Origin of the sequence: Vibrio sp. 10N.247.311.49 (genome assembly GCF_041467655.1) — a bacterium.
Taxonomy (GTDB): Bacteria; Pseudomonadota; Gammaproteobacteria; order Enterobacterales; family Vibrionaceae; genus Vibrio; species Vibrio crassostreae_C.
In genome coordinates, this window is sequence record NZ_JBFSVA010000003.1 from 230,357 (window position 1) to 288,027 (window position 57,671).

41 protein-coding genes and 2 pseudogenes (1 of these 43 cut by a window edge) are annotated in these 57,671 nt (G+C 45.2%); 22 read left to right on the plus strand and 21 right to left on the minus strand.

Annotation, left to right across the window (positions count from 1 at the left end; translation table 11 throughout):
- Positions 1 to 854 precede the first annotated feature (854 nt).
- The 4 genes from AB6E54_RS05415 (at position 855) to AB6E54_RS05430 (ending at position 7,329) form a co-directional block, all read left to right on the plus strand.
- Positions 855 to 2,072 carry a ParA family protein gene (locus AB6E54_RS05415; protein WP_017061213.1) on the plus strand — a complete coding sequence of 406 codons (1,218 nt, stop codon included), beginning with the start codon at positions 855 to 857 and terminating at the stop codon, positions 2,070 to 2,072.
- A gap of 5 nt (positions 2,073 to 2,077) precedes the next feature.
- The gene (locus tag AB6E54_RS05420) at positions 2,078 to 3,052 is read left to right on the plus strand and encodes a ParB/RepB/Spo0J family partition protein (RefSeq protein ID WP_017061212.1); all 975 of its coding nucleotides are present in this window, start codon (positions 2,078 to 2,080) and stop codon (positions 3,050 to 3,052) included.
- A 93-nt stretch (positions 3,053 to 3,145) separates the two neighbouring features.
- Positions 3,146 to 5,239 (plus strand): GNAT family N-acetyltransferase, encoded by a 2,094-nt coding sequence (locus AB6E54_RS05425; RefSeq protein WP_372106684.1) that lies wholly within the window; start codon positions 3,146 to 3,148, stop codon positions 5,237 to 5,239.
- 419 nt (positions 5,240 to 5,658) lie between these two features.
- Complete coding sequence (locus AB6E54_RS05430) at positions 5,659 to 7,329, plus strand: DUF342 domain-containing protein (protein ID WP_229647587.1); 1,671 nt, start codon at positions 5,659 to 5,661, stop codon at positions 7,327 to 7,329.
- A 123-nt stretch (positions 7,330 to 7,452) separates the two neighbouring features.
- Here the strand turns inward: AB6E54_RS05430 and AB6E54_RS05435 are convergent, their stop codons facing one another.
- From AB6E54_RS05435 to AB6E54_RS05460, 6 genes are all read right to left on the minus strand, one after another.
- Positions 7,453 to 9,567: a type I secretion system permease/ATPase gene (locus tag AB6E54_RS05435; protein ID WP_017061209.1), complete on the minus strand. Its 2,115-nt coding sequence runs from the start codon at positions 9,565 to 9,567 to the stop codon at positions 7,453 to 7,455.
- A gap of 18 nt (positions 9,568 to 9,585) precedes the next feature.
- Positions 9,586 to 11,496 (minus strand): LapD/MoxY N-terminal periplasmic domain-containing protein, encoded by a 1,911-nt coding sequence (locus AB6E54_RS05440; protein WP_017061208.1) that lies wholly within the window; start codon positions 11,494 to 11,496, stop codon positions 9,586 to 9,588.
- 5 nt (positions 11,497 to 11,501) lie between these two features.
- Positions 11,502 to 12,170, minus strand: a complete 669-nt coding sequence (locus tag AB6E54_RS05445) for a transglutaminase-like cysteine peptidase (RefSeq protein ID WP_019823329.1) — start codon at positions 12,168 to 12,170, stop codon at positions 11,502 to 11,504.
- A gap of 59 nt (positions 12,171 to 12,229) precedes the next feature.
- Positions 12,230 to 13,621, minus strand: a complete 1,392-nt coding sequence (locus AB6E54_RS05450; protein ID WP_017061206.1) for an HlyD family type I secretion periplasmic adaptor subunit — start codon at positions 13,619 to 13,621, stop codon at positions 12,230 to 12,232.
- Positions 13,622 to 13,733: 112 nt separating this feature from the next.
- On the minus strand, positions 13,734 to 15,020 hold the full coding sequence (locus AB6E54_RS05455) for a sigma-54-dependent transcriptional regulator (protein WP_372106803.1): 1,287 nt from the start codon (positions 15,018 to 15,020) through the stop codon (positions 13,734 to 13,736).
- Positions 15,021 to 15,104: 84 nt separating this feature from the next.
- Positions 15,105 to 17,027 (minus strand): ATP-binding protein, encoded by a 1,923-nt coding sequence (locus AB6E54_RS05460; RefSeq protein ID WP_372106682.1) that lies wholly within the window; start codon positions 17,025 to 17,027, stop codon positions 15,105 to 15,107.
- Between the two features lie 167 nt (positions 17,028 to 17,194).
- Between AB6E54_RS05460 and pdxH the strand changes: the two genes are divergently transcribed.
- Entirely contained in the window at positions 17,195 to 17,830 is a 636-nt protein-coding gene (pdxH, locus tag AB6E54_RS05465) for a pyridoxamine 5'-phosphate oxidase (RefSeq protein WP_017061203.1), read from the plus strand.
- Positions 17,831 to 17,932: 102 nt separating this feature from the next.
- Here pdxH and AB6E54_RS05470 read toward each other — a convergent pair whose 3' ends face one another.
- Positions 17,933 to 18,715, minus strand: coding sequence for a helix-turn-helix transcriptional regulator (locus tag AB6E54_RS05470; protein WP_032547136.1), 783 nt, complete (start codon positions 18,713 to 18,715; stop codon positions 17,933 to 17,935).
- A gap of 364 nt (positions 18,716 to 19,079) precedes the next feature.
- A pseudogene (locus tag AB6E54_RS05475) lies at positions 19,080 to 19,259 on the minus strand (SUMF1/EgtB/PvdO family nonheme iron enzyme); the annotation flags it as partial.
- A 261-nt stretch (positions 19,260 to 19,520) separates the two neighbouring features.
- On the opposite strand from AB6E54_RS05475, the gene AB6E54_RS05480 reads away from it, so the two are divergent.
- The 4 genes from AB6E54_RS05480 to putP all read left to right on the plus strand — a co-directional run bounded on the left by AB6E54_RS05480 (position 19,521) and on the right by putP (position 26,054).
- Positions 19,521 to 20,345 (plus strand): AraC family transcriptional regulator, encoded by an 825-nt coding sequence (locus tag AB6E54_RS05480; protein WP_017061200.1) that lies wholly within the window; start codon positions 19,521 to 19,523, stop codon positions 20,343 to 20,345.
- 181 nt (positions 20,346 to 20,526) lie between these two features.
- Positions 20,527 to 23,664: a bifunctional proline dehydrogenase/L-glutamate gamma-semialdehyde dehydrogenase PutA gene (putA, locus tag AB6E54_RS05485; RefSeq protein ID WP_372106680.1), complete on the plus strand. Its 3,138-nt coding sequence runs from the start codon at positions 20,527 to 20,529 to the stop codon at positions 23,662 to 23,664.
- 11 nt (positions 23,665 to 23,675) lie between these two features.
- Entirely contained in the window at positions 23,676 to 24,380 is a 705-nt protein-coding gene (locus AB6E54_RS05490; protein ID WP_102333569.1) for a 1-pyrroline-5-carboxylate dehydrogenase, read from the plus strand.
- A 183-nt stretch (positions 24,381 to 24,563) separates the two neighbouring features.
- Positions 24,564 to 26,054, plus strand: coding sequence for a sodium/proline symporter PutP (putP, locus tag AB6E54_RS05495; protein WP_029236483.1), 1,491 nt, complete (start codon positions 24,564 to 24,566; stop codon positions 26,052 to 26,054).
- Between the two features lie 638 nt (positions 26,055 to 26,692).
- On the opposite strand, the gene AB6E54_RS05500 is transcribed toward putP, so the two are convergent.
- Positions 26,693 to 26,863: a hypothetical protein gene (locus AB6E54_RS05500; protein WP_017061196.1), complete on the minus strand. Its 171-nt coding sequence runs from the start codon at positions 26,861 to 26,863 to the stop codon at positions 26,693 to 26,695.
- 278 nt (positions 26,864 to 27,141) lie between these two features.
- On the opposite strand from AB6E54_RS05500, the gene AB6E54_RS05505 reads away from it, so the two are divergent.
- Positions 27,142 to 27,630 carry an Lrp/AsnC family transcriptional regulator gene (locus AB6E54_RS05505; RefSeq protein WP_004732526.1) on the plus strand — a complete coding sequence of 163 codons (489 nt, stop codon included), beginning with the start codon at positions 27,142 to 27,144 and terminating at the stop codon, positions 27,628 to 27,630.
- 108 nt (positions 27,631 to 27,738) lie between these two features.
- Here the strand turns inward: AB6E54_RS05505 and AB6E54_RS05510 are convergent, their stop codons facing one another.
- Entirely contained in the window at positions 27,739 to 28,443 is a 705-nt protein-coding gene (locus AB6E54_RS05510; RefSeq protein ID WP_017065155.1) for a hypothetical protein, read from the minus strand.
- A gap of 286 nt (positions 28,444 to 28,729) precedes the next feature.
- Positions 28,730 to 30,580, minus strand: coding sequence for an ABC transporter ATP-binding protein (locus AB6E54_RS05515; protein ID WP_017070160.1), 1,851 nt, complete (start codon positions 30,578 to 30,580; stop codon positions 28,730 to 28,732).
- Between the two features lie 586 nt (positions 30,581 to 31,166).
- On the opposite strand from AB6E54_RS05515, the gene AB6E54_RS05520 reads away from it, so the two are divergent.
- Positions 31,167 to 32,141 carry an arginine deiminase-related protein gene (locus tag AB6E54_RS05520; protein ID WP_017061193.1) on the plus strand — a complete coding sequence of 325 codons (975 nt, stop codon included), beginning with the start codon at positions 31,167 to 31,169 and terminating at the stop codon, positions 32,139 to 32,141.
- A gap of 151 nt (positions 32,142 to 32,292) precedes the next feature.
- Here AB6E54_RS05520 and AB6E54_RS05525 read toward each other — a convergent pair whose 3' ends face one another.
- The 6 genes and pseudogenes from AB6E54_RS05525 to AB6E54_RS05550 all read right to left on the minus strand — a co-directional run bounded on the left by AB6E54_RS05525 (position 32,293) and on the right by AB6E54_RS05550 (position 37,555).
- Positions 32,293 to 32,925 carry a triacylglycerol lipase gene (locus AB6E54_RS05525; protein ID WP_017067109.1) on the minus strand — a complete coding sequence of 211 codons (633 nt, stop codon included), beginning with the start codon at positions 32,923 to 32,925 and terminating at the stop codon, positions 32,293 to 32,295.
- A 134-nt stretch (positions 32,926 to 33,059) separates the two neighbouring features.
- A pseudogene (locus AB6E54_RS05530) lies at positions 33,060 to 33,259 on the minus strand (AraC family transcriptional regulator); the annotation flags it as partial.
- A gap of 18 nt (positions 33,260 to 33,277) precedes the next feature.
- Complete coding sequence (locus tag AB6E54_RS05535; protein WP_017070158.1) at positions 33,278 to 33,853, minus strand: mechanosensitive ion channel family protein; 576 nt, start codon at positions 33,851 to 33,853, stop codon at positions 33,278 to 33,280.
- Entirely contained in the window at positions 33,853 to 34,788 is a 936-nt protein-coding gene (locus tag AB6E54_RS05540; protein ID WP_065584471.1) for a CorA family divalent cation transporter, read from the minus strand. The genes AB6E54_RS05535 and AB6E54_RS05540 overlap by 1 nt, the downstream gene beginning before the upstream one ends.
- A 327-nt stretch (positions 34,789 to 35,115) precedes the next feature.
- A complete protein-coding gene (locus AB6E54_RS05545) occupies positions 35,116 to 36,738 on the minus strand; it encodes a phosphoethanolamine transferase (protein ID WP_372106678.1) in 1,623 nt (540 codons plus the stop codon).
- Between the two features lie 232 nt (positions 36,739 to 36,970).
- Positions 36,971 to 37,555 carry a porin family protein gene (locus tag AB6E54_RS05550; protein ID WP_372106677.1) on the minus strand — a complete coding sequence of 195 codons (585 nt, stop codon included), beginning with the start codon at positions 37,553 to 37,555 and terminating at the stop codon, positions 36,971 to 36,973.
- Between the two features lie 192 nt (positions 37,556 to 37,747).
- Between AB6E54_RS05550 and AB6E54_RS05555 the strand changes: the two genes are divergently transcribed.
- Positions 37,748 to 38,287: a hydrolase gene (locus AB6E54_RS05555; protein ID WP_372106675.1), complete on the plus strand. Its 540-nt coding sequence runs from the start codon at positions 37,748 to 37,750 to the stop codon at positions 38,285 to 38,287.
- Here AB6E54_RS05555 and AB6E54_RS05560 read toward each other — a convergent pair.
- Positions 38,284 to 39,147, minus strand: a complete 864-nt coding sequence (locus AB6E54_RS05560; RefSeq protein WP_017062019.1) for a MurR/RpiR family transcriptional regulator — start codon at positions 39,145 to 39,147, stop codon at positions 38,284 to 38,286. The two genes, AB6E54_RS05555 and AB6E54_RS05560, sit on opposite strands and share 4 nt — an antisense overlap.
- Positions 39,148 to 39,320: 173 nt before the next feature.
- Positions 39,321 to 40,595, minus strand: coding sequence for an amino acid deaminase (locus tag AB6E54_RS05565; protein ID WP_372106673.1), 1,275 nt, complete (start codon positions 40,593 to 40,595; stop codon positions 39,321 to 39,323).
- A 176-nt stretch (positions 40,596 to 40,771) separates the two neighbouring features.
- Here AB6E54_RS05565 and AB6E54_RS05570 point away from each other — a divergent pair, with 176 nt between their 5' ends.
- From AB6E54_RS05570 to AB6E54_RS05595, 6 genes are all read left to right on the plus strand, one after another.
- Positions 40,772 to 42,205: an amidohydrolase family protein gene (locus AB6E54_RS05570; RefSeq protein WP_102428088.1), complete on the plus strand. Its 1,434-nt coding sequence runs from the start codon at positions 40,772 to 40,774 to the stop codon at positions 42,203 to 42,205.
- A gap of 103 nt (positions 42,206 to 42,308) precedes the next feature.
- Positions 42,309 to 42,701: a RidA family protein gene (locus tag AB6E54_RS05575; protein WP_017065166.1), complete on the plus strand. Its 393-nt coding sequence runs from the start codon at positions 42,309 to 42,311 to the stop codon at positions 42,699 to 42,701.
- Between the two features lie 206 nt (positions 42,702 to 42,907).
- A complete protein-coding gene (locus AB6E54_RS05580) occupies positions 42,908 to 44,422 on the plus strand; it encodes a sodium:solute symporter family protein (RefSeq protein ID WP_048660497.1) in 1,515 nt (504 codons plus the stop codon).
- Positions 44,423 to 44,514: 92 nt separating this feature from the next.
- Positions 44,515 to 45,462, plus strand: a complete 948-nt coding sequence (locus AB6E54_RS05585; protein WP_017065168.1) for a sugar kinase — start codon at positions 44,515 to 44,517, stop codon at positions 45,460 to 45,462.
- A gap of 20 nt (positions 45,463 to 45,482) precedes the next feature.
- Positions 45,483 to 46,112 (plus strand): bifunctional 4-hydroxy-2-oxoglutarate aldolase/2-dehydro-3-deoxy-phosphogluconate aldolase, encoded by a 630-nt coding sequence (locus AB6E54_RS05590; RefSeq protein WP_017070148.1) that lies wholly within the window; start codon positions 45,483 to 45,485, stop codon positions 46,110 to 46,112.
- 127 nt (positions 46,113 to 46,239) lie between these two features.
- The gene (locus AB6E54_RS05595; protein ID WP_372106671.1) at positions 46,240 to 48,690 is read left to right on the plus strand and encodes a family 20 glycosylhydrolase; all 2,451 of its coding nucleotides are present in this window, start codon (positions 46,240 to 46,242) and stop codon (positions 48,688 to 48,690) included.
- A 120-nt stretch (positions 48,691 to 48,810) separates the two neighbouring features.
- Here the strand turns inward: AB6E54_RS05595 and AB6E54_RS05600 are convergent, their stop codons facing one another.
- Positions 48,811 to 50,874 (minus strand): ATP-binding protein, encoded by a 2,064-nt coding sequence (locus tag AB6E54_RS05600; RefSeq protein WP_372106669.1) that lies wholly within the window; start codon positions 50,872 to 50,874, stop codon positions 48,811 to 48,813.
- A gap of 230 nt (positions 50,875 to 51,104) precedes the next feature.
- On the opposite strand from AB6E54_RS05600, the gene AB6E54_RS05605 reads away from it, so the two are divergent.
- The 4 genes from AB6E54_RS05605 (at position 51,105) to lhgO (ending at position 57,408) form a co-directional block, all read left to right on the plus strand.
- Positions 51,105 to 52,445 (plus strand): sigma-54-dependent transcriptional regulator, encoded by a 1,341-nt coding sequence (locus AB6E54_RS05605; RefSeq protein WP_371724762.1) that lies wholly within the window; start codon positions 51,105 to 51,107, stop codon positions 52,443 to 52,445.
- A gap of 317 nt (positions 52,446 to 52,762) precedes the next feature.
- Positions 52,763 to 53,776: a TAXI family TRAP transporter solute-binding subunit gene (locus AB6E54_RS05610; protein ID WP_372106667.1), complete on the plus strand. Its 1,014-nt coding sequence runs from the start codon at positions 52,763 to 52,765 to the stop codon at positions 53,774 to 53,776.
- 213 nt (positions 53,777 to 53,989) lie between these two features.
- Complete coding sequence (locus tag AB6E54_RS05615) at positions 53,990 to 56,167, plus strand: TRAP transporter permease (protein WP_372106665.1); 2,178 nt, start codon at positions 53,990 to 53,992, stop codon at positions 56,165 to 56,167.
- A gap of 26 nt (positions 56,168 to 56,193) precedes the next feature.
- The gene (gene lhgO, locus AB6E54_RS05620) at positions 56,194 to 57,408 is read left to right on the plus strand and encodes an L-2-hydroxyglutarate oxidase (RefSeq protein ID WP_372106664.1); all 1,215 of its coding nucleotides are present in this window, start codon (positions 56,194 to 56,196) and stop codon (positions 57,406 to 57,408) included.
- Between the two features lie 143 nt (positions 57,409 to 57,551).
- On the opposite strand, the gene AB6E54_RS05625 is transcribed toward lhgO, so the two are convergent.
- A protein-coding gene (locus tag AB6E54_RS05625; protein WP_372106662.1) for a M28 family metallopeptidase crosses the window boundary here: on the minus strand, positions 57,552 to 57,671 show its 3' end. The gene runs 1,437 nt beyond the window's last position; only the last 120 of its 1,557 coding nucleotides appear in the window; its start codon lies beyond the right edge, outside the window; the stop codon is at positions 57,552 to 57,554.

Below are 57,671 nucleotides of genomic sequence, written 5' to 3' on the forward strand. Positions count from 1 at the left end.
GACACTTGTGGTGGCAATCTATCGGAACAATGATCAAGAGAGCATACTTTTTTATCGTTCCTACCCTATTGAGTGCAAAATTTAGTCTGTATCCGCTGGAAATGGATTGCTTTGATGTATTTAGAGCGGGTGGGTCTTAACTAGGAAGCATGATCATGAAATTGTCATGTTTGTGTATTCTTGGTCTGTGTCGATTGAATTTTCAATCATTGAGCCCTTATAGGCGTTGAATCCCCATTCCAAAAGCATTTGTCCGTAACTTAGTTCATAAATTACATGCTTCCGGAACTATGTTTACTTGATCATTTTTCCGGAGGTTGATCATTTTCAATGTGCAGTTGCTCGGATCAATATTGCTCAGTTTACGCCTTGATCATGCTTCATAATTTGGCGTTATCAATTATCTTACACTGGATGTGCTCCATGATCATTCTTCCGGTTAGGTTCCAATCCTCTGTTGTTTTTTGACACCCCATCTTCTCTTCTGTTTTGAATTTTTTGGTCATTGAGTGTTTTTTAATTTTTATTGGATTGAAAATCTATAAATTCGAATGCAAATCACACCAACCGTAATCTACGGTTGTATTTCAATCGTTCCGAAGGTTTTTCGTTGAAATTCCATTTACATTGTAAATAAGTGATGCTGTAACATTTAAAATGTAGACTAGAAATAGCATGGTTATACATGATAGAAACAGTCATTTTTGTGTTTGTCTAAGGCGATGTTTCATCAAATTGTAAAAACGCGGTCTATTTTATGTGATTTTACTCATAAATGTATGTTCATGTTTTTGTTGTGTTTGTTGTTAATCGCTGTACAATTTGTACTTAGTTAATCATTACGGAAACTGGCAATGAAAAGAGAACAAACGATTGATAAGCTCTATCAGCTAGCCGAACAAACTCAACAAGTTCAGGCTGACCGAATTGAGATTATTTTGGAAGAGCGAAGTGATGAACATTTCCCTCCAATGTCTAAAGCTATGATGGAGACTCGTTCTGGTTTAACGCGTCGTAAGCTCGATGAAGCGATCACTAAACTTGAAGCTGATGGCCATCAGTTCACAAAGAACAACGCTAATCATTACTCGATTTCATTGACAGAAGCTCACATGTTGATGGACGCGGCAGAAGTGCCGAAGTTCCATGAACGTAAGCAGCACGCTGACAATAAGCCATGGATTATCAACGTACAAAACCAGAAGGGTGGTACGGGTAAATCAATGACAGCAGTTCACTTAGCCGCTTGTTTGTCTCTGAATTTGGATAAGCGCTACCGTATCTGTCTGATTGACTTGGACCCACAGGGCTCTTTGCGTCTGTTCCTAAATCCACAAATTAGTGGGGCAGAGCACGACAGCATCTATTCTGCCGTCGATATCATGTTGGACAATGTGCCTGAAGGCCAAGATGTCGATCTAGAGTTTCTTCGTAAGAACGTACTATTGCCAACTCAGTATCCAAACCTGAAGACAATTTCTGCTTTCCCAGAAGATGCGATGTTTAACGCTGAAGCGTGGCAAAGCCTTTCACAAGATCAGTCACTTGATATTGTTCGTCTGTTAAAAGAGAAGCTTATCGACAAAATCGCCGATGACTTCGATGTGATTATGATTGATACCGGCCCGCACGTTGACCCTCTAGTATGGAATGCAATGTACGCGTCGAACGCACTTCTGATTCCATGTGCAGCTAAGCGTTTGGATTGGGCTTCAACGGTTAACTTCTTCCAGCACTTACCAACGGTTTACGAAATGTTCCCGGATGACTGGAAAGGGCTCGAATTTGTTCGTCTAATGCCAACCATGTTTGAAGACGACAACAAGAAACAGGTGTCAGTTCTGACTGAAATGAACTACCTGTTGAATGACCAAGTAATGATGGCAACCATTCCAAGAAGCCGTGCTTTTGAAACCTGTGCCGACACTTACAGCACGGTTTTCGATCTAACGGTGAGCGACTTTGAGGGCGGTAAGAAAACTCTAGCTGTTGCTCAAGACGCAGTACAAAAAAGTGCTCTAGAATTAGAGCGCGTATTACATAGCAACTGGCCTTCACTTAATCAGGGATAACAACAATGGCAATTAAAACATCTGACTTAAATGCAAAGCTATTTGGTAAAGCAAACAAACGTCGCGTAGCAACACCACAAGAAGCGCAAACAGCGGCAAAAGAGCAGGCTCAAGTGATTGAGCTTTCTGTTGCTGGCGAAGATTTGGTTTCATTTGAATTGGTTCGAATTCCTGCGGCTGAAGTGGCTACTCGAACGGTTGTTTTTGAAGAGAACGCTCGTGAGCAATCTTTCTTAAACGAGCACGCGCTTTCTGATGTTCTTACAACATTGAAAGAACGTGGTCAGCAATACCCAGCGGTTGGTCGTAAGAACAAAGACGGTAAGATTGAAGTTCTTGATGGTAGCCGTCGTCGTATGTCATGTATTTTGGCTGACAAAGAGTTCCTAATCTATGTTGCTGAAAACATTAACGGCGAACACGCTAAGTTCCTATCAGACGTAGCTAACGCTCATAAACCGCTTTCTCTTTACGAGAAGGGCAAAGAGATGCAAGCGAAGCTGGATAAAGGCGAAGCTGAAGATCAGAAAGCACTGGCTAAAATGTTCCAGTGCAGTGAAGCTTTGGTGAGTGGTGCATTGAAAGCAGCTGCTCTACCACTTGAATTGCTACAAGCTTACCCAAATGTGAGCGACCTTGGTCGTCCAACTATTGTTAAACTGCACAAGCAGTTTGGTGGATTGACGAGTGAACAGCAGCAAACACTACTTACTAAGTGTGATGCTTCTGAAGGTTTCGTATGGCAGCGTAGCGAAGCTCAAGGCGTAACTCGTCTAACCAAAGACGTGACCGAAACATTGGAAGGTTGGATTCTTGAATTGGCGCCAGCGCCAGCGAAGAAAGCTTCTCCAAAAGTTGAGCTTATTAAGGGCCGCGTATCATACAGCCGCAAGGGTTCAAACTTGGCGTTGAACCTTAAGAAAGTTGATGACGCAACAATGGAAGAAATCCTCGCCTTCGTACAATCGAAGCTCGACTAAGTCGACGACTTTTCATTACTCCTCTAAAGCCGCTTTATGCGGCTTTTTATTTGGCTGTGATAAACTGTGTTTAGATGAATCTGGACGCTAACTATGACAAACCCAACCAACACTTTTCTACATACACTTTCTAATATTGCTCAGCATAACGATCACCGTTACGGCGTGGTCTTTGATGGCGATTTTTATTGGCAAAACTCTGCTGTTTTTACCTTCCTTCAAGATTCAAACACTCCGAGCATCTTCCAGGTTGGCGGTACGCCATTTGAAGGTGTGATTCATGCTCCAGTAAAAAAAGGCCAACAACTGCTTGGTCGTGAGTGCCAAGTTCTTGTTTGTGATTTTAGAGAGCAGTTCGATGCGAATGGTTTTAGTGCCGCGTTGGGTTCGTTAGTTGGTGGTGGGTTGTTGTTGGTGTTGCCGCCAAAAGTTAATGCCTCTGAAGATAGTGAAAGCTTTGGCCAACGTTGGTTAAAACGTCATTTCGATAAACTGATTTCTGTTTCACAACACAATGAAGCCGGCGATGTAGTTCAAGCAACTCACGCTCTTCCTCAGATGCAAAGCGCCCAAAACGGATTGGATAAATTTGAACAGCAAAACACGGCTGTTGAATTAGTCAAAAAAGTGGTGTCTGGACATCGTAAACGTCCTTTGATTCTCACTGCGGATAGAGGGCGTGGTAAAAGCTCGACATTGGGTATTGCCGCAGCGCAGCTGTTAGTTGAGCGTCACGGTTTTAATATTATTGTTACTGCACCTTCAGTGAAAGCGGTAGAGCCGGTATTTTCTCATGCTGGCCAAGGGTTGGAATCTTGCGAAGTGGTCAACGCTACTCACATTCGCCATCAAGGGGGAAGTTTGAGATTCGTCGCGCCAGATGAATTACTTAAATCCAAGCCCGATTGTGACCTTCTATTTGTTGACGAAGCGGCTACAATTCCAATTCCGATGCTTAAATCCATGGTCGACATCTATCACCGTATGGTTTTTTCGACCACGGTACACGGTTACGAAGGCAGTGGACGAGGGTTCGGTATTAAGTTTGAGTCTTGGCTTTCTGAGCATCGTCCGGGGTGGAAAGGCTTTAAGCTCGAACAACCGATTCGTTGGAATAGCAACGATCCGCTAGAAGCTTGGTTGTTTGATTGCTTCCTACTTGGTAATGACGCATCAGTCACTGAATCGGCGGTTGATGAAATCGAAGGCTTTTCTGCTGACGCAATCAACCAATTAAACTTGGGCGAGTTATCAAAATCAGAATGCTTGGCTAATCCTGAGCAGCTACAACAATGTTTTTCTCTTCTCGTGGATGCGCACTATCAGACCTCGCCAAATGACTTAATGCAATTTCTCAACAATCCAGCAATCCGTTTATACGCCGCTTTGCAGCAAGATAAATGTTTAGGTTGTATGTTAGTGACGGAAGAGGGTGGTTTGGACAGCGAGTTGATTGCTCAAGTTCAACTTGGAAAACGCAGGCCTCAAGGTCACCTTGCCCCTGTATTACTGGCAAACCAATTTGGCTGTACTCAGGCGGCGACCAGTCGGTGCCTTCGAGTTATGCGCATTGCTGTTTCAGCACGTCATCAAGGTTTGGGTATTGGCCGTTGGATGTTGGCTCAGTTAACACAGCAAACCAGCCAAGCAGATTATCTGGCGACAAGTTTTGGCGCGACCAGCGAATTGATTTCTTTTTGGCGTGGTAGTGAATTTGAAGCTGTGCACATCGGCCACCAGCGAGATCAGGCTAGTGGCTGTCACTCGGTTCTGATGGTTAAGGCGCTTAACTCAAACTCTCAAGGCTGGATAAGCCAAGTTCAAAATCACTTCGAGCGTAGCTACTGTTTTCTTGTTTCAGGTTCTTTGGTTTCACTTGAAACCGATATGGTACGAGCGCTGCTGCCAAAGAGTGTTCACACTGTTAGCGAGTTTGAAACTCAGTTAGTTAGAAATCACGTGAACGGTGGCAACAGTTATGATGCGATCAGCTTCAGCGTACTGAACTTGATTCTACTCAGCAACGATCGAAACATAGGTATTTCTGACTTACTCATCGCAAAGGTTGTTCAGCAGAAAGAGTGGGGGACTTGTGTCGAACAGTTTAATCTTGTTGGTCGAAAACAAGCAGAGATTCAGTTTCGTAAAGATGTCGATGCTCTGTTAGCAAATTTACAGTGTAAATAGGCTAGCCATCATTTAAATAGACTGACCGCTACAAATTAGATTTACAGTGTAAATTAGAATCTTGGATTTACACTGTAAACTGAAGCTCCATATTGAAATCCGTTTTTACCCTGACTATCTGTTACATCACTTCTGTTTCATCTCTCCATGACAGCCTTTAATCTTCTAAAGCTATTCGCCTTTACTATCTTGCACCAATATCGAATCGACATTCAATCACACGAAATATTCTGAAAAATCTTCCTATGTATTTGTAAAGGCGAAGCAGATCATAAAATGTGTAAGTCTTATTTATGAGTCATGTTTGCAGAATCGAAAGTAAGTGATGTGACGCTGATTATTCTAATAATGTGATACTCAGCGCAGAATGAATTATATAGACTGAATAACAACTGAGTCATTAGGGATACTCAATTCGAATGTGGGATAACATCGTTACATTGTCGGAAGACAAGCAACAAGTAATGGCATGTCTGCCAACCGGGATTGTGGTTGACGCAAGCTTTGATAACAAGACGCTGCCACCAACCTTGGAAGCTTTGAATGCATCAAACTATTTTCTTTTCGAAGAAGAGGTGTTGCGTTTCGTTACTCTTGCTAAAGAAGGTAAGGGTGAAGCTTATGAAGGAATCTTGATTGCTGAAGTTCGAAATGCCACTGTTGCGGTCGAACTGTCTGATGATGAGATGTTGGCGAGTCTCGTGGTCACTGGTCCCTACAATGGACACCCACTGCGTGGTAGCGACATCATTCAGTGCTTATCTCTAGCTCAAATAACAAAAGGAATAAATAAGTTAGCGCTCAGAAAAGTTCTGATGATGAGTAGCAAACTTAAGCCCGGGGAAAAGTTTACTCAGCCCGTCGCTAAAGGGACACAACCAGTAAAAGGTAAGGATGCTAAGTTTGCCGCTTTGGTTGAAGATATTACTCGCCAAGTCTTGAAGCCTCGCAGCAAAGACGAAGGCAAGATTGATATGCGAGACTTGGGACAAACCATTACCGTTGGTAAAAATGATCACTTAATGAAACGTACCCCCGCTACCAAAGGCATCGCTGGCTTTACCGTTCAAGGCCGAATTATCCCACCGCTTCCTGGGCAAGACAGTTTAATCAAGCCAGGAAAGGGCACCTACATCTCCCCTGAAGATCCCAATTTACTACTCGCCTCACACCCTGGATTGCCCATCATTAAAGATCGAACCATCGAAGTGGATGACGCCTTATGTGTCAGCAACGTCGATGTCTCAACTGGGCATGTTAAATTTAAAGGTAATGTCTTCGTCTCTGGCAACATCGAGCCGGGGATGATCGTCAAGGCGACCGGAAGTGTTACGGTTGGTGGCTTTATCGAATCGGCCGAAGTTCAAGCCCAGGGGGATATCAAAGTCGCCAAAGGCATTATCGGCCATACGACTAAAGAGGGGGAGCCAAAAAGTTGTAAGGTATTCAGTAAAGGCTCTATCACAGCAAGCTACGCACAGAATGCTGAGCTACAAACGGCCAACGACCTTAGACTTGGTGTGCACAGTATGAGTAATGACATTCGCTGTGGTAACAACCTTATCGTGATGGACAGTTTGAAAAAACACGGCACGCTCAGCGGTGGTGAAGCCAAAGTCGGCGGGAAAGTAGAATGTGTCTTCTTAGGTGTTGAGGGAGACACCGCAACTAAAGTACATGGCTTTGCGCGCTACGATGGTTACCGACAAAAGCTAGCCGAGCTGAAGGAAGCTTATAAACACACTCAAGAGCAAACCATGGGTGTGATTCGCCAAGAGTTAGAATTTAAGAAGCGCCCTAAAACCGAGAGAAGCGAAGAGCAAGCCCTAGAAATTGAGCAGCAACGTGAGAAGAATAATCTCGCAATTGAAAACACAAAGTCGCAGCTAGATACACTCGAAGCGGAGTTTGCAACCAACCTTGCTGAATGCACTGTAGAGGTACACGAAAAAGTGTATACCCGAGTGACGATTCAATTTGGTGATGAGACAGTCACAACCAAGCGAACCCACGGCGGAAGTGTTTTCTCATTCAACCAATACGAGATCCAATGTTCATTCAAGATGGAGCAAGAGGATATTGCTTTGTAGACTTTTGTGCTGAACACAAAGTTACGTATGGTTAAGGTGCCGATACTGACAAATAAAAAGGGGAGCTGATGCTCCCCCTTTTGGTTTCTACTGATAATTATTTATTTAGGTGGCTTGAGCGCTCTAACTAACGGCTCTCACTCGGCCTTGTTTAAGGTCTGAAAGAACCTGTGCTTTAGGACCATCTGCAATGATGCAGCCTTTCTCCATTACGATCACTCGATCGACAATGTCCAACATCGACGTTTTGTGTGTAATCAGAATTAACGTCTCGCTTGGTAGCAATTGGTTAAGTTGGTGTTTGATGTGCATCTCTGAACGGTTATCCATAGCACTGGTCGGCTCATCCATCAACAACACTGGCGGACGGCCAAGGAAGGCTCTAGCAATGGCAATTGACTGACGTTGTCCACCAGACAGCAAGGCACCACCTTCACCCACTTGGCGTTCCAAACCTGCAGGATCTTGTTGAGTAAACGCGGTTACCCCTGCACGGTTTGCTGCATCCATCACGTCACGGTCATCCACCAAAGGACGACCTAAAGTAATGTTGTCTCTTACTGAACCGTAGAACAGGTTACTGTCTTGCGGAACACAACCTATATTGCGTCGTACGTCGACATGATGCAGTTGCTCCATATCCGTGTCATCAATACGTACATGGCCTTCTGTGGGCTTGTACAGGCCCATAATCAGACGTTCTAGTGTGGTTTTACCTGAACCAATACGACCAATGATTGCTACTTTCTCACCAGGACTAATATTGAGGGTTAAGTCTCTAATTGAAGCCACTGGTGAATCTGGGTAGTGGAACGTCACTTTATCTAGCGCGATATGGCCCTGAATAATCGGACGGTGAATGTAGCGTTTACCTTCTTCTTGTTCATCAGGCATCGACATAACTTGCTCAATCAGAGTCATTGATGACTTTGCTTGGTTGTAACGAGTCGAAAGCAAAGACAGCTGAACAAGCGGGCCAATCGCTCGGCCGCTCAACATGGTTGCAGCGATCAAGCCACCCATCGTAAGTTCACCTTCTGCAATTAGATACACGCCAAAGATGATCATACCAACGTTAGTACTTTGCTGAACAAAGCCGGCGGTGTTTTGGATGCTGTCAGTGATGCGTCGACTTTTGATATTCCAATTCGCCATGTGAGCAACGGCTTCTTCCCAACGGAATTGGAATTGGCTTTGCGCACTGAACAGCTTAACCGTCTCTAACCCTGCCAAACTCTCGATTAAGTTCGCGTACTTCTGCGAAGCAAGACGAGAGCCTTCCTCAATGGTACGGCGCAGTGGACCTTGGATTAGCAATGCATAGACGATCAAAATGACCACGCCAGCAACGGGAACAAACACAAGGTTTCCAGCCATTAACCAAATTAGCGCTAAGAACATCAGTGCGAAGGGGAGGTCGATTAACGAGCCAATGGTTGCAGAGGTAAAGAATTCACGAATGGATTCGAACTCTTGCAAGTTTTTAGCGAAAGCACCGACAGAAGCAGGCTTCGCTTCCATACGAATCCCCAGTACTTTACTGAACAGTTTGGAGGAAATGAGAATATCGGATTTCTTACCGGCAACGTCAATGAAGTAGCTGCGCATCAATTTGAGCAGCAAATCGAATAGGAACACGACAAAGATACCACTTGCCAGCACCCACAAAGTTTCAAAGGCGAGGTTGGGAACTACCTTGTCGTACACCAAGCGTGTAAACATCGGCGCGGCAATCGCGAAGATGTTGATAAGAATGGAGGCAATCAACACATCTCGGTAGATGTTTTTAGATTCCCAAATCGTGCTCCAAAACCAATGCCCTTTACGTGTTTTTAGAACTTCTGGTGAACGTTCATCATAACGGAACTGTTTCTTTACCAAGAAGTAGCGGCCGATGAATTGTTCTTTCAGCTCTTCGACAGGAATGATGATTGGCACCATTCCGCTTTCCGCAGTAATGATTTCCGCTTCTTGCTTCTCTAAATCGATACTGTTGAGAACGCACGCCTCACCTTGTTTAAGTAGTAAGACCGCAGGCAGTATCAGGTGAGGAATCTTTTCTAAGTCGGAACGGTTTTCTTTTGCCACTAATCCTGCTCGTTCAGCAGAGCGTGGGAATAGGAAAGGGGTTAGCTTTCCATCGGATAGTGGTAGCCCATTGATCAACGCTTCGGGCGAGTTAGCTAACCCGTAATACCGGCTAACGTAGATCAGTGAGTTCAATAGTGGATCTTGCATGTGATATAACCCTTACAACTATTTATCAACAATGAAGCCTTGGAACACTTCTACGTAGTTATCAGACAGAATATCTAGCTGAGTCTGAGTTTCTATTCGAGACGCGATGGTGGTGACGCCTAGGTTGTGAGCGGTTCTAGAGATCGACGTTAAGGTAAACTTCTGTTTTTCGTCATCAAGGTTATGTGTGAACAGGTAATCTAGCTTCACATAGCTTGGACGGTATTCGTTGATGTAATCCAGTGATTGGAAGTTACGTCCGTAGTTATCGACACCAAACACCGCTTCAGCGTTGCGAATGGTGTTACACAAAAGTGCCGTGTAGTGCGGAACGTTGATGAAGCAGTTTTCTGGAATCTCAAAGTGCAACAGGTGAGCGATTGAAGCATTCTGTTCAAGCGTCTTACCGATCCAACGGATGAAGCTTGGTTGAGATATACTGCTTGGCGAGAGATTAATAGCGACTGGGCTGGTTACTTCTTTTGCATTGAGCTTTTCAACCATCTTCTCAATAACGTATTGGTCGAGAATGTGGCTCATTTCAAGCTGTTCTAGCGCGTATAGATACTGGTTAGCACCGTAACGCACGCCATCTTTTTCAATCGCAGAGAACACCTCTTGGTGATACGTTTTACCAAAGGCATTGTTTGCAGCCTGCAAACGGAAGGTAATGAGGTCGTTGATGATCGCTTCTTCAACCAACATACGCCATTGTTGTTTGCCCATCACTGCGCCGTGATCGTCTGCGGTTACGTAGCCGTAAGCAAGTTCTCGATTCGCCTTGGCACTTGAGAGTGCGTTATCCACCAGCGACATGATTTCAGTACTGGTTTTACGCTTGTTGCTGTAGGTCACACCAAGAGCAATATGTGGATTCGCAGTGCCTGTTGGGTCTGAACCTAGGCTCTGGATACAGTTTACGATGCTGCTCGCGACAAGTTTCAGTTCGCTCTCATCAATGTTTGGCATGATGAAACCGAACTCGTCACTAGAAATACGAGCGATGGTGATATCTGGAGATGAAATTGAAGCTTGCAGCTGTTCAGCCAGTTGATGAACCAAGGCATCACCTTCTTGATAGCCCTTTTCATCGTACTCTTCACTGATAAACTCCGCTTTAAGTACCGCTAAACCACCTAAGCTCGACTCCTCTAACCATTGAGTTAACTGAGACATGTAGTAAGCACGGTTACCTAGCTGAGATACAGGGTCGATATATGCTCTTTCACGTAACTTCTGAGCTTCTTTCGCTTGGTTTTTAAATGCCAGTTCAACTTGAGTCGACATGTGGTTGATACCATCGACAACCAAGGTGAGATCTTTTGTCTTTGGACGAGCCAGAGGTTCGCCAAACTGATTCTTGGCGATCTGATCCATCTTGGTAATGATCAACGAGAGCGGGCGTAAAGCGCGCTTAAGGATCCAAGAGATAGACACCAAACCGAGCAAGAAGATCGTGCCAAATATGCTCAGTAAGCGGATGAATGCTTGCCAAAGTTGATCGTAGGCAGGGCCTGGGTGACTTACGATCTCGACCTCGGCCAATTGCATCCAGCCACTGGTGATCACGCGGCGGTCATGAACAGGCTCGAACAGGTTTAGGTTGGTAAACCACTCTGGTACGCCAGTTGGCTTTACAGGGTATGAGCGGAGAATGTCTTCACCGCTATCGAGAAAGATCAATCGAACGACTGAGTAAGAACTGCCATCAAACAGGGCGTTGATAACAGACTCCACTGCCACCTTGTCCTTTTCTTCTAGGTAAGGGGCGAGAGCCAGTCCAACAGTATTAATGGTATTACTTACCTCAGAGCGTTGCTGCTCCTCTAAGTATCCACGGGTGGTATTGAATTCGATCATAAAAACTGACGTCATCAGCAGTATGAACACTGCAACCATCCCGACCACAAGCTGTTTATATAAAGTCATTGTACCTACTCATCGTAATTGATAATGGGTTTGTTTAATTTTAGAGAGCGCTCACGTGAACGTAAGTCGTTCCATAAGCTCAATCTTGAAGATTTCCCTGCCAACTTGCCGCTGCCTGCTGCCGACTTGATCAACCAAAGGTTTTTACCGTTAAAACTGTAAATTGGTCTTAGATCTGGGCGTTTGGAACCGCGTTTAATTTCAGGGTTTAAGTTGTCCAAAATTAGTGGTTCTGCACTCGGTGTTGAGTAGTACGCCAACACCATGTGGAACTGGTTTAGCTCCAGTGCTTTTACGTACACTAATCGTAATTTCTTATCTGGGACGCCCAGTTCAAGCAAAGAGAAGTATTTTGCGATTGTGAAGTCTTCACAATCACCGGCGTTGCTGCCTAAAAATTCCAGTGGTGTTGCCCAGTAATCATTCTTTCCCCACAGTATGTTGTCATCGACAAAGTACATCTGGTTGAAGAACTGGTTCACCGACCTGAGCTTCTCTTTTTCACTTAATCCGTCGTATGACGTCATATTTGAGCGCCATGTTGCCACTCGCTTTCCGGCTCTATCGCCGTAGGTTTTGGTCACTGCATCTATCCACCGTTGGTCGCTCTTGTTGAGCGCCACAGAGGTGAAAGAGGTGAGGACCAGCAGCAATAGCGAAATCCGAGACTTCATAGCCTCTGCTCTTGTCTATTTGCTGTGTATTGAAAGGCGTTATCAAACATCAAACGTCATTACTCTTTTAGTGCATTGTTTTGAGCGCTTAATAGTGGCTTCAACATGTACTCAAGCACGGTTCTTTTACCCGTGATGATATCGACAGAGGCGGTCATACCTGGAATGATTGGCAACTCTTCGTTCTGTCCAAAATTGTGTTTTTCGGTGCGCACGCGCACGATATAGAAGCTATTGCCTTCTTCATCTTGAGTGGTATCGGCACTGATGTGCTCTAACACGCCTTCTAGACCACCGTACTTAGTGAAGTCATAAGCACTGAATTTAACGATGGCAGTCAATTCTGGGCGTAGGAACGCGATATCTTGCGGGGCGATTTTCGCTTCAACCAATAGAGAGTCTTCTGTTGGTACAATCTCAACGATGTCCATACCCGGTTGGATAACCCCGCCGACAGTATTAATACCCAATGTTTTAACGGTGCCTGTTACAGGAGAAACCACCACGGTACGGTTTACTCTGTCTTCTAGGCCAACGGCAGATTCGGTCATTGCAGAGAGCTTGTCTTGGGCTTGATTGAGTTTTTCTTGTTGTTCGGAGCGGAAGTTCAGTGCGGCGTCAATACGGCTGAGCATGGATTCTTTGATTGCTGAGCGTAAAAGAGGAATTTTTAGCTCGCTCGAAGTCATTTCTCGGCGAGTGTCGTTCACTTGTCTTTGCAGTTTAAGTAATTCAATTCGTGGTACCACCCCTTCATCGGCGAGAGGTTTGGTGATATCCAGTTCTTGGCGAGCAAACTGGTAGCTCTGTTTTAGGTTTCGAACACGCGCTTTAATCTCAACTAGGTCTTGCTGTTTCTGTTCAACTTGTTGATCAAAAACGGAAAGCTGGTTTCTCAGATTATTGAGATCTTGACGGTATTCTGCTTTTTGACGATTAACCAGTTGAGGTTGAAGTTCATAGAATTTAGGTGGGAACGCAAGCTTGCCATAATCGAGAGTGACACTTTTCTTCCATTCTTTTTCAGAGAATTCTTCATTGATGACAACACTGGTCAGGGAAGCGGAAAGCATTAACACGTTGGCGGTCAAGTTCGCGACTTGTTGTTCACGTTCGCGGAAGTCAGAACGGAATCGTGTGTCATCGATTAACAGCAGTTGTTGACCTTTTTGAACGCGTTGGCCTTCTTTAACTAAGATTTCTTTAACCAAGCCACCTTCAAGGTTTTGTACCACTTGGATCTGAGAGGAGGGGATCACTTTGCCTTGGCCAACGGTAACTTTGTCGATCTCTGCCCATGCAGACCACCCAATAGCAGCAATAAAAAACAGAACGATCACCCACAACATAATTCGCGCACTGGTGGGCGTATTGAGGAGTAGTGCCGCTGTTTTATCATCGACATACTCAAGCTCGGTCTCGTTCAATTTGCTGAAATTTTTCTGACTCATAACAGTCCTTGTTCGCTAAATAAAAGTGCAAGCCTATTGAGTGTATTCTTACTTTTGATAAATGTTAAGATTTTGCTCCTTTAAATCTTTGAATTTATATATTTTTTAAGACTTATCGGTTCTTGAAATCTGTTTTATCGAGTTGGTGCTTTCTTAGTTTGTCATACAGTGTTTTTCGCGACACCTGCAGCTCTTGTTGTACCTCTTTTAAACGACCTTGATGGCGATGTAGCGCCTCAATCAAGATAATTTGTTCAAAGCTATCGGTGCGTTGGTTCAACGACTGTTGTTGCTCTTCAATGCTCATATCGAGTTCATTTTGCTCATCAGTATCGCTGTCGAGCGACGGCTGCTTAATTTGAGTCAGCACTCTGAGTTCAGCATGTTGGCGAAGCTGACGAATGTTCTCCGTCCAATGCGTTGCAATGAGTCGCTGAATCTCTTTTTCTGTAATGACGGGTGGCGGCAGTTGATAGCGACTGGCTGCACCACGAGCAAAGTGTTTGAACAAAGAGCCAATATCTTCCGTTCTTTGCGCCAAGGGTAGTAAATTAAATCGGCGCAGTTCACCTGTAATTGTAGTAGGAACTACTGTAGTTGCGATAATGATACAAGTTGCATTGGTCTTGCATGAGTTTTCACGAAGTAGAGTGGGTTTTAGGTTCGCTAACCACAGCCATTGATCCTGAGTTAGTGCTTCTGTCTCATGGATATAGAGTGTTCCACCTTGATGCTTCAAGAACAGTTGCAAAACAAACTGATGGAATGTCGCTTCGTCACTGCGTGGCAAATTAAACGCCGCGACAGGGCAAAGCTCCGCGGTTTGATGACTGTGTAAATCATGGGTGTATTGTGCAGTGACCCTTTTCCCCGTCCCTAAATCACCAACAAATAATAGAAGTGGGTTAGTTTTGGTATCTAGGGTGATCAATTCTCGGCGTAATGCCTGCATTGATGGTGATTGACCAATCAGTTTCGGGCCAACCTGATTTTGCATTGCCAACTCTTTACGCAATAGGTTGTTCTCTTCAACCAGTGCGAGCTTATCTGCGGCTTTTTTAACGGCAGTGAGTAGGGCATCGACCACAAATGGCTTTTCCAGAAAATCGTAAGCACCGGCTTTCATCGCTGATACCGCGGTTTGCACGTCACCATGTCCGGTAAGTACGATGACCTGAAAATGAGGATTTTGACTCAGCAACTTTTGCGTTAATTGAATGCCATCCATTACCGGCATGTGAATATCGGTGATGACAATTCCGGCTTGCGTGGTATCTATTTTCTTTAATGCCTCAATAGCATTGGGAAAGCCGACGATATCGATACCTTCAATGAGCATGGCTTGTTCTACCGAGTCTCGAATGGCGGGTTCATCGTCGACAAAATAGAGTTTAGGCATAGAGTGCAAAAGCCGATTCCTTAGCTGTAGGTGAGATTAGCAGTAATGTGAAATTCGTTTTCCGTTAACAATAACAACGGCGTGTTAGCGCTTATCGTTATATAACGGGATGTTTAGCGAGAATACCATGCCTGAAGGCTCTAACCGGTTCGCGCTGATCGTGCCGTGATACGCTTCAATAATCCGTTTCGATATTGAAAGCCCTAGCCCTAAACCTTCCGGTTTGGTGGTAAAAAACGGGTCGAACAGCTGTTCTAGCTTATCGTTCGGCATGCCAATTCCGTTATCCCAAATGATCAGCTGACAAGCGTCATGATGCAGTTGCCATTCGATGCCTATCTGTGGGCTAGCCTGTTGGTCAACGCTTTCCAGGTTTTGTTGCTCCTGCAAGATTTTGTGTTCAAGAACTTGTTGTTGCAGCGCTTGAGTCGCGTTGTGAATCAGGTTCACTAGTACTTGCTCGAGTTCGGTTGGATGAATCGCAATATTGATGTCATCTGGCACCGTGCTTAGCCTTAGCGTAATGCCTTGCTTGATCATCAGCGCACTGAGAATGCTAGTGGCGTTATTGACCGCTTGATGCAGGTTCGCCACATGATGTTCTTGTTTGGTGACCTTGCGAGTAAAGACTTTGAGTCGCGCGATGATGTCGGTAATGGTGTTGTTGAGGCCAATCATTTTCTCAATATTGCTTTTCACTAAATCGGTTCGTTCCATTTCCAGTAGCTTTAAGCTGTTTTCACTGTAGGTTCGCAGTGCTGCAAGCGGTTGGTTGATTTCGTGGTTAATGCTGGCTGACAGCTCACCGAGTACCGCTAGTTTCGCGGTTTGTGTCAGCTCTTGTTCTGTCTGTTTCAACTTCGACTGCGACTCTTGGTATTGAAAAAGGGTTTGTTGCAGCTGCTGATTGGATTGCTTCAAGTAGTGGGTACGTTTATCAACGGTTTGCTCTAGGTTTTGGTTGAGTCGGGTCAACGCCACTTTCGCGAGATAAGTCTGGCGCCACGACCAAGCGATGAGCATCACCAAGCTATAAATCACCACGAAGATGACATCGATCTGAAAGATTTTAATAAGTTCAGCTCTGGTCTCTTTTAGTGCGACAACTTGGTACTGGTTGTTGCTGACCGTTGCAGGGTAAAGATTAAAAGCACCAAGCTTGAATAACTGGTTGGCGGTGAGCTCTTTTCGGATTTCATTGGATTGAAGGTTGCTAGATTGATTGGTATTGCTCGCTTCTGACTGAGAGCTTGAAGGACGAAAGGCTTCGATGATCGAAATTTCGCTTTGACCGTATTGGCGTTGAAGTGCGATATCCGTTTGTTGTTGCTGCGTTAATGGCAACAATGAATGGTAAAGCCACGGAGCTTGGCTTGATAGAAAGACCACTTGGTTAGAGTCGAGTACTACGATCTCAAAATCGTCGCTGGTCAGGATGTTTTCGAGATTTTCTAAGCTCACTTTTACGGTGATAACGCCAACAACTTCCTTGTCGATATACAGAGGTGAAGACAGAAAATAACCTCGTACGTTCGAGCGAGCGCCTAGCGCGACATATTGTGTGTTGTTACCTTGAATGGCAGAAGCAAAGTAGGGACGAAACGAGAAGTTCTCACCGACAAAGGTACGAGGCTTTTGGTAATTACTGGAAGCGACCACAGTACCGCTCGGGTCGTGAATATAGATGGTGTCGGCCTGGCTTTGATTCGACCATTCAAACAGCAATTGATTGAGCTGCGCGGCGGAAATCTTGTTTGCTCGTTGTGATGAGTCAAAATAAGAGAGCAAGCGCGGGTCATGACTGAGCAAATCCGGGATCTGTTTGAATTTATCCAGTTCAGAATCGATTTGTAGATTGGCTTTATTCGCCGCTTCATCGAGTTGCTGAGTGACGATTTTTTCTTGGAATTGTACTGCCATAAAGTGGGTTGCGGTCAGCCCTGCAGCTCCCAATAACAATGAGAATAAAACAAAGGACGTCATTAGGTTAGGCAGTATTTTGGTCACTCGGATCTCAGCTTGTCATCGGTTTGTATAAAGATTATCAATATGATGGAGAGAGTACCGAGATCTTGTTAACACAGAGCACCTTCTGTGAGACAAAACCATGGCTTAGACTTGTGTTTCAAAGGATTACGGCGCAAAATCACAAAAAAATTAAAAGGAGCAACCAAATGGAACTGACAGATATTCGTCGCGAATACGCTAAGGGTGGATTGAGACGTAAAGACTTGGCCGCAGACCCGATTGAGCAATTCAACCTATGGCTAGAGCAAGCCATTGAAGCGAAGTTGACGGACCCTACTGCCATGACAGTTGCTACGGTTGATGAAAATGGTCAGCCATTCCAACGCATTGTTCTGCTGAAGAATGTTGATAAAGACGGGTTCGTTTTTTACACTAACCTAGGTAGCCGTAAAGCGCACCAGCTTGAGCACAACAGCAAAATCAGTTTGCACTTCCCTTGGCATCCACTCGAACGACAAGTTCATATTACGGGCACGGCTGAAAAGCTGACCGCTATGGAAAATATGAAGTACTTCTCGTCACGTCCAAAAGAGAGCCAATTGGCCGCGATTGCAAGTAAGCAGAGTAGCCGCATCTCAGCGCGTGGGATTTTAGAAGGTAAGTATCTAGAGCTTAAACAGAAGTTTGCCAAAGGCGAGATTCCCGTACCTTCTTTCTGGGGTGGTTTCCGTGTACGTGTAGATAGCATTGAGTTTTGGCAAGGTGGTGAACACCGCTTGCACGACCGTTTCTTGTTCTCTCGCCAAGACAACAGTTGGGATATTGATCGCCTAGCGCCTTAGGCTTTTTGATCGCTTAGCTGCTTAACAGATCTAAAAATGCCGTTGATTAGACTTATCAAATCAACGGCATTTTTTTGTCTGCATTTTCAGCTGAACAGTCAATCAGTCACTGTGAAGAACAACAGAGATCTGTTTTTTGAGCAGAGTTTCTGGGATCACTGAGCCCAATCCTGAATCCAATGCATACTCAATCAATTGGCTTTTACTGCGTGCATCAAACTTCTGTTTCAATCTGGCGACATGACCTTCGACCGTTTTGATTGAAATGTTTAACGTCGACGCGATGTACTGTGGTTTCTTGCCGAAAAGCAGTAAGAACAGTACCTCTGATTCTCTCGAAGTCAGCCGCTTTTGCAGCTTAGACACGCGCGGCTCTGACCCCGCAAGCGATGCCTGATCGCCTTTTGTTCCTGTGGCCTGACAAACCCAATGACCGACCTCTAAGATCGCGGTATCGGTAAGCTCTTGGCCATAGAAGATGGTGCCTTGGACGTTGTCGTCGTCATCAAGCCAAGGGGTTTTGGTAAAGATATGGGCGTGCCAGCGTCCGTCTGGATAGGGGTGAATATCGAGAATCTTAAGGGTACTGCGTGTATCCATTACATGTTTGTCTTGAGCCCTGAAATCTTGTGCGCACTCAGTGGTTTGACTGGGCATGTCGAAGTCGGTCAAGCCAGTACAAGTCTCATTGGGTTTTAAGCCAATCAATTGGTTGTAAGCAAGGTTGGCATACACGAAGACCGAGTCAGTATCTTTGCAGCCCCAGCAGCCTGGAAGTTGTTCGAATAAAGAACGATGTATGGAGTTGAGTGGATCTGGCAAGGTTTTATCTCGTAAGCTGAGGTATGGCAATGATATCAGTTTCTTATAGCGCTGCAATGGCAATTAGAGTACGAAAAATAAGGGGTGACTGACAGTTAAACGGACTGTTGATTAACTGTGTCAATCGCGGAGAATCGATGGGCATAAAGGGTGATAATCAGGCAAAAAAAAGCCAGCCTGAAGAGGGGCTGGCTAAAGACAAGATATGCCTTGTCGACATGTAGAAGATTTTCAGTCTAATTTACGAGGGTCAGGTAAATTAAACTGAGGCATCAATTTGATACCCAGAGTGACTTACTACTCTATCGACGAATCTACTCCTAGGAGTGCTTATGCATAAGGGGGGAATTCCCCTATAAATGTTGCTCAATGTGATAATTGAGAACCTAGAGTAAATATTGGGGGTTCTGAGCCTATGACTGGGAGCCTACAGCTCTCGTACTACTCGGAATCCTAGATAGTTCGCTGCCGTTGAAGGCGGTACGTACAGTTCGTTAAACACTTTTGCTTCTTCAGGAGAGAAGCTCCACGCGCCACCTTTCGCTAGGCCTTTCTGAACGGTTGTCCATTCCCATACATTACCCACCATGTCGTAGAAGCCTGTAAAATGTTTTTCGTGTTCGTGTTCGTGTTCGTGTTCGTGTTCGTGTGATTGCTTGTGAAGCCCCTAAATTCGCCGGAACGATTGGTTTTACAATGCCCGTAGTTTGTACGCTCTTGATCATCTTTCCGGAGGCATGATCAAGATGATCGCGGTAATGATCTTCTGTTTATGGTGAGGAAATGACTCTCATGATCATTTACAAATTCATCTTGTGCAGATTTCAGAGTATTATTCTCACTATGTCGATCTGAGTACTTTGCTGTCATGCCAAAACCTTTACCCTTTCCAAACCTAGACTTGTCCCCGCTAGGCCTTACTGGCCCTCGCCCTGCGGAGATCATTACTTTGCCTTCGCATATGGATTGTCACGATCACCACTATTCGCAAGTCGTGATTGGTTTAAATGGTCAGGCGGAATTTGAAGTTTGCGGTAAAGGTAATCTTATCGGGCCGGGTCAAGGTTGTGTGGTAACAGCGAGCTCTGATCATGCTTTCGGTGGGGTGGTTGGTCAGTCGGATATCCTAGTGCTCAATATGCCTGTGCCAACCGATGATGACCCTCTAATGTTAGAGAAGATTAACCAGTTAGAATCATCGAACGTCTACTTCCAATTAGACGCGCAAATTCAAAAGCTTATCCATATGTTGGTGCAAGAAATGCAGGCGAGCCCGGATGATCTATTGTTAAGCCGTGCCTGCAATGACACGGTGATCGCTCTGATGCAAAGGCACATATCGGCATTTGAAACCTCAATTAAAGACTCGCGTTTTGATCTTGAAGCACTGGATCGCTACATCGAGCAACACCTCGCGAATAAGATCTCTGTCGCTCAGCTTGCGGGCAGCGTGTTCTTGGGCGAAAGCCAGTTCCATATGCTGTTCAAAGAGCAAATGGGCATTACCCCTCACCAGTATGTTCTTGGTAAGCGTATCGATCGTTCTCGCCGTTTAATTGAACAGGGTAACCTTAGCCTTGGTCAGGTCGCAGAACTGGCTGGTTTCTCCGGTCAATCCTCTTTTACTCACACCTTTTCACGCCTTCAAGGCATGTCTCCATCCCAATACAAAAAGAAAATTTCTGTTAAATAGTGAAACAAAACGGCATATTATTTTAAAGTTTCATATGTGACGTTGTGTTTGTTTTGTTAATAAAGCGAGTTTTTAGCAAAAAACTCGGAGTTTTTGACAAGTAATCCTTATATACTCTAAATACACTGCAGCCATTGTAGAGATCCCGGGCTAATTCCGGGTGTGAGATTAAGGAAAACGCATGTTTACAGCTACTGATGTGTTAAAGCCAGAATTCAACGAGCAGTCGCTTGATGATCTATGGTCGCTTATCTCACCATTATATATGGTGGATGAAACCCAATGGCTAGAGCAACTTCTGCCACTAGCTACCCCTTCTGAGTCTGAAAAGCAGCAAATCACAGACAAAACGACTTCTTTGATCGAAGCTATCCGTGCGGATAAGACTTCTATCCAGATGATCGATGCACTGTTGCTTGAATACAGCTTAGATACTCAAGAGGGCATCTTGCTGATGTGTCTGGCGGAAGCCTTGATGCGTATTCCTGATTCAGCAACGGCTGATGCACTGATTCGCGACAAGCTAAGCGTTGCGGATTGGAAGTCTCACCTAAAGAATTCTGATTCGGTTTTTGTTAACGCTTCAACTTGGGGCTTAATGCTAACAGGCAAGGTGGTTGGACTTTCATCGAACGAGCAGAGTGCTGGACAAGCGGTTAACCGTTTAGTGAACAAGCTTTCTGAGCCGGTAATTCGTAAAGCGATGCACCAAGCGATGAAAGTGATGGGTCACCAATTTGTTCTTGGCCGCAGCATTGCTGAAGCGCAAAAGAACGGTAAGTCGATGCGCGACAAAGGCTTTACCTACTCATACGACATGCTAGGTGAAGCAGCACTGACCACAGCTGACGCAAATAAGTACTTTAAAGATTACCTAATGGCGATTGAAGCCGTAGGTCGAGACACTTATGTCTCTTCAAAATCTAGCCCAGCGCCATCTGTGTCTATCAAGCTTTCTGCACTTCATCCTCGTTACGAAGTGGCGAACGAAGACCGCGTACTGACTGAGCTATGCGACACGCTAGAGCAGTTACTGCGCCGTGCGATTGAGCTTGATGTTGCGATCACGATTGATGCAGAAGAAGCGGATCGCCTAGAGCTTTCGCTTAAGTTATTCGAAAAACTGTATCGCAGCGAGCTAGTGAAAGGCTGGGGCAAGTTTGGTCTGGTTATTCAAGCGTATTCAAAGCGTGCGTTACCGGTTCTAGTTTGGCTAAACCGCCTAGCAAAAGAGCAGGGTGACTTAATCCCACTTCGCCTAGTTAAAGGTGCTTACTGGGATAGTGAGATCAAATGGTCACAACAAGCTGGTTTCGATAACTACCCTGTTTACACTCGCAAAGAAGCGACTGATGTAGCCTACCTAGCGTGTGCGCGTTATCTATTGAGCCCAAGCGTTCGTGGCAATATCTTCCCGCAGTTTGCTAGCCACAATGCTCATACGGTTTCCGCTATTGCAGTGATGACAGACCATAAAGACTTTGAATTCCAACGCTTACACGGCATGGGTGATTCACTTTACAACCATGCAATGGAAGCTTACCAACAGTCGGTACGTATTTACGCGCCAGTTGGTAGCCATAAAGATCTACTGCCATACCTAGTACGTCGTCTGTTAGAGAATGGTGCAAACAGCTCGTTTGTACACCGTTTGGTTGATGCTCGTTGCCCTGTAGCAGAGCTAACACAGCATCCAGTCGACATGCTTTTGGCATTCGATACGTTGAACAACACTAAGATTCCTCTGCCGCCAGCGGTATTCCCTGAGCGTAAGAACTCATACGGTGTGAACATTGATATCGAGAGCGAAGCGCATCAGTTTGAAGAGCAAGTAAAAGGCTTTTTGAACAATCAATGGACTGCTGGACCTGTGATCAACGGCGAATCTCTTGCCGAAAGCATGATCAAGGCTGATCAGAATGTTGAACAAGTAACAGCACCTTACGATCGTCGTATTAGCGTGGGTCAGGTGGCTTTTGCAAACCTTGATCATGTTTCCGCAGCGATCACTGGTGCAGACGCCGCATTTGCTGATTGGAATGCGACATCGGTTGAAACCAAAGCCGCTGCGCTTGAGAAGTTGGCGGATCTGATGGAAGAAAACCTGGCTGAGCTGGTGGCAATTTGTCATCAAGAAGCGGGTAAGACAATTCACGACAGCATTGATGAAGTGCGTGAAGCGGTCGACTTCTGTCGTTACTACGCAAAACAAGCGGATAACCTACAAGGTTTCGAACTAAAAGGTTTTGATGGCCAAACACGAATTGCTTCTCGACAAGGTCGTGGCGTGTTCGTTTGTATTAGCCCTTGGAACTTCCCTCTCGCTATCTTCCTTGGCCAAATTACAGCAGCTTTGGTTGCGGGTAACACGGTTGTGGCTAAGCCTGCCGAGCAAACAAGCTTAATTGCAGCTCGCGCCGTTGAACTGATGAATGAAGCGGGTTTCCCTGCTGGCACTATTCAGTTACTACCGGGGCGTGGCGCTGAGATCGGCAGTGCACTTACCAGCCATGATGCCATTGCGGGCGTTGCCTTTACGGGTTCAACACCAACAGCACAACGTATCAACGTGTCATTGGCAAGTCGTAACGCTAAGCCTGTTCCGTTTATCGCGGAAACCGGTGGTCAGAATGCGATGATCGTCGACAGTACCGCACTGCCTGAACAGGTAGTTCGTGATGTTATTCGTTCTGCATTCGCTTCAGCAGGTCAACGTTGTTCTGCACTGCGTGTGCTTTACATCCAAGAAGACATTGCAGACCGCGTGGTTGGATTGATTCACGGTGCAATGGACGAGTTGAGTGTTGGTATTCCACACCTTCATAAAACCGATGTTGGCCCTGTTATCGACCAAAACGCAAAACAGAAGCTAATGGCGCACTTAGAAAACATGACCAATACCCAGAAGAAGGTGGCTCAACTTTCTTTAGGTACGGATTGTGAACATGGTGACTTTGTTCCACCAAGTGCGTTTGAAATCGATGACATCAGCTGCTTGACAGAAGAACAGTTTGGCCCTGTGCTTCACATCGTTCGCTTCAAAGCGAGTGAGTTGACACAAGTAGTAGACCAAATTAACCAAACCGGTTTTGGTCTAACTATGGGTATCCACAGCCGTAACGAAACAACTTACCGTTGGATCGAGAAACACATTCGTGTGGGTAACTGCTACATCAACCGTGACCAAGTGGGCGCTGTTGTTGGTGTTCAACCATTCGGCGGTCAAGGTTTGTCGGGTACTGGCCCTAAAGCGGGTGGTCCTCACTACCTATACCGCTTTACTGATGTTCATTTTTCTCAATCACAAGACAAGGCATAAGGAGCAGTATCATGGTTCATCAAGTGACAGGTTTTTCTGATGCTTTGTTAGCGTGGGAACAATGGAATCTTACCGACTTTGATCATAAGAGTGCTCAGGTACTTGCATTCAAATCAGAGATCGAAAGCCAATCTACGTCTTTGGCGGCAGTGGCAACTTATCACCTAGAGCAAGCCTCTGCGCTGCTTTCTGAGCAGCACCTAATGGCTGGCCCGACTGGTGAAACAAACGAGCTGTATGCTGCAGGACGTGGTGTGGCTTTGGTGATTGTTGATGATTGCCAAGACAAAGAGCCAGCACTGCAAACAGCAACCGCGATGATTACCGCAGCACTATTAGCGGGTAACAGCGTGCAATTGTGCAGTGATGACGTGCAATTCAACACCTTGATCGCTGATGCAGCGAAACAAGCGAATTTACCGACGAACTTGGTGCAGGTTGCCTCGTACGACGCTGCTCAACAGCTGCTGTCTTGCGATGTACGAAGTGCGGGTTACGTGGGTAATTCACAAACGGCTCAAGCTATCAATTTACAACTTGCTAAGCGTGACGGTGCAATCGTCGGTTTAGTAGCTGAAACGGATCTAACGGCAATGAATGTTGCTAATGATCCACACCTATCGCTGCGCTTCATTACCGAGCGTACGCGAACTATAAATATAACAGCCGTGGGCGGTAACGCGACCTTGCTCGAACTTGGAAGCGAAGCTCACTAACCTTCAGTAACATTGGCTCTAAGCACTTTTGTTTTCTCCATTGTTGGTTTCACCATCTTTGGATTTAACTCATAGTGCCTTGGAGCCTCAATACCTAACTCAATGCACTCGCTTGCCTTTACGGTGAGTGTCTTGCATTGAATTAGGTATGGAAGGCTTTTTACAAATGAGGACTATCAAATGATAGAAAACAGTTTTGCAATAACGACGACGTTCATTGCGTATCTAATTATGATGCTGGCAATCGGTGTTATTGCTTACAAACGTACTTCTAGCTCGACAGACTACTTCCTAGGTGGTCGTTCGCTAGGCCCATGGCCTGCTGCACTTTCTGCTGGTGCATCAGACATGAGTGGTTGGCTACTACTTGGTCTACCGGGTTACGCTTATGCTGCTGGTTTTGAAGCATTCTGGCTTGCTGGTGGCCTGCTAGTTGGTACTTGGGCGAACTGGTTAATCAGTGCTAAGCGTCTGCGTACTTACAGCATTACAACAGAGTCACTGACGCTACCTGAGTTCCTATCTCGTCGTTTCAATGATAATTCTAAGCTGATCCAAACAATTTCTGCTTTCTTTATCCTTTTATTCTTCCTTTTCTACACAAGTTCTGGCTTGGTAGCAGGTGGTAAATTGTTTGAAACAGTATTCGGCCTAGATTACACAACAGCGGTAATCATCGGTACAGTATGTGTGGTTTCTTACACGCTATTTGGTGGTTTCCTTGCGGTATCTTGGACGGATTTGGTTCAAGGTCTGCTGATGTCTGCTGCGCTATTGATTGTACCAATCGCAGCGATGAACGGTGGTCTTGGTCAGCTATCGACTGATCTTCACAACATCAACCCAGAGCTTCTCACGCTATGGAATGATGTGAAAGGTGAGCCACTTTCTGCTATCGCGATCATCTCGCTAGCGGCATGGGGTCTAGGTTACTTCGGTCAGCCACACATCCTTGCTCGTTTCAAAGCAACACGTAGCAACAAAGACCTAACAACAGCGCGTCGTATCGCGGTGGTATGGTCTGCTCTGTCTATGGTTGGTGCAATGCTAGTAGGTCTTGTTGGTCTAATCTACGTGACTAACTCTGGCGCGCCTAAGCTAGACGATGGCGAGAAGATCTTCATGCTTCTTGTGAACGCGATGTTCCACCCAGTAATCGCAGGTATCTTACTTGCTGCAATCCTAGCGGCAATCATGAGTACTGCGGATTCACAACTTCTTGTTTCTTCATCTGCGATGGCAGAAGATCTATACAAGCAAGTACTTAAGAAAGATGCGACGTCTGAAGAGATCGTTCGTGTAGGCCGCTTCGCGGTAATCCTAATCTCTCTAATTGCACTTGTGCTAGCGATGACGCCAGACAGTTCAGTTCTTGGCCTTGTATCTTATGCATGGGCTGGTTTTGGTGCTGCATTCGGCCCAGCTATTGTATTGAGCCTGTACTGGTCTCGTATGAACCGTAACGGCGCTCTAGCGGGTATCGTGGTTGGTGGTGTGACGATTGTACTTTGGAAACAGTTCACGGGCGGTTGGTTCGATGTGTACGAAATCGTACCGGGAATCATCCTATCGACGCTTTCTATCGTTATCGTGAGCCTAATTACTGGCGAGCCTGAAGACGAAGTAAAGAAGCAACACGCTGAGTTCGAGAAGAACCTTGTTGAGCTAGACTAATTTACATTGTAAAAATACCAATGAATTAGCAAAAGACATGAACAATAGAGTCACTTCGGTGGCTCTATTTTTTTATGTGAGTACGACCTTTGTCTTATTTCAAATTAAGTTTATTCGAGGTTTTCTGATATTGAAATGGGGGTTTACAATGTAAATCGAAGCGGTAGGATCTTGCGTGAGAAGGGAAAGATCAACTTACTCAATGGCGTGTGATGTCAAAAAATAAAACAGAAAAATGGCTATTTTTTGAACTTGGCGCTCACTTTTGTCATTAGCTCGGTGAATTGTGGAACCGAATTGGACATGATGTGTCAATTGTCAGTAACCACTAAAGACCTATAGGACAAAGGTATGCCTGATCTCTATTGCAAAGGATGTAAAAAAACAACACTACATAAGTCTATAATGAAACGTTGTGAATCAGAGCCCGAGACAGCTTCTGGCCGTATGATGCAATGGACGTCAAAACTATTTAGTGGAAACCTGTACTACGATATGGAAACTCAGCACTTCTGCCGCACGTGCAATTGTCGTTGCGAAACAGGAAGTACTGTACCCCAAATTGGTTTAGCTTAACTTACAGTAAGCGCTCACTAACTTAGATCAAAAAACCTCCGTTTTAGGAGGTTTTTGCGTTTCTATGCGGCTTTGAGTGCTAGCTCGGCAACAATGGCGTCGCCATCAATCTTCACATCCCAACCATAGTTTGAGTATTCATTTGCTAGTGCCTGAGCAACATCTTTTGATACCGTTACGTGTGTCCATGAACCAATACCGTAAGGTTTATATGCGAGTTCTTGCGTTTTCATAATAGAGTCATCCTTTCTCTTTGATAATTATATTATTCACTTTGGCCTATATCCTTTCTTTCGTTTCCGGCTCAACTTATTTGTTAATCGGGTCATTTCTATAATAATTTGTTAATAACCAGAGTTTGATTTATAAGGGTTCTTATCTATTTGTATGTGTTTATATCTGGCGTGAATATCATCCGTGCATTTAGTTTTTAAATGTGTGAGCGAGGTTTTCTTCGATTGCACTTGGTATGGAATATACTGAGCGGAATTTAGAATGTTTAAGGAATGTTATGTCTCAGCATCAGCTCGATCGTATCGATAAAGAGATACTAAGAATTCTGCATATGAAAGGGCGTTTACCTGTTGTTGAACTGGCAAAACAGGTCAACCTTACGACGTCACCTTGCTCTGATAGACTCAAGCGATTGGAGAAAGAGGGCTACATCACGGGCTATCATGCTGAGCTTTGTTCAGAAAAGCTGGGACTCGATGTTCAAGTCTTTATCCATATCCGTCTCGATCAGACTAGCTTTTCGATCTTCGACAAATTTGCCCAAGCCGTGGAAATGATGCCTGAGGTGGAAGAGTGCTACTCACTGTCGGGTGACTTTGACACCATGATCAAGGTTCGAGTGAAAGACATGAAGGCGTACCAAGCGTTTATGGCCACCAAGCTGGGCACCTTGCCTGGTGTGATTCAGACACGTAGTGAAGTGGTGATTGAAGAGCATAAAAAGGGCTTCGGCGTGAACCCTGAGTTGTTGGCAACTCTAAAATAGTGGCCTAATTTCGCTTACCAACGTGATTTAGATATAAAAAATGGAAGCAATAAGCTTCCATTTTTTGTTGAGCGTCAGATAAAGAGCAATCCGATAAACTTGTTCGCCTTAAAGCGTAATGGCCGCAGAGATTAAGCCAATCACACCACCGAATACACCGCCCCAAACCACAAGCCAGCCAAGGTGTTTCTTGATCATGGTCTGAACCATCTCTTTAACCAGCTTAGGTGTTAGTTCATTCAAGCGCTGATCGATGATCGCCTCAATGTTTTCTTTGATTTCATCCATCATCGCAGGCGATTCTAGCTCGTCTTTGATGGCATTTTTTACAGAATCACTCTTGCTGATTTCAATCACAGATTCTTGCATCTTCTCAACAAACGGCGCTTTCATTGGCTCTAGTGCTTCTGTGCCACCAAACATTGCCAACATACCGCCAAACTGAGAGTTCTCGATAACATGCACCAGTGAGTCGAATGCAGGGTTAAAGTCGATCTTCTGAATCACAGGCTCTAGATTGAGCGACTTTCCTGTCATCTCGCTGCTTAGGAAGCGGTCGATGTTACTTTCTGTAAAGAATTGCTCCATCATCAGTTGCTTGATGGCTGCCTTGAACTCTTCAAAGCGTGCTGGAATAACGCCTGAACCGTATAGGCCGGGTACTTTCTCGAACAACATGTGAATCGCAAGCCAGTTGGTGATGGCACCAGAAAAGGCGAATAGGCCTGCGTAAAGCAAGTATTGGTTTGCTGTCGCATAGCCGCCAGCAAGCAGTGCTAACGCAATAACGTTAGTTAAGACACTTTTGTTCATGGTTGATCTCTAGAAAGAATATTGCGCGCATTTTAAGAAAAAAACGCCAAGAAAAAAACAAAAGGATCGATGAAGTTTATTGGACAGGTAGCAAAGAGCGCCAAATAGCAGGCATAAAAAAGGCTAGCCTCCCCCCGAAGTCTAGCCTTATTCCAGAACGCGCAAGCGAGGCGTCTTTGGTGTTAATGTCATTATATAATTACGACATAACATTCTGCCATGTGTAATTTACCGCTAATAAATAAATTGGTGTGAATCACATCGCACTTTTAAAATAGCACAAAAATTAAGCGTTCGTAGCTTGCTCAAGATCATCGGCAATAAAGCCACCGGTCTGGTGATTCCACAATTGAGCATAGATGCCATTTTGTGTAATCAGCTCTTGGTGAGTGCCTTCTTCAACGATATTGCCTTGGTCGAGTACGATCAGGCGATCCATCGCAGCAATGGTCGACAGGCGGTGTGCAATCGCAATAACCGTTTTGCCTTCCATTAGCTCAATTAAGCTCTCTTGGATGGCCGCTTCTACCTCAGAATCGAGTGCAGAAGTTGCTTCATCGAGAACCAATAGTGGTGCATTTTTCAAAAGAACACGTGAGATAGCCACACGTTGACGCTGACCACCAGAAAGCTTAACGCCACGTTCACCCACTTGAGCATCGTAACCAACGTTGCCAAACGGGTCGGTTAGCGTTTCGATAAACTCATGCGCGTGTGCCTGTTTAGTCGCCGCGTATACCTCTTCGTCTGATGCCTCTGGTCGACCGTAAAGAATGTTGTCTTTGATCGAACGGTGCAGCAGTGAGGTATCTTGGGTCACCATACCTATGTTGCTACGCAGAGAATCTTGAGTAACGCTCGAGATCTCTTGGTCATCAATCAGGATGCGACCACTTTCTACATCGTGGAAACGCAGTAGTAAGTTAACTAGGGTCGATTTACCTGCACCTGAACGGCCAACCAAACCCACTTTTTCACCCGGTTTGATGTTGAGGTTTAGGTTGTTGATCACCCCCTTATTCTCACCGTAGTTAAAGCTTACATTGTCGAAGTTGATACCGCCTTGTGGAACCTCCAGAGGCTTCGCGTCTTTCTTGTCTTCAATAGCAATAGGCTTAGACAGAGTTTTAATGCCGTCAATCACGGTACCAAGGTTCTCAAACAGACCACCAATTTCCCACATGATCCATTTCGACATGCCGTTAATACGCAGAGCCAAGCTGACCGCAATCGCGATTGCACCCACGGTGATTGCGCTATCTAGCCATAGGTAGATAGAGATACCCGCAATGCTGAACACCAATAGATAGTTAGCGAATTCCACGCAGATGTTGAAGCCGGTTACCAAGCGCATTTGGCGGTGCACAGTATCTAGGAAGCCTTCCATGCCTTCTTCGGCGTATTCGGTTTCTCTTTTACTGTGTGAGAACAATTTCACCGTCGCGATGTTGGTGTAGCTATCAACAATACGACCTGTCATCAGTGAACGAGCATCCGCTTGCTCTGAAGACACGTCTTTTAGCTTTGGCACGAAGTGCAGTTGAATACCGATGTAAACGAATAGCCAAATCAGCATCGGAGCCATCAAGCGCCAATCTGATTCAGCAAGCATGAACAGCATCGCCGTGAAGTAAACCGTCACGTAGACAAACACATCGACCATCTTGGTCACAGTTTCGCGCACTGCAAGCGAGGTTTGCATCACTTTGGTCGCGACACGTCCGGCGAAGTCATCTTGATAGAAGGACAGGCTTTGCTTCAAAAGGTAGCGGTGTGCTAACCAACGAATCGACATTGGGTAGTTGCCCAGCAAAGTTTGGTGAAGCAATAGCGAGTAAACACTGATCAAGATTGGCATCACAACTAACAGCAGAATACCGAGCCCCATCAATGTCGATTCGTTGTCTGCTAAGAAAGTGTCTGGGTTGCTTGTTGATAGCCAGTCGACCAATTGCCCCATGTAACCGAACAGCGCGACTTCGATGATCGCGATGGTCATGCTCATCAACCCGAGCAAAATCAATGGTTTTTCGAAACCTCGAGTGTAATGGCGGCAGAATGCCAGTATGCCAGTAGGAGGTTGTATCGGCTCTCCCTTTGGAAAGGCTTCAGTAAAGCCTTCAAATTTCTTGTACATAGATTTCCCTTTATAAACTAGTGCATCTATAAGCGACTGCATCGTTGGTGCAGCTTTGTTTTTATGGTCTTGATTCGAAATTTAACTGTCTTAGTTTGAAATTATATAAGCGCCCATGGGTTCTTATCAGTATTAAGTCATTCGATGGATTTTGTTCTAGCGCCTATTTAGGCACTTGGCTTTAAAACACTAAAACTTTGTCTAAGCGATACAGGAAAGGTCCAAAGAGTGTCTTTCATGACGCTTATTTTAGATTGAATTAGACAGGAAAAGTTAAGCTTATTTCAAACGTAATTGATTGTTATGCAACGGTGATAATCCTAACGTTAAATGGATTGAATTGTAATCAAAACTCGTGATGGGCGAGAAAATGGAATCAGAATATTTATCCATAAAGTGACTTAACGAATATGCATACAGTTGGTTCTTTCTGATGTGCTGTTATCTTGCAGTAAAAATTACCGATTAATCTAAGATCTGCAGTAATTGTTTGGGATAAATATTCAAATAAATATTCTTTTCAGTGAATCTTGTCGTAACAAGTTGTTTACAATTCTTAAGTAAATAAAAGATAGGGACGGTTGAAATGTTAAACCTACACAAAAAATCACTTCATATCACTAATGTTCAAAACGCCAATTGCGTTGTTATGGTGCCACCAAAAGAGTTTAAATTTAACGAAGAAACAGCACGTGATAACGAATTTCAGCACAGAGTTAATCTGACCGAAGCTGAGGTGAAAGTAGAAACGATGGCCGAATTTAAAGCTATGGTCGCTTCGTTGCGTAAAGAAGGTGTGCAAGTTGTAGAGTTTGATTACCCAGAATTGGGCGTTGAAACTCCGGATGCTGTTTTCCCAAACAACTGGTTCAGTACCTGTAGTGATGGAAGCTTATTCACGTTCCCTATGGCGTGTGAAAACCGTCAGAATGAAGTTAAGCCAAATGCTCTTATTGAAGCGTTAGAAGCGTCGGGTCGCATTGTTAACCATAGCGAGTCTCTAGAGTCTTACATCGCGCAAGGTTCTTATCTAGAGAGCACGGGCGTGATGGTTATCGACCATATCAACAAGACCATCTACGCTGCGCTTTCTCAGCGTTGTGACCGCGAAGTGTTAGAAGATTATGCGAAGCGCATTGGTTATTCTCGCGTGGTCTCGTTCCAAACGGCATTACCGTCTGGCCAACCGATTTACCATACCAATGTGATGATGGCGATTGGCGATAACTTCTGCGTGATCTGTGATGAAGTGATTCCTGAGTTTGAACGCCGCTTTGTGGTGAAGTCGCTTGCTAAAGATAAGCAGGTTATCTCTATCTCAATTGATCAGATGAACCGTTTCTGTGGCAACATCCTGCAGCTTGAAACCGTGAATGGCGACAAGGTGATCGCGATGTCTCAATCGGCTTACGATGCGTTTTCTCCAGCCCAACTAGCTCAGCTTTCGACACATGGCAAGCTGCTACCATTTAACGTGAAAACGATTGAAGACATTGGTGGTGGTTCGGTGCGATGCATGTTGGGTGAGGTGTTCCTACCAACACGAGTTAATCGCTTGTAACAAGTATAGAAAGTATAACAAGCACTCACTTTCAGTAATGAATCTTTGAATACCACTCTTATCGCAGAGTGGTATTTTTGTTTTTGTCTTTCACATATAAGAGAACAGAGCTCGATACAGGAGTCAACGCGCAAAAGCTAATGGAAATAAGCTATGAAGCGTCCTTAAAAGCTCTGTGTTCGATGAACTGAGCCGACAGTGTTACGACTTCTTTGGAGTAGACAAGCGCCGTGTGGTTGAGCTTGAGGGCGCAGGTGTCTGTTGCGCCTCGCAGGTTCGCGTCTTCAAGCGTCACCGTGCCATCACCTGGGTTTCTGCCCAATACAATGCGCCCTACACCAGCGTCATAGGTGCCGGTAATCACGCCAATCGGCACATCAATATCATAATCACCCAAGCCATCACTTAAGATCATCTTGCTCGAGCCAAAGATAAAGCCAAGACCATGATTCGACAACGTTTTGGCTATGGTTGCCCCATTGTGCGGCGTACCTGCGGTAATAATGCAGGTGTCTGCAAAGTCGGGTTGGTAGAACTTAAAGTAGTGGCGAATCAGCAAGCCACCGAGTGAGTGACCAAAAAAATAGACCTCATCGTACTCATTAAAGCGAGCATTTACGAAGCGATTGAGGCGTTTGGCTGCAGAAGGGAAACGCAGCGAGTTGTAGGCAAACTTGTGCGTTGTAAAGCCGCGTTTTTTGAAGTTTCTATCCAGATACTGCATGATCAACGCAGGCATATATAGACCATGAATTAAAACTATATGTTTGTTTTTATTATTCATTTTTGTCCTCCGTCTGATGGTGTTTTCAGTATATGGAGTCGCAATTCTAAACTCAATAAAACTTGCTACGAATGGGGCACAAAAGACAGAGGTGTACGTTATAAACAGTGCGTTCGTCATAGAGAAAAGGTGGGTTAGTCAGATCTCACTCCACCATACACATCTATGGTTAATCCGCCTTGTTTGGCGTAAGTATTGGGTGTTAGACTTTTTACCTTATTGAAGCTTCTCTCTAATGTCCTTTATCGCCAAGTTTTGCAATCCATGTCGAACTAAGCTCTTTTAATATCTTACGAATCAGTTCGCTGTGTCTATCTGTTTGACTTGCCGATATCTAAGGCACCAGTAGATCTTATGATTCTGAATTTTCAGTTTTGGTTAGCTCAGTATCACCTGCTTCACTTTTTGCTTCCGGTTCAACCAAAACTTTGATTACGCCTTTTTGTAGGATCAGGTTATTAGGGTAGGTGATAATGTTGCCCGAACTGTGTCGAAGAATAACATGGAACATGGTGATATCGATGATCACACCGCTGATGTCTTCGTCTTTCTCCGCGACTCTTACTCTGTCGCCAATGCGATAAGGGAAGACGAAAAATATTAGTACGCTGGCTGTGAGGTTACTTAGAATCGACCATTGCGCGAATAAAGCGACACCCAGCACCGCAAATATCGAAGACAAGAACAGAGAAATATCACCAAAACCCAAGTTAAGAACAATCGTAAACACAGCGATGAAGAGTAGAAACAGAACAATATTGAAACACTTAATCACGAACTGCTTTCGCTTCAATTCGACACGCTTATTTTCCGCTAATGTTTCTATCCAGTTCTTACCTAAGCGTTTGATCACCCAATACACAGTGATAAGAAGTAAACCTAAAACTACTTGTCTAAGCCACATATTGGATTGCAAAAACTCAACCATTAAATAAACCTCAATTTTTTCAAAATAACGACCTCTGCCGCTATGACCACGAGCAGCCCAACGCAAAATAGTGGAAATGCTATCGGGTTATCTGTTCCGGGTATCCCAGCGATATTGACACCCAGTAAACCGGTGAAAAACCCAGCAGGGAGGAAAATACCTGCAATGATAGAAAATAGGTACGTATTTCTATTCATTTTTTCAGCTTGTTGCTGACTTAGGCTCGCTAAAAATACATTAATTTGTTCGATGTAAAACTCAACAGACTCGTTAATTCTCAGGATGGTATCAAGGCTGTTCTTTATATGACTGTTGTGCTTACTCAATGGCGCAGGTAGGTCACTCATTAAATCTTCAAAAACGTATTTCTGTGGCTTCAAATAACGCCTTAGTCTGAGTAGCCTTGAATGTAGAGCGTTAATGGATCTTATGTCGATATTGGATGTAGATTCTAACTCGTCAATTAATAGTTCGACGGGTGCTAGGAAGGTTGAAATACTGTGGTTGATTCCACGTATCATGCCCAGTAATACATCAGGTAATGATGTCGGGCCTTGGTTTTGTTTGAGATCAGATATCAGATTACTGACCGCTTTTGAAGGAACTTTACGTGTCGATATTAAAGTGCCTTTGTACCATAAGATGCGTAGGCTAAGCATGTCGTCAGGGTTAGCACCTTCGTTTAGATTAATACCTCGCAGAATCATCAAAAAACAGTCGTGACCAAATTGTTCAAATCGAGGGCGGGTGTCATCGGTGAGTAATGAATCGATGATGGCATTTGGAACCGTATTACTGTGGAGCCATTCTCTCAAACCGTCAGCATCTCTTTGGCAGTGATACCAAGTTGATTGCTCGAATGAGGTTGGGCTGGTGGTGTGTTCATGTGCCACACCCTCAGAAAATTGCCAGCTTGAAATTATGAAAGCGTCCATTCATTTGTCCTTAATGATATGACGTAAACATTGATATTGCGGCGCCATTCAGGCGCGGTATTGAACTGAGCTTAATCGTGGTAAGTTCAATGAGCGATGTGAGTGAGATGAAGTCTAATAAGACATGTTGGCCTTTGGAGTACGACGGACTCTTCCATTATTGTCTCTATTAAATGTAGCTCATTGTTTCGTCGTTATAAATTAGCACTCTGGCTCCATGTTAGCGACAAAAAAAAGAAAAGACCGAGGTCTTTTCTTTTTAGGGGAGGTTGCTGAGAGCTTGCTCAGGCAACTCGAGTTTTCCGATGGTTTACATAAGCAAAAGCACTAGCGACAAGAAGCAAAAATGTCTTGGTTCTCTCGGTATTCTTTGGTTTGTACATCCATTAGGCCGAGTAAAGAGTCGAACAGGTTATCTTGGGAGAAGCTCTGTTCTTTGCCTGCCTTTCTTAAGCAGGTCTGGTTTATCCCTTTCTGCTCGGCGAAACCATCAGACATCCACATTATCATAGGCACATGGGTTTGCTCTTTCGGTGCCAATGAATAAGGCATGCCGTGTAAGTAGACGCCATTTTCTCCCAATGATTCTCCGTGATCGGAAATGTACATCAGCGCAACATTGTACTTATCGGTGAGTTTCTCTAGCTTCTGAATAGCCTGTGATAGAAAGAAATCTGTGTACAAGATGGTGTTGTCGTAGGTGTTGACCACTTGCTCTTTGGTGCAGTTTTCGATATCAGAACGTGGGCAGTCTGGCACAAACTTCTTATGATCTTCTGGGTATCGCTCAAAGTAAGTTGGGCCGTGAGATCCGGAGATATGATAGAAAATGATGCTATCTTGTTTAAGAACTTGAGTATCTTGTTCGAAGTTCTCTAGCATGGCTGTGTCATAGCACACATCTTTATTACACAGCGGGTCGCTGTCTTTGGCGACGAGAGTCATCTCTTTGATTCGATGTGCGACCGCCTTGTCTCCACCATCGTGCTCTCGCCAGATAGAGTGAATGCCCGCGCGGTTCATAATGTCGACTACGTTATCTTGGTTGTAGGCTTTGTCGCGATCGTAGTTGCTTCGGTTCATGTTAGAAAACATACACGGCACAGAAACCGCAGTGGCTGTTCCGCATGACTGAACATCAGAGAAAAAGATCGGATTATAGGGTTTGGTATGAGCATTGGTTTCTTTCTCATAGCCATAATATTGGTAGTTATATACACGTGCTGTTTCACCAAGAACAAACACCAATAAGGTCGGTTTGGTTGCCGCTTTTGCTTGTGGCTTGAGTTGAGCATCTAATCCCAATTCTTGATAGGGGATGGGCTGTTTGATGTAGGTGTTATTGATGTATTTGACTGTTGATGCTACGTATTCGGTCGGAATGATCATCTTTTTAAGATGAGAGTTATTACGACCAATCGACACATAATCTTTGTAAAACAACCCGGCAATGATGGCAATGACGATCAACGAAGAGAGCAATCCAATCGCCTTCCCAATAGCAAAATCTTTCCAAGATTCTCTTTCAAGATCCGTAAATAAAAGCAGCAGTGACGGGACTCCTCCCATCAGAACAAACCATAAAATAGAATAGCTGCTTAGGTAGCTAGCAGCCTCTCCGCTGTTGGTTTCGAAGACGTTTTCTATCATTCCATAGTCTACAAAAATGCCGTAGTTGAACATGCTGTAGCTGACTAAAGAGGAAGTAAGTAGTAACAAGATAAAAAAAGCTTTGGCGAATATCGGCCAGTTGAATACTTGAAAGATAAAGTTGAATGCGGCGAGAAAGAAAAATGGGATCGAGATGATAAACCCAATGCTTTCGGCTTGTGAGGCACTAAGAATATTGAACAGTTCGCGTGAGATAGGCAAGTTAATGACAAGCAGGTAATACACTGCCAAAACGAAAGGGAGTTTGTTTATCGACATGTTTAAGCGTGGTAGATTCATAGGTCTTGTCTTCCTGTGTCACTTATCCCTTTATTTTAGTCTCGCTACCAAGAAAACTCTAATATCAATGCATAAAGCTCAAATAGAAGGCGCTGAGCGATAAACTGGCTAAAGTGAAATGACGCTAAGGTGTGTAGATACAAAAAATTTACTTTACTGAGTGACCTTCATGACAAGGTGGAACAGCAAAGTGAATTAGTATGTTCAGCTTATTCTATGTGGTTCAATCACATTAGAAGTTGTATGAACCACCGAAGCTAATGCTTTTGAAGGCAAGCGTGTGGTCACCAGCTGATATCTGAGAGTTCTTAAATTGGACCGTGTCGTCTACGCTTACTGCATCCGCTTGCGAGATTAAGCGTAGCGTTAGGTGTTCGATTGGCGTGTATTCAACACCTACACCAAAGTGGAAACCCGTACCGCTGTCATCAGCGTAACCAGCACTCTTATTTGCGTTTAGGTCAACAGAGCTTAAACCAGCCAATACGAATGGGCGGATTGTGTTGTCGAATGTGTAACCAAGATTTGCTGACAAAGAAACAGACGTCGGAGACAGCTTTTCAGCGCTATTTTTGTAGTTTGCGTAATCTGTGTAGCCAAGTTCAACACCTACGATACGGTTGAATTGGTAGCCGCCGTATAGGTTGTAGCCCATGCCATCTGAATCTAAGCTACCGTGACCGTCTGTGTCAGAATTTTGGTAGACACTAAGTCCGCCACCAATGTACGCACCGCCGTCAGTACCTGCTGCTAAAGCTGGAAGAGAAACTGCGCTGATTAAACCCAGTGCTAATGCTGATTTTGTTATCTTGTTCATTTTTGTTACTCACTCTTAAATGTCATGCCAGTATCAATTATTTTTATTTTGCGACCTTTCGACCGTTGGTGAGTATTATTCCGTAGTCTTGTACCTATTACTGTATGGCTTTGTAAGTTGAATCGTTACATAGTAGAAAAAATGCTCATCCGGTTGCGTAGTGAGTTAGGCTGCCAAAAACAAGGAATACACATGCTAATGAAACAAAATACAGGTTTGGTGGTTGTGGACGTACAAGGTAAGCTTGCACGCCTTGTTGATGAGAATGAGACACTTATTTCTAACTGTGGAAAGTTGATTAAGGGCGCACAGGTTTTGGGTCTGCCAATTATTCGTTTGGAGCAGAATCCAGAGAAGCTAGGTGCGACGGTTGATGAACTCAATGACCTTTTGAGTGATGTTAAACCAATACCTAAATTCACGTTTAACGCGTGTGATGAGCCCAAGTTTGTTGAGGCGGTTCAAGCCAAGGATGTAGAGACTTGGTTAGTGTGTGGTATTGAGGCTCATATTTGTGTTTATCAAACCGCAATGGGGTTGTTGGAACTTGGGTACAAGGTTCAGGTAGTTGGCGACTGTGTTAGCTCACGAACGGCACTCAACAAAGATCTGGCAATCCGTCGACTAATGGATGCTGGTATCCAAATCACAGGATTAGAAATGAGCTTATACGAGCTTGTGAAAGACTGCCGCGCGCGTGAATTTAAGCTCATTCTATCCTTGATTCGTTAATCACCGAGAGGCTGTCTATCGCCACCGCCTCGGTAAGAATCGAGCGCAACTTTCAAGCGACGCAGTTTGTCGCGCGAGCGGTTCTTGTGATTGACTGCGATTCCCATAGAAAGCACATCCACTAACGCCAACATAGCGTAGCGAGAAGCCGACGGCTTGTAGATGAAGTCGGTTTCCATATGCTTGATGGGTAACAAGATATCGGCAATTTTTGCTAGCGGTGTATCTTGTGGGGTAATCGCAATGATCTTAAGTCCGTACTGCTTAGCCAGCTCTGCCGTTTCTGTGATCACTGGTGTAAAGCCAGTCGCAGAGATCATCACCATTACGTCATTAGCATCTGCCGTGGCAGCAACCATACGTGACATCAAGCCATCGTTGTACGACACCACTGGGTAGCCTAAACGAAACAGTCGATGTTGCAGCTCTTGAGAAGCAATGGTTGAACCACCACCCATACCAATAGCAATGATCTGTCTGGCGTTATGCAGCCAGCTGACTGCGGTTTCAACGTCTTGCTCTTTGAACAAGGTGCGGTTGATGTCTAGGCTTTGCTTGATCGATTCGTAGATACCTTGATAACCCGTTTGGTCAACCGGTTCGAGGATAAAGCGCTGGCCAACGGTTAGCGTCTGAGCCAACTTAATCTTCATATCACGTACGTTGCTGCAACCGATCGCTTTAGCAAAACGTGTAATGGTGGCTTCACTCACTTGAGCGCTTTCAGCAAGCTCTGTGATGCTGGCATTGGCAGCAAAATCAATGTCGTCCATGATCAGCTTAGCGACTTTTTTCTCTGCATCACGAAGAGCGGGAAAACGCTCCGTTATCTGTGAAATGATATCTACTTCTAAACTCAAGAATCCTGATCCTTTGTTGATGGGGCTAATCGTTATTACCTAGTTATTAAGAATCTAGCTCGTAAGAAGCAAGCTCTTTAGCTTTTTATGAGCACTAATCCATTAAAAACTAAGCCTTAGCCCCGTTAGTATATCTTATTGCTTCGCTGATTCTAGCTTATTGAAAAATCGAACTAGAAGCAGGTTTCCACCCAGTTTGTTACCTGATGGTCGTCATCGCTGATGGCAATGTAGCGCCACTTATCGAAGGTTAAACACGGGTGTGAGGTTGAGAATGCAATCATGTCGCCCACTTCAATTTCAGAAGAGCCGTCCGTTTCAACAAAGGTATGCTGATCCATCACGGCGGTCGCAGTCAGCCCTTTCACAGAGATAGCTTCGCCATTGCGATAGCCGCGTTCGGCAATAGGTAACCCCGCATCAAAGGCCACATCACGCTTGCCTAGCCCAACAACTAGTTTGGTCGGTTCTGGGCGAGAGATTACATACGCCCATACCTCAAGTGCCGATTCGAGATCTCCACCCAATTCGCACGCGTAACCTTGGTTTACTTGGGCACGCTGCAACACCTTGCTTTGAGCGTCTAGGTAGATACCTGTGTCGTGAATCGCGTAACAGCCCGGGCGGATGATCGCCAAGTAATCGGTTAGGTTCGCTAAACATTCTGCAACCACGTCATACCAAGCCGAACCTGCACCAGTGATGATAGGTTGCCCTGCAATTAGGCCATCTGATGCGAGGCTTTCGACCGAGGTCAGCGCTTGGTTTAAGAAGGTACGAATGTCTTGCTCGGCATTGTCGCCATGAATCACGCCCTCATACACCTCAATACCCGCTAGCGAAAGTGCAGGCGTATCTTGAATGGTTTGAGCCAGTTCTAAAACTTCTTGAGGTGAACGACAACCACAACGGCCACCCGGAACACCAAACTCGATTAGAGCTTTTAGCGTCTGCTTTTTGTTGGCGAAGTATTGGTTGAGTTGCTGCACGTTTACCGATGAATCCACACAGCAATAGAAATCAACGTCGAACTCACTAATAAGCTGTCCGATGATCGCCATGTTGGTTTTACCTACCAATTGGTTAGCCATGATGATTCTTTTTGCGCCTGCCATTGCTGCAATTTCTGCTTGTGCAGGTGTCGCAACGGTAATTCCCCAAGCGCCATTTTCTAGCTGTTGACGGAAGAAATCAGGCGTCATCGATGTTTTGCCATGTGGCGACAATTTAACCTGATGATGATCGGCGAATGATTGCATCCAATTCAGGTTATTGGTCAACGCTGATTGTTTGATAATTGCTACCGGAAGCGAAATGTCTTCATCAACCAGTCGATAAACACCGTTCTCAGATTGTGATACAGCTCTCCCTTTTTGGCCTTTTTCAGTCAAGATGAAACTATCTTTTTGATACTTTATAACATCTTTTTGTGCAGGGTTATGTTTCATTGCTGATTCCTAACATGATTTAAGTGGTTGTTATTTAATGTTTAAATATATCTGTAATGTGTTTTGTGATAGAAACTATCACACAAATTAAAATATTATGTGTGTTTTGTCACTGAAAATAATCGGCTGGATTTCTAATATAGCTCCATCAACAAAGTGGATTGAGAGAGTGAGAAATGTTGTTCGATACGATAATTAAAAATGTAGAGGTGTTTGATGGCACCGGCGAACAATCGTTTTGTGCCGATGTAGCAATCCGAGATGGAAAAATCGCCGAAATTGGCAAAATCGATCATGAAGATTGCAGCCAGTTGGTTGAGGGAGCAGGCTTAGCATTGGCTCCTGGATTCATCGATGTACACACACACGACGATACCAATGTTATTCGTTACCCTGACTGCCTACCAAAGATCAGCCAAGGTGTGACAACCGTGATTGTTGGTAACTGCGGTATCAGTGCATCACCTACAGTTTTGGCCGGCGACCCACCAGACCCAATGAACCTTTTAGGCGCGCAGGTTGATTTCAAATACCCAACCTTTGCCGCGTATGCACAAGCAGTGGAGCAGGCGCAACCAGCGGTGAACGTAGCAGCGTTAGTTGGCCACACCACACTGCGTAACCAAGTGATGGACGACCTACAACGCACCGCAAGCGAAGAAGAAATTGCAGCAATGCAAAGCAACCTTGATTTAGCAATGGAGCAGGGCGCATTAGGCTTGAGTTCTGGTTTGGCTTACGCAAGTGCGAAGCAAGCCAACGCGAATGAGGTGATGCAGTTAGCCAAAGTGCTGTCTAGCCATGGCGGCATCTATACCACGCATATGCGTACCGAATTTGAAGAGATCTTAAGCGCGATGGAAGAGGCGTTTGAGACAGGCCAATACGCGAAAGTACCGGTTGTTATCTCTCACCTTAAATGTGCAGGTGCAGGCAACTGGGGCAGAACCGTTGAAGTGCTTGATTTGATGGACAAGGTTTCAGAGCACCAAGATGTGTCTTGCGACTGTTACCCATATTCAGCGAGCTCTTCGACGTTAGATTTAAAACAGGTGACGGACGATTTCGACATCTTCATCACTTGGTCTAAAGCAAAGCCTGAACATGCAGGCAAAACGCTTAAGCAGATTGCTGATGAGATGAACCTACCACTGATGGACGCAGCAAAAGCGCTTCAACCAGCCGGTGCGGTTTACCACTGCATGGATGAGAACGACGTAAAGCGCGTATTGAAATACAAGCTGACCATGGTTGGTTCTGATGGTTTACCAAATGACCCGCATCCACATCCAAGATTGTGGGGCACTTTCCCGAAAGTCTTAGGCCACTACTGCCGAGATGAAAAACTGTTTGCGCTGCCAGAAGCGATTCACAAAATGACCGGAATGTCTGCGAAGCGCTACAACCTCGCGGGAAGAGGTGAGATTCGCCAAGACGCATTTGCCGATTTAGTTTTATTTGATCCAAAGAATATTAAAGACACAGCAACATTTGAAAACCCTATTTCAGTTGCTGAGGGAATCGAAAGTGTATTTGTAAATGGTGAGTTAACTTACCAAAAAGGAAAAGTAAAAAATAATCGTTCAGGCGTTTTTATTTACCGTAATTAGAATTTAATTATTTTATTAAATATACAGTAATAAGAAAACGACGAATTAATTTAAATATATTGGAACAGAACCAATATTATCTATAAAGAAGTGGAGTTAAAAAATGACTATTAAACGTTACGGTGTTGAAGGCGGTACAGGTACAGGCGGACAACATTTACCATTTGCACGCGCAACTGAAGCGGGTGGTTTCCTATACGTTTCTGGCCAGACACCGATGACAGATGGTGAAGTGGTAGAGGGTGGCATTGTTGACCAGTCTCGCCTAGCGATCCAAAACTGTGTCGATATCATGACTGAAGCGGGCTACGGCCTAGAAGACGTAATGCACGTAAAGGTTGTGCTAACGGATTCTCGTTACTTCCAATCTTTTAATAAGGTATTCAAAGAGTTCTTCGGTGCTAACCCACCGGCTCGTATCTGCATGGTCTGTGACCTAGTGGTAGACGTGAAGGTTGAAGTAGATGTGACTTGCTACCGCGCGGATCGCGTTTAGTAATAACCTAATCACAATTACCTACTTAGAGAGTATTAGGGGTTAGTCATCACTGTTATTATCCTTTAATACTCTCACCCTACATTTATAAAAATTACTTTAATTAAAATAGATAAAATCAATAAAGTAATTATATGAAATATAAAAATGAATGAATCATAAATAAATTTCAAGAATGAACTCAATATTTCACTGAGAGGTGTCAAATGAACAGCACACTTTTTCTTACAGGCTTCGGCGTGTACGTATGTTTTCTAATTTGGTTAGGCTGGTTTGTCTCGCGTAATCAAAAATCTGGCGAAGATTTCTTATTAGGCGGCCGTGGCCTGCCATTATTCTTAGTACTTGGTACAACGGTTGCGACTATGGTCGGCACGGGTTCAAGTATGGGCGCGGTTGGCTTCGGCTACGCAAATGGCTGGGCAGGTGCTCTGTACGGAATTGGCGGTGCTGTGGGCATCCTATTGCTTGCACTTTGGTTTGCTCCGGTTCGTAAACTGAACTTCATGACCATGAGTGAAGAGCTGGCTTATTACGTTGGCGCTAACCGAATCGTAAAAAACGTGGTTGGCCTACTTATCTTTATCGCGTCAATCGGTTGGTTAGGTGCGCACATTCTAGGTGGCGGCATGTACCTAGCGTGGATTGCAGACATCGACCTTAACCTTGCGAAAATTATTATTGCTGCAGCTTTCACTATCTACGTTGTTATCGGTGGTTACACAGCAGTTGTATGGACCGATACGATTCAAGCAATCATCCTTTTTGCTGGCTTCATCCTAATGGCGGTAATGTCTGTTGATCACATTGGTGGCATGGATAACCTTTACGCTGCGATGGACCCTGCTGCTACAAGCTTTTTAGCAATCGATAAACTGGGCATTCTGCCTGCTGTTTCTCTGGCTGTGGTTATCGGTGTGGGCGTACTTGCAACACCTTCATTCCGTCAGCGTATCTACTCTGGTAAAGATGTTTCAACTATCCGTCGCTCATTTGTCGCTTCTGGTGTGTTGTACCTTTTCTTCTCTATTATTCCAGCAATCATTGGTATGGCTGCGCACGCAATCGACCCATCATTGGATAACCCGAACTACTCGTTCCCATACGTAGCTGCAACGGTTCTTCCAGTTGGCGTAGGCATGATTGTTCTTATCGCAGGTCTATCTGCAACCATGTCGAGTGCAAGCTCAGATGCGATTGCCGGTGTATCTATCCTACTGCGTGACGTGTACGTGATGTTCACAGGCCGCGTACCAAACAAAGAATCAATGTTGAACTACTCTCGTCTAGCTTTGGTTGTGGTGATTGGCTTCGCACTACTGTTCGCACTGACGTCAAACGACATCATTGGCTACATCACTAAGATGATTTCAACGGTTATGTCGGGCATGTTTGTGTGCGGTATGTTGGGTAAATTCTGGAAACGCTACAACTGGCAAGGTGCGCTTGCAACACTAGCGGGTGCTTCTGTAGCTTCATTCGTAGTAATGTTAAACGCTGACTACACAGCCTTCTGGGGCAACCCAGTTATCCCATCATGTCTGTTTGCTCTAACGGCAGGTGTGGTTGTGAGCCTAGTGACTCCGGCTAACCAAGTAACACCTGAAATGGCAAAAGCGATTCTTGATGACGAGCGTGCTCTGATGGAGATGGAAATGTCTGAGACTGGCGTACTTGAAGAAGAAGCGGCACCTCAACGTCCTGCAAATCAAACAAGCTAAACCTAGTCTCCACAACTGGTTTGCTTAATTCAGGCCCTGCTTAACGGTAGGGCCTTTTCTAAAGTCAATTATCTCTATTTTTAGGAGCGGCTATGTCGGCATCTTCTCTGTTCAATATTGCTTTCTTCGGCGAATGTATGGTCGAAATCAGCGGCTCTCCATTAACCAAAAAGTTTGGCGGTGACACACTTAATACCGCACTTTACCTTTCTCGCTTAACTCAACATCAAAACCTCTCTGTGCACTATGCGACAGGGCTTGGCAGTGATGAGCTGTCTCAAAATATGATTGATAGCTGGCAACTAGAAGGCATTCAAACCAATTTCGTCGAACGCATTGCGAACAAGCTTCCTGGACTCTACATGGTTGAAACCGACGAGACAGGCGAGCGACACTTTCATTACTGGCGCAACGACGCGGCAGTCAAATCTTACTTTCAAGCTAGTGATCTGAATAAGCTTGAAATCGCCCTGACCGAGAAACAAGTCGATGCGGTTTACATCAGCGGTATCAGTATCGCGATTTTAGATGACGCCTATCGTGAGCGCTTATTCAAAGCTATTAGCGTGTTCTCAAATCAAGGCGGCAAGCTGATTTTTGATAACAACTATCGCCCGCAACTTTGGACGACTGAACAAGCTCAGCATTGGTACGCCAAGTTACTACCATTGGTCGACATTGCACTGATTACCGAAGACGACGACCTGCTGGTTTGGGGCAATGGCGAGAGCGTTCAACAACGCTGCCTTCGCTTAGGCTGCCAAGAGATCGTCATCAAACGTGGCTGTGAGCCATGCAAGATTGTTCAAGTTGAACAAGGCGATGTTGTTGAGAGTTATGTATCCGCGACTCGTGTTTCTAACGTGGTCGACACCTGCGCAGCAGGTGACTCCTTCGCTGCGGGTTATCTGGCGGCGCGTCTTACAGGTGAGAGCACCAATGATGCAGCTGAACTGGGTCACCAACTGGCTTCTACCGTTATTCAATACTCAGGCGCGATCATCCCGGTAAGCGCTATGAATCACTTAATTAAAAAATAGAAAAACAAAGCGAATTTATTATGTCTCAAGAAATGATCAACACACTTAAGCAGTTCAAAGTTATCCCTGTTATTCAAATCAACAAGGTGGAACATGCGATTCCACTAGCAAAAGTGTTAGTAGAAAACGGCCTGCCAGTCGCAGAAGTGACGTTCCGTACCGAAGCGGCAGCGGATTCGATTCGTGCGATGCGTGATGCCTACCCAGAGATGTGTATCGGTGCTGGTACAGTATTAACGCCAGCGCAGATCGACCTTGCGAAAGAGGCGGGCAGCGAATTCATCGTAGCACCGGGCCTGAATCCAAACACCGTAAAACGCTGCCAAGAGATCGGCATGCCAATCGTTCCGGGCGTAAACAACCCAAGCCAAGTAGAGCAAGCGCTAGAGCTTGGTCTTAACTTCTTGAAGTTCTTCCCTGCAGAAGCGTCTGGCGGCATCAACATGGTGAAATCTTTACTCGCACCTTACGTTGATGTGTCGCTAATGCCTACTGGTGGTATCGGCAAACACAACGTTAATGACTATCTAGCTGTGGATCGCGTGGTGTGCTGTGGCGGTACTTGGATGGTATCTCCGAAGATGATCGAGAACGAACAGTGGGACGAGATCGCGGAGTTAGTCCGAGAAGCGGTCGCTCTTGTGAACTAACGAGAAGCGTTTGGAATAAAGATAAGTGTTTTAAATAAAGATAAACAACAGCAGTGGTTGATGGTTCTGTTTTGTGAATTGCCTCCGATAAACAAAACAGAACGCCCTTTATATAGGAAAACTAATAATGAAAAAAACTATATTGTCTCTATTGATTTCAAGTTCAGTAGTGTCCCCAATGGCGTTAGCAATGGCTCCGAATACCGATCTAAATTTAATGCCGTATCCACAAACAGTCGAGCTGCAAGCTGGGCAAGTTAAGGTCGACGGTAACTTCAAGGTTTACATCAAAGGCTTTAACTCTGATCGCGTTGAATACACCGCGAAACGCTTTATCGATCGCCTAGAGCGCCAAACTGGCGTGCCGATTCTAAACTGGCAGGTTGATAGCGCAGACGAAGCGAACCTGATCATTGATATCGACGCGGCGCCAAAGTCTGAAGTACAGAACATCGACTCTGTAGAGTCTTACAAAATTACGACTCAGGGTGAGCAAATCACGCTGAGCGCACCAAGCCCATATGGCGCTATTCACGGCATCGAAACCCTTTTACAGCTCGTTGAAACCACAGCAACTGGCTACCATATTCCTGCCGTAACCATTGTTGATGAGCCCCGCTTTCGTTGGCGTGGAGTCTCTTACGATACCTCGCGTCACTTCATTGAATTTGATGTGTTGATTCGTCAGCTAGATGCGATGGCTTCTGCGAAAATGAACGTGTTCCATTGGCACTTCTGGGACGATCAAGGTATCCGCATTCAAACGGAATCTTGGCCGCGTCTATGGTCAGAAACCACTGATGGTGATTACTACACCAAAGACCAAGTTCGTTACTTAGTTGAGTACGCTCGTAATCTTGGTATTCGTGTTATTCCAGAAGTTTCACTGCCGGGACACTCTTCTGCTGTGGCGCACGCTTACCCACGCTTGATGTCGGGTGGTGAAGGTCAAAGCTACGAACAAGAACGTGGCTGGGGTGTATTTGAGCCATTGATGGACCCACTTAACCCAGAGCTCTATGAAATGCTGGGCGACGTGTTTGATGAAGTGACAGAACTGTTCCCAGACGAGTACTTCCACATTGGTGGCGATGAGCCGAACTATGCGCAATGGAAAAACAGCGAAAAGCACCAACAGTTCATCGAAGAGAACAATATCGATGGCGAGCGCGGCTTACAGTCTTACCTCAACGTAAAAGTTGAAAAGATGCTGGAAGAGCGTGGCAAGAAGATGACGGGTTGGGATGAGATTTGGCATAAAGATCTGCCAACTTCTATCGTGATTCAAAGCTGGCAAGGACACGACAGTATCGGTCGTGCGGCGAAAGAGGGCTACCCAGGTATTCTGTCTACGGGTTACTACCTAGACCAACCTCAGCCAACCAGTTACCACTATCGCAATGATCCAATGCCAAGTGGCATCACGGTTGACGATAAGCTGCACAGTGGTGAGAAGTTTGTGACTTACCAATGGCAAAAGCCTCGCTCTAAAGGCAGCCCACGTAAGGGAACACTGACTATCATTGAAGCGCAAGACGGTACTTTCCGCGCGTTCAGTGATTACAACGGTAAGTCTCGTGAAGAGATCTACATCCTTGATTATGTGCCGGGTAAAACCTTTGTCGGCCACTTCGATAACTTCATGTCGTATACCGAATTCAACCTGAACTTGAATCCAAATGGGTTTGCGGAAGGCAGCTATCAGTTAATTGGTAACGTGCGCTGGCCAACCACAGGCGAAGTGATTGCGAGCAGCGATGTAGAAGGCAGCGTGATCCCTGAGCCAAACGGAGGCTACCCCGCGGAGCTAACCGACAAAGAAAAAGAGCTGATTTTAGGCGGCGAGATCACCATGTGGCTAGAAAACAAAGACAGCCTCACGGTCGAAAACTACCTATGGCCTCGCAGTTATGCAATTGCAGAACGTTTCTGGTCGGATGCAGAACTGACAGACGAACGCAGTATGTATAAGCGCATGAAAGCAATGGATACATGGTCGGAAGTATCGGTAGGGCTACGTCATCACGCAGATGCTGATATGCTGTTGAAGCGCATTGCCAAAGGCCAAGATATTCACGACCTGCGCGTGCTAGCAAAATACACCGAGCCGGCTCAATACTATGCTCGCAACTGGGAAAAGTGGAACTCCACTGAACCTAAGGGCACCTTGTACAGCCAATACGAGCGCCTAAATCGCTTCGTGGATGCTTTGCCAGTAGAAAGCTACGCGGTGTATGAGATGCAAGACTTGGTCAATGAAGTGGCGACAGGCAATCAGCAGGCGCTAGAGCAACTTGCAGAGCATTATCAGCAAGCAAAATCAGCTGCACTAGCGGCGGAAACTGTCTTCGCTGGTAACGTGTCTTCGGTAGAGACTGTGGTGGTTGCAGAGAAAACCGTTGAAGTTGCAGATTTAGCATTAACTTTGATTGCTAAAGCGCAAGCTGGCGAGAAGGTAAGAGAAGCTGACGTGAATGCCTACCAAGCGATACTGTCTGATTCAGCGAAAATCTACGATGAATCGATCATCGCGATTGTGCGCCCAACAGAACTGTTGTTGAAGCAGTTAGCTGAGTAAGTCGTTAACGGATTAGTGAATAAGTCACACGCCAATAAGTGAATCAAAACCGCCCTCTGTGGGCGGTTTTTTAGTTCTAGCGCTTCAATAGAATGTGGAGTTCAAGGTCTGTGTAAGTAACTACTCACTATCGCTATTGTTTAGTGTTAACGTAAATGTCATGCCTTGGTCTGAATTGTTCTTCGCTATTAATGTGCCTTGCATATCGCGCACGTTGTTCGCTGTGATAGCCAACCCGAGCCCCAAGCCTTCGCCCATCTTTTTGTTGGTATGAAACGGTTCGAAAATGGTTTCGAGTTGGTCTTCTGATACACCGCAGCCATTGTCTTGCACCTTGATGATCACACGTTGTTGATCGGTATGTGCACTGATAACAATGGTCGCGGGTGTTTGATTCTGAGTAGCATCGATGGCGTTTCTAAGCAGGTTACCAAGCACTTGGCGAAGTCGTGCTTCTTCTCCCATTACCATCGAAATATTGGAAGCGATACGCACACGAATATCGACGCTGTCTAGCTCGGTTTGATGAATACGCAGGGTTTCTTGCAGTGCGTCTGTTAGGGAAACAGGATAAGGTTTCTCAAGCCTTTGAAAGGCGAATGACTTCAGCTGGCTAGTCATGTTAGCCATTCGGTCGATTAGGCTCATCACCAGATCCATGTTCGCTTTCAGCATCTTAGTCTCGCCTCTTTCCATCAGCAACTGGTTACTCGAAAGTAGGGTTTTTAGGCCAGTAAGCGGCTGATTGAGTTCATGAGTAATCGCACTCGACATCCGCCCTAGTGCAGCCAGTTTGCTAGATTCGACAAGTTCTTGCTGCGCATCTTTTAGATCTTGAGTTCGCTCTTCTACACGTAGTTGAAGTGTTTTATTAGCGTTTTGCACTGCAATTTCTGCTTTTTTGCGCTTACTAATATCGATCACGGTACACAGATAATAAGTGGTCGCATGCCAAGGAAAGGCACTTATAGAAAACAGTACCGGAAAGTAGCTACCATCGCTGCGTCTTGCCATGGTTTCGACGCTGGTTATTTCGGCCAGTTCTTGGTGTTGCTCTAGGTTCTGAAGCAACTGCAAGGTGGTTGAATTCGGGTTACCTGCCTCAAATAACTGCCACGCCTTGATGTTATTGATCATTGAATCAGATAGTGAAAAGTAGTTCTTCGCCATCAGGTTGATATCGTGAATGCGTCCGTGTTTATCGATCAGTATTAACCCAACATGGGTTTTATTGATCATCCCAGACAGTCGTTTCTCAGACTCTTCGATAAGCTTTTGGATTCTCAGATTGCTGAGCTTTTTCTGGCGTCTTTGGTAAAGAATAACCAACAGTAACAGAATGAAAAGACAGCCAACCGCCACACTCCAGCTGATCCAGTTCGTGGTCTGGTTGAGGCTGGTTAATGGCGTTAGGTAGGTTAAGCGCCAATTGAGGTCGTCTAACTTGATTGACTGAATCAGGTAATCCTTACCTTGCAGTCGCCAAACGCGAATATGGGTTTGGTCGTACAACTCGCGTTTTGTGGCTGTTGGCTGGGAATTGAAGGTGTCATTGAACCAATCGGCACTCAGCTTGTTGTCGCTGGAGAGGAAGAACTGATCTCTAGGGTTCTGGAACAGTATCGCTTCACCATCGGCGAACCATTGATCGGTCAGTAACGACAAGTCGATTTGTACCGCCACAATACCTACTATATCTGACGCTCGATAAACGGGTGCGGCAATGAAGTAATCGGGCGTCACGCCTTTGTTTTTTGTTACCACTGAAATCGCACCACCTTGCTGGTGGATTTTAGAAACAATCATGTTGGCGTTCTTATTGCTCAGTTTGCTTCTTTCGACACTCGATACCAACAAATCCCCTTCGCCAGAAAGCAGATACCAACCTTTGGTATTGGCGGCTTTGTCCAATTGAATCAGTTGCTTCTTGATACGTTTTTCGAGTAGTTGTTCACCATCAATGAAACGGACACTGGTCTCATCGTTGGTCACCAGGTAGGGCAAATAATAGAAACGCTTAAGGGTTCGCCTCGCTTCTGCAATGTAACCAAGGAAGCGTTGTTCGGCGTAGCGTTGGGCTTGCTCGAGTTTCCACTGGCTGATGCCATTCTTGGTGGTGACCTGCACCAATCCAATCAATAAACAGGTACACAGGAATAACCAATATCGATTGTTGTTAACCATGCTTGATTAAATCCTTTTAAAATTAGTGATTTACCTATCTAGATTAATGAGATACGAAGCTTCACTGTTTTATTGCTTGGAAGGTGGAGTGTGGGACAAATCGAAGCTAACAAACATTATTAAACTGTTAAAGGAGTGTTATTCAAAGTGGGAGCTAGCTCCTTTTCGTCTGAGGTTTTTTTACATACCGTGGACGATATTAATCAGATGTAGAGTGGCGGAACCAAACTATGCAGCGTATTGCTTTAATTGAAGATGACGCGATTGTGCGTCAAGCAACCAGCCAATGGTTGCAGCTGGCGGGCTTCGATGTCACCGCATTTGAAGTAGGACAAGATGCGTTAAACGCCGTAGAGCAGGGTGATTTTCAAACCATTATCACCGATGTTCGTTTACCTGATATTGATGGTGTTGATCTGCTAGGGCGTTTCAAAGGTCTTGTGCCAGATGTGCCTGTTATTTTGATTACTGGGCATGGTGATGTCGATATGGCGGTGAAAGCCTTACAGCAAGGTGCCTATGACTTCATTGAGAAGCCATTCGACCCAGAGCGTCTGTCTCAAACGGTATCGGAAGCGGTAGATAAACATCAAAGTGGCCAAGACAGAAACAGTCGTCAGAACTATCTGGATAACCTTAAGGGCATTGAACAGGTGCTGATCGGTCGCAGTAAAGTGATGTGTGAACTGCGCGAGCAAATCCAGAAAGTCGCTTCCATAGACACCAACGTGATCATCTATGGTGAAACGGGTTGTGGTAAAGAGCTGGTCGCCTCTTGCTTACATGAATTCAGCCAACGTAAAACCCATCCGTTTGTTCCGCTCAACTGTGGCGCAATCCCAGAAAATCTCTTTGAAAGCGAGCTGTTTGGACACGAAGCCGGAGCGTTTACTGGTGCGGCCAAACGACGCATTGGTAAGCTGGAATTTGCCGACAAAGGCACAGTGTTCCTTGATGAAATAGAGAGTATGCCGCTGTCGATGCAGGTAAAAGTGCTGCGCACCTTGCAAGATAATGTCGTCGAACGCGTGGGGGGGAATCAGCAACAACATGTTGATCTACGAGTGGTCTCTGCCTCGAAAAGCGATCTACTGAATCACCCCGACTTTCGCCAAGATCTATTCTATCGTTTGAATGTTGCCCAGCTGCATTTGCCTCCACTCAGTGAGCGTGAAGAAGATGCCTTACTTTTGTTTGAACACTTCACCCAAGAAGCCAATTCCGAAACACGTATAGCCAGTGAGGCTGATCGCTATGCACTGCTCTCGTATGCGTGGCCAGGCAATGTGCGTGAACTGCGTAATGTTGCGATTCGTTTTGCATTGGATGAAAGCTTGACCGTTGGGGATATTTTGGCGTGTCGTCCCAATTCTGTCACAGAGTCCACAACGGCGGGCATCCCTTTGGCGGTTCAAGTACAGAGCTTTGAACGGAAAGTGATTCATGATGCGCTAGTTCGTTATCAGGGACGCATCAATGATGTTATGCAAGACTTGGATTTACCTCGTCGAACATTGAACCAAAAGATGGTGCGTTATGGGTTAAATCGAAGTGACTATGTTGACCCTTAGAGAGCGGCTTCATCGCAGTGCTTGTTGATTTTTAATGAGCAATAAATGGCTCATTGCATATTTATCAATTTACATACATTGATCACACAACTGCAACATGGTGTGACTTGCTTCCCGATCTACAGGTGTTAATTCCGGTAGCCGATAAGCAAAAAATGGCTTACTTAATAACAGGGGAATAAGCAAAAAACGGCTTATTTTGAATAGGTTTTAAAATAAAAGTAAATTAAAACAAATAGTTAAAAACTGGCATTACGCTTGCTATCTATTGTTGTTAACAAAAATATAACGTGAATAACCCTACATGGAGAGTAACAATGAAATACAACAAGCTGGTTAAAACTTTAGCGCTAGCAATGGCTTCTCTTGGCCTTATCAGTAATGCGTCAGCTGAAGAAGATCGCAGCTATATTTTAGCGACGGCTTCAACGGGTGGTACCTATTATCCAGTGGGTGTGGCCTTAGCGACATTGAGTAAAGTTAAGCTTGCGCCTAAGCAGCATTTTTCTTTAGCGGCTATCAGCTCTGCGGGCTCGGGTGAGAACGTAAAGTTGTTGAACGAGAACGAAGCTCAGTTCGCTATTCTACAAGGTTTGTATGGTGCTTGGGCTTGGCAGGGTTTAGGGCCATATGAGAAATCTGGCAGACAAACTCAACTGCGTTCAGTTTCCATGTTATGGCAAAACGTAGAACACTTTATTGTGCGTTCAGATCTAGCAAAAACAGGTACGGTAAGCGATCTAGAGAACCTAAACGGTAAGAAATTCTCTATCGGTAAGAAGAACTCTGGGACTGAAAACTCAGGTCGTCAAATCATGCAAGGCTTATCCGTGGACCCAGAACAATTTAAACTCGCCTTTATGGGTTATGGTGGCAGTGCGAGCGCATTACAAAATGGCACAATTGATGGTATGAACACGCCTGCTGGTGTTCCTGTTGGTGCGGTGACGCAAGCCTTTGCAGCACTGGGTGAAGATATTCAAATCTTGTCGTTTACCGATGCACAAATCAAACAAGCGAATGGTGATTACAATATTTGGACCAAGTATGAGATCCCAGCAAACACTTATCCAGGTGTCGATAAACCAATTACTACGATTGCCCAACCTAACTTCCTAGCGGTTCGTGAAGACATTTCTGAAGACGATGTGTATCAACTGACCAAAGCTATCTATGAAAACCTACCTTTCCTACAAGGTATCCACAAAGCAACCAAAGCAATGGCACTTGAGAAAGGGATCGCAGGCCTTCCTGTTCCGCTTCACCCAGGTGCTGCTCGTTACTATAAAGAAGTGGGTATAGAAATCCCTTCTGAGTTGATCGTCGACTAACCCTTTGTCTTCGATTAGCCATTTATCTTTAACTCGCTATTTGGCGTGAACTGAATATTCGCGTTAATTAATTGCTTGGTGCGTTTTCATATGTTTCGGTTGCTTTGTTTGATTTGACCGTCTCCGATTCGTTCGATTATTTGAAGTGAAAACGCACCACCCTACTTTATGGATTTTCTCTGCGCGTTTGGCTGTGGAGAGCAGGAGTTTTCTATGAGCGATTCGCTGCAGCAGGAACTGAAAAAATTCGAATTGCCTACCCGAACAGATTTCCCTTGGGTAGGCAAAGCAATAACGACAATGGGAGTGATACTCTCCCTCCTACATATTTGGTTTAATACCTTATCTACCTTGCCAGAGCTTTGGATTTCGGCGACGCATTTCGCTGGTTTCGCAATCATTTGCGCGCTTTGGTATCCCGCTCATATCTCACTGAAAAAGAGCAAGATAGCTCTGGCGGTCGATATCGGAATTGCCTTGGCGGCTCTGGCTTGTCTTATCTACATCCCCTTTGCAGAAGATGCGTTGTATGACCGAGGCGTAAAATTTATCGCCAGTGATTGGTTTTTCTCTATCTTGGCGATTGCCATCGTCATTGAGCTGATTAGACGCACTATGGGCTGGTTCATTCCAGTGCTTATCTTAGTGTGTTTAAGTTATGTAGTGCTTTGGGGACAATGGACCAGCGGTATTTTTCATTTTCCGGGTTTAAGCCTTGAGACGTTACTTTATCGAAGCTTTTATTCATCAGAAGGGATGTTTGGTTCGATCTCAAGAATCAGTTGGACCTTCGTGTTCATGTTCATCTTATTTGGCGCATTTTTAGTTCGATCTGGTGTCGGCGACTACATTATTGATGTATCTCGTGCCGCGGCGGGCAAAGTGATTGGTGGCCCTGGTTTCATTGCCGTTATTGGCTCCGGCTTGATGGGCTCAGTCTCCGGGTCGAGCGTAGCAAACACAGTATCGACGGGCGTGATCAGTATTCCTTTGATGCAAAAGGCAGGTTTCCCTTCGCGCTTCGCGGCAGGTGTTGAAGCGGCTGCATCTACTGGCGGGCAGCTGATGCCACCTGTGATGGGTGCGGGCGCGTTCATCATGGCCTCTTACACGCAAATTCCTTATGTCGATATTATTGCGGTTTCCTTCGTTCCTGCGCTTATCTACTTTTTGTCTGTGGCATTCTTCGTGCGCATCGAAGCAAAACGCAGTGGTGTGCAAAAGGTGACTTCTGGCTGTGAGCCTCTATTGAAAGTATTGCTGTCGGGTTGGCACAACCTGATCCCATTAGCGGTGTTAGTGACTCTGTTGGTGAAGGGCTTTACGCCGACTTACGCTGCGGGCATCTCGATTCTGTCTGTCGTGGTGGCTTCATGGTTCTCTAAAAATCACAAAATGGGTCCAAAGGCGATCATCGAAGCGCTTTCTCAAGGCGCAAAAAACATGGCGACCACGGCTGTGTTGCTAGTGGGCATTGGTCTGGTGATCAACGTGATCAGCACGACTGGTATTGGTAACACCTTCTCGTTGATGATCAACAGCTGGGCGAACGGCGATTTGTTGGTGATGATCGCCTTAATTGCACTGGCGTCTTTGATTCTGGGCATGGGGTTACCAGTAACCGCGGCTTATATCGTGTTGGGTACTCTGTCTGCACCAGCTTTGTATAAACTGATTGCTGAAAGTCAGTTGCTCGACCTGTTGGTTTCGGGACAGTTACCGGAACAGGCGAAAGCTATCTTCATGTTGGCTGCGCCAGATAAGCTTGATTTGCTGAACGCGCCAATGGCACTTGAAACAGCCAAAGAGATGATTGCGTTAGTCCCTGCTGATTTTGTGGAAACTCTGCTTGAACAGAGCCTTGGCTTAGAAGCGATCAGCCTTGCACTGCTTTCTGCCCACTTGATCATTTTCTGGCTATCGCAAGACAGCAACGTGACTCCGCCTGTTTGTTTAACTGCATTTGCGGCTGCAACCATTGCTAAAACACCCCCGATGAGAACGGGATTAATGGCATGGAAGATAGCCAAAGGCTTGTATTTAGTACCATTGTTGATTGCCTACACTAACTTGGTAAGTTGGGATGTGATCTCCGTGTTAGTCACGGGTGGCTTTGCTGTTATTGGTACTTACGCGTTTATCGCGGCGATTGAAGGTTATCTAGAGAGCGAAGTTAATATTATTACTCGAGTAATGTTGGTTGCGGTAGGTATAGCTCTAGTATGGCCTGATGTTTCAGTCGTGATCCGTTTGGTATGTGTTGCCATTTTTGTTGGCATCTTTATCTACAGCGGTCGTAAATACGATGCTAATCAAGTGAAAATGGAATCAGAAAGTGAGGAAAAAAAGTTACCTCAAACCGGGTCTAACACTGTCGCGTCTTCCCTATAATTAAAAGGATTGAATGTAGGAATATTATGAACTCAATATACGACTATATTATCGTTGGTGGCGGCATTGTTGGCGTGTCTACGGCTTGGCAATTACAGCAAGCTCACCCTGATAAAAGTATCCTTTTAGTCGAGAAGGAACGTGGTTTCGCGCAGCACCAAACTGGCCATAATAGCGGGGTGATTCATGCTGGTGTTTACTACGCTCCGGGCAGTTTAAAGGCGGATTTTTGTAAACGCGGCGTAGAGCGCACCATCGCCTTTTGTAGCCAACACGATATCCCCGTCGAAAACTGCGGTAAGTTGTTGGTCGCGACCAATGAGCAAGAAGTGGAGCGAATGAATGCGCTCTATCAGCGTTGCCACGATAACGATATTGATGTTGATTTGTTGGATCAAGCTCAGCTCAAATTTGCCGAGCCAAATATCACGGGTTTGGGTGCGATTTATGTCAAAACCACCAGTATCGTCGACTACAAAAAAGTCACCGAAGTGATGGCTCAAGAGTTTGTTGAGGCGGGTGGTAAGCTTAGCCTTGGTACGGAAGTGATCATGGCCGATGAGCAAGAAGATGAAGTGCAGTTAACGTGCAAAGTAGATGGTCAGACTCTTCAACTGAACAGTCGATTCTTGATCACGTGTTCTGGCTTGATGGCCGATAGAATGACCAAGATGTTAGACATCGAAACCGACTTCCAAATCGTGCCTTATCGCGGTGAGTATTATCAGTTAGACGCTAAGCACAACCAAGTGGTGAATCATCTTATCTATCCGATCCCTGACCCAGAACTGCCTTTCTTGGGCGTGCATTTAACACGCATGATTGATGGCTCCGTAACAGTAGGGCCAAATGCAGTTCAAGGCTGGAAGCGAGAAGGTTATGGCAAGCTTAACTTTAGCTTCAAGGACACTTGGCAGATGCTGAGCTTTGTGGGTTTTTGGAAAGTGACTGCGAATCACTTGAAAACGGGTTTGGTCGAGTTTAAGAACTCGTGGTGGAAACCGGGATATCTAAAGCTAGTGAACAAATACTGCCCGAGTATTACGGTTGATGATTTTAAGCCTTATCCTGCTGGGATTCGTGCTCAAGCGGTACTGAAGGATGGCACCTTGGTCCATGATTTCCTGTTTGCCGAAAGCCCAAGAAGCTTACATGTATGTAACGCGCCATCACCGGCTGCGACCTCTGCAATGCCGATTGGTGAGTACATCTGTGGCAAGGTAATGAAAAAGACGGCTTGATGATAACTAAAGGTTATTAAGTTGAGATGCTCTCCGAAGACAATAAAAAATCCGCAAGCTCCAATCTATTTATGATCGTGGGCTTGCGGATTTTTAGTTTTAGCCGTGTTTGCTAGGTTTAATTGTTAGTCAATTAACCAACCTTAAAGCCAATCAGGAACGAAGTTAGCGACGATGGTGACATCACTAAAGTTACGGTAACCGCGCACCATGATGCTGAATTCACCCGCTGGCTTGTTCAATACACACTGTTCGTTGCTGCT

What these genes read in the sequence shown, in the direction of transcription:
- AB6E54_RS05415 (WP_017061213.1), top strand. Translation starts at nt 855, where the DNA reads ATGAAAAGAGAACAAACGATTGATAAGCTCTATCAGCTAGCCGAACAA.
- AB6E54_RS05420 (WP_017061212.1), top strand. Translation starts at nt 2,078, where the DNA reads ATGGCAATTAAAACATCTGACTTAAATGCAAAGCTATTTGGTAAAGCA.
- AB6E54_RS05425 (WP_372106684.1), top strand. Translation starts at nt 3,146, where the DNA reads ATGACAAACCCAACCAACACTTTTCTACATACACTTTCTAATATTGCT.
- AB6E54_RS05430 (WP_229647587.1), top strand. Translation starts at nt 5,659, where the DNA reads ATGTGGGATAACATCGTTACATTGTCGGAAGACAAGCAACAAGTAATG.
- AB6E54_RS05435 (WP_017061209.1), bottom strand. Translation starts at nt 9,567, where the DNA reads ATGCAAGATCCACTATTGAACTCACTGATCTACGTTAGCCGGTATTAC.
- AB6E54_RS05440 (WP_017061208.1), bottom strand. Translation starts at nt 11,496, where the DNA reads ATGACTTTATATAAACAGCTTGTGGTCGGGATGGTTGCAGTGTTCATA.
- AB6E54_RS05445 (WP_019823329.1), bottom strand. Translation starts at nt 12,170, where the DNA reads ATGAAGTCTCGGATTTCGCTATTGCTGCTGGTCCTCACCTCTTTCACC.
- AB6E54_RS05450 (WP_017061206.1), bottom strand. Translation starts at nt 13,621, where the DNA reads ATGAGTCAGAAAAATTTCAGCAAATTGAACGAGACCGAGCTTGAGTAT.
- AB6E54_RS05455 (WP_372106803.1), bottom strand. Translation starts at nt 15,020, where the DNA reads ATGCCTAAACTCTATTTTGTCGACGATGAACCCGCCATTCGAGACTCG.
- pdxH (WP_017061203.1), top strand. Translation starts at nt 17,195, where the DNA reads ATGGAACTGACAGATATTCGTCGCGAATACGCTAAGGGTGGATTGAGA.
- AB6E54_RS05480 (WP_017061200.1), top strand. Translation starts at nt 19,521, where the DNA reads ATGCCAAAACCTTTACCCTTTCCAAACCTAGACTTGTCCCCGCTAGGC.
- putA (WP_372106680.1), top strand. Translation starts at nt 20,527, where the DNA reads ATGTTTACAGCTACTGATGTGTTAAAGCCAGAATTCAACGAGCAGTCG.
- AB6E54_RS05490 (WP_102333569.1), top strand. Translation starts at nt 23,676, where the DNA reads ATGGTTCATCAAGTGACAGGTTTTTCTGATGCTTTGTTAGCGTGGGAA.
- AB6E54_RS05500 (WP_017061196.1), bottom strand. Translation starts at nt 26,863, where the DNA reads ATGAAAACGCAAGAACTCGCATATAAACCTTACGGTATTGGTTCATGG.
- AB6E54_RS05505 (WP_004732526.1), top strand. Translation starts at nt 27,142, where the DNA reads ATGTCTCAGCATCAGCTCGATCGTATCGATAAAGAGATACTAAGAATT.
- AB6E54_RS05510 (WP_017065155.1), bottom strand. Translation starts at nt 28,443, where the DNA reads ATGAACAAAAGTGTCTTAACTAACGTTATTGCGTTAGCACTGCTTGCT.
- AB6E54_RS05515 (WP_017070160.1), bottom strand. Translation starts at nt 30,580, where the DNA reads ATGTACAAGAAATTTGAAGGCTTTACTGAAGCCTTTCCAAAGGGAGAG.
- AB6E54_RS05520 (WP_017061193.1), top strand. Translation starts at nt 31,167, where the DNA reads ATGTTAAACCTACACAAAAAATCACTTCATATCACTAATGTTCAAAAC.
- AB6E54_RS05525 (WP_017067109.1), bottom strand. Translation starts at nt 32,925, where the DNA reads ATGAATAATAAAAACAAACATATAGTTTTAATTCATGGTCTATATATG.
- AB6E54_RS05535 (WP_017070158.1), bottom strand. Translation starts at nt 33,853, where the DNA reads ATGGTTGAGTTTTTGCAATCCAATATGTGGCTTAGACAAGTAGTTTTA.
- AB6E54_RS05540 (WP_065584471.1), bottom strand. Translation starts at nt 34,788, where the DNA reads ATGGACGCTTTCATAATTTCAAGCTGGCAATTTTCTGAGGGTGTGGCA.
- AB6E54_RS05545 (WP_372106678.1), bottom strand. Translation starts at nt 36,738, where the DNA reads ATGAATCTACCACGCTTAAACATGTCGATAAACAAACTCCCTTTCGTT.
- AB6E54_RS05550 (WP_372106677.1), bottom strand. Translation starts at nt 37,555, where the DNA reads ATGAACAAGATAACAAAATCAGCATTAGCACTGGGTTTAATCAGCGCA.
- AB6E54_RS05555 (WP_372106675.1), top strand. Translation starts at nt 37,748, where the DNA reads ATGCTAATGAAACAAAATACAGGTTTGGTGGTTGTGGACGTACAAGGT.
- AB6E54_RS05565 (WP_372106673.1), bottom strand. Translation starts at nt 40,595, where the DNA reads ATGAAACATAACCCTGCACAAAAAGATGTTATAAAGTATCAAAAAGAT.
- AB6E54_RS05570 (WP_102428088.1), top strand. Translation starts at nt 40,772, where the DNA reads ATGTTGTTCGATACGATAATTAAAAATGTAGAGGTGTTTGATGGCACC.
- AB6E54_RS05575 (WP_017065166.1), top strand. Translation starts at nt 42,309, where the DNA reads ATGACTATTAAACGTTACGGTGTTGAAGGCGGTACAGGTACAGGCGGA.
- AB6E54_RS05580 (WP_048660497.1), top strand. Translation starts at nt 42,908, where the DNA reads ATGAACAGCACACTTTTTCTTACAGGCTTCGGCGTGTACGTATGTTTT.
- AB6E54_RS05585 (WP_017065168.1), top strand. Translation starts at nt 44,515, where the DNA reads ATGTCGGCATCTTCTCTGTTCAATATTGCTTTCTTCGGCGAATGTATG.
- AB6E54_RS05590 (WP_017070148.1), top strand. Translation starts at nt 45,483, where the DNA reads ATGTCTCAAGAAATGATCAACACACTTAAGCAGTTCAAAGTTATCCCT.
- AB6E54_RS05595 (WP_372106671.1), top strand. Translation starts at nt 46,240, where the DNA reads ATGAAAAAAACTATATTGTCTCTATTGATTTCAAGTTCAGTAGTGTCC.
- AB6E54_RS05600 (WP_372106669.1), bottom strand. Translation starts at nt 50,874, where the DNA reads ATGGTTAACAACAATCGATATTGGTTATTCCTGTGTACCTGTTTATTG.
- AB6E54_RS05605 (WP_371724762.1), top strand. Translation starts at nt 51,105, where the DNA reads ATGCAGCGTATTGCTTTAATTGAAGATGACGCGATTGTGCGTCAAGCA.
- AB6E54_RS05610 (WP_372106667.1), top strand. Translation starts at nt 52,763, where the DNA reads ATGAAATACAACAAGCTGGTTAAAACTTTAGCGCTAGCAATGGCTTCT.
- AB6E54_RS05615 (WP_372106665.1), top strand. Translation starts at nt 53,990, where the DNA reads ATGAGCGATTCGCTGCAGCAGGAACTGAAAAAATTCGAATTGCCTACC.
- lhgO (WP_372106664.1), top strand. Translation starts at nt 56,194, where the DNA reads ATGAACTCAATATACGACTATATTATCGTTGGTGGCGGCATTGTTGGC.